General features: G+C 63.5%; 43 protein-coding genes and 1 pseudogene. 23 read left to right on the top strand and 21 right to left on the bottom strand.

Translation table 11 applies throughout. The features are described 5' to 3' along the window. Window positions 1–209: pseudogene (locus AC2FMM_RS16685) on the top strand (O-antigen ligase domain-containing protein); the annotation flags it as partial. Here the strand turns inward: AC2FMM_RS16685 and phoB are convergent. From phoB to AC2FMM_RS16655, 6 genes are all read right to left on the bottom strand, one after another. Then, window positions 206–889: a phosphate regulon transcriptional regulator PhoB gene (phoB, locus tag AC2FMM_RS16680; protein ID WP_496797168.1), complete on the bottom strand. Its 684-nt coding sequence runs from the start codon at window positions 887–889 to the stop codon at window positions 206–208. The pseudogene AC2FMM_RS16685 and the gene phoB sit on opposite strands and share 4 nt — an antisense overlap. Further along, the gene (gene phoU / locus AC2FMM_RS16675) at window positions 889–1617 is read right to left on the bottom strand and encodes a phosphate signaling complex protein PhoU (protein WP_496742522.1); all 729 of its coding nucleotides are present in this window, start codon (window positions 1615–1617) and stop codon (window positions 889–891) included. Before phoU ends, phoB begins: the two co-directional genes overlap by 1 nt. Next, window positions 1614–2411 carry a phosphate ABC transporter ATP-binding protein PstB gene (gene pstB / locus AC2FMM_RS16670; protein ID WP_496685573.1) on the bottom strand — a complete coding sequence of 266 codons (798 nt, stop codon included), beginning with the start codon at window positions 2409–2411 and terminating at the stop codon, window positions 1614–1616. The genes phoU and pstB overlap by 4 nt, the downstream gene beginning before the upstream one ends. A 19-nt stretch (window positions 2412–2430) precedes the next feature. Further along, window positions 2431–3753 (bottom strand): phosphate ABC transporter permease PstA, encoded by a 1323-nt coding sequence (pstA, locus tag AC2FMM_RS16665; protein WP_496797167.1) that lies wholly within the window; start codon window positions 3751–3753, stop codon window positions 2431–2433. Continuing rightward, window positions 3746–5122, bottom strand: a complete 1377-nt coding sequence (gene pstC / locus AC2FMM_RS16660) for a phosphate ABC transporter permease subunit PstC (RefSeq protein WP_496683068.1) — start codon at window positions 5120–5122, stop codon at window positions 3746–3748. Before pstC ends, pstA begins: the two co-directional genes overlap by 8 nt. Before the next feature lie 66 nt (window positions 5123–5188). Further along, on the bottom strand, window positions 5189–6226 hold the full coding sequence (locus tag AC2FMM_RS16655) for a substrate-binding domain-containing protein (RefSeq protein ID WP_496683071.1): 1038 nt from the start codon (window positions 6224–6226) through the stop codon (window positions 5189–5191). Window positions 6227–6528: 302 nt separating this feature from the next. On the opposite strand from AC2FMM_RS16655, the gene AC2FMM_RS16650 reads away from it, so the two are divergent. Beyond that, window positions 6529–7191 carry a L,D-transpeptidase gene (locus tag AC2FMM_RS16650; RefSeq protein WP_496712002.1) on the top strand — a complete coding sequence of 221 codons (663 nt, stop codon included), beginning with the start codon at window positions 6529–6531 and terminating at the stop codon, window positions 7189–7191. On the opposite strand, the gene AC2FMM_RS16645 is transcribed toward AC2FMM_RS16650, so the two are convergent. Then, on the bottom strand, window positions 7192–7464 hold the full coding sequence (locus tag AC2FMM_RS16645; protein WP_496685579.1) for a hypothetical protein: 273 nt from the start codon (window positions 7462–7464) through the stop codon (window positions 7192–7194). A 210-nt stretch (window positions 7465–7674) separates the two neighbouring features. On the opposite strand from AC2FMM_RS16645, the gene AC2FMM_RS16640 reads away from it, so the two are divergent. The 10 genes from AC2FMM_RS16640 to AC2FMM_RS16595 all read left to right on the top strand — a co-directional run bounded on the left by AC2FMM_RS16640 (window position 7675) and on the right by AC2FMM_RS16595 (window position 15948). Further along, on the top strand, window positions 7675–8124 hold the full coding sequence (locus tag AC2FMM_RS16640; protein ID WP_496683079.1) for a c-type cytochrome: 450 nt from the start codon (window positions 7675–7677) through the stop codon (window positions 8122–8124). Window positions 8125–8148: 24 nt separating this feature from the next. Beyond that, entirely contained in the window at window positions 8149–8469 is a 321-nt protein-coding gene (locus tag AC2FMM_RS16635; protein ID WP_496797166.1) for a hypothetical protein, read from the top strand. A 54-nt stretch (window positions 8470–8523) separates the two neighbouring features. After that, window positions 8524–9096 carry a c-type cytochrome gene (locus AC2FMM_RS16630; RefSeq protein ID WP_496683086.1) on the top strand — a complete coding sequence of 191 codons (573 nt, stop codon included), beginning with the start codon at window positions 8524–8526 and terminating at the stop codon, window positions 9094–9096. Window positions 9097–9105: 9 nt separating this feature from the next. Next, window positions 9106–10005 carry a c-type cytochrome gene (locus AC2FMM_RS16625; protein ID WP_496797165.1) on the top strand — a complete coding sequence of 300 codons (900 nt, stop codon included), beginning with the start codon at window positions 9106–9108 and terminating at the stop codon, window positions 10003–10005. A 70-nt stretch (window positions 10006–10075) separates the two neighbouring features. Next, window positions 10076–10516 carry a c-type cytochrome gene (locus AC2FMM_RS16620; protein WP_496797169.1) on the top strand — a complete coding sequence of 147 codons (441 nt, stop codon included), beginning with the start codon at window positions 10076–10078 and terminating at the stop codon, window positions 10514–10516. A gap of 68 nt (window positions 10517–10584) precedes the next feature. Next, window positions 10585–13095, top strand: coding sequence for a heavy metal translocating P-type ATPase (locus AC2FMM_RS16615; protein ID WP_496797164.1), 2511 nt, complete (start codon window positions 10585–10587; stop codon window positions 13093–13095). A 14-nt stretch (window positions 13096–13109) separates the two neighbouring features. Continuing rightward, a complete protein-coding gene (gene cueR / locus AC2FMM_RS16610; protein WP_496683096.1) occupies window positions 13110–13496 on the top strand; it encodes a Cu(I)-responsive transcriptional regulator in 387 nt (128 codons plus the stop codon). Between the two features lie 301 nt (window positions 13497–13797). Then, complete coding sequence (locus AC2FMM_RS16605) at window positions 13798–14538, top strand: amino acid ABC transporter substrate-binding protein (RefSeq protein WP_496713711.1); 741 nt, start codon at window positions 13798–13800, stop codon at window positions 14536–14538. Window positions 14539–14542: 4 nt separating this feature from the next. Beyond that, complete coding sequence (locus AC2FMM_RS16600) at window positions 14543–15217, top strand: amino acid ABC transporter permease (protein ID WP_496797163.1); 675 nt, start codon at window positions 14543–14545, stop codon at window positions 15215–15217. Then, a complete protein-coding gene (locus AC2FMM_RS16595) occupies window positions 15214–15948 on the top strand; it encodes an amino acid ABC transporter ATP-binding protein (RefSeq protein WP_496797162.1) in 735 nt (244 codons plus the stop codon). Before AC2FMM_RS16600 ends, AC2FMM_RS16595 begins: the two co-directional genes overlap by 4 nt. 69 nt (window positions 15949–16017) lie before the next feature. Here AC2FMM_RS16595 and AC2FMM_RS16590 read toward each other — a convergent pair whose 3' ends face one another. The 3 genes from AC2FMM_RS16590 to AC2FMM_RS16580 form a co-directional block, all read right to left on the bottom strand. Beyond that, window positions 16018–17547: a phospholipase D family protein gene (locus AC2FMM_RS16590; RefSeq protein WP_496797161.1), complete on the bottom strand. Its 1530-nt coding sequence runs from the start codon at window positions 17545–17547 to the stop codon at window positions 16018–16020. Window positions 17548–17754: 207 nt separating this feature from the next. Beyond that, window positions 17755–18423, bottom strand: coding sequence for a PAQR family membrane homeostasis protein TrhA (gene trhA, locus AC2FMM_RS16585; RefSeq protein ID WP_496797160.1), 669 nt, complete (start codon window positions 18421–18423; stop codon window positions 17755–17757). Between the two features lie 69 nt (window positions 18424–18492). After that, window positions 18493–20820, bottom strand: a complete 2328-nt coding sequence (locus tag AC2FMM_RS16580; protein ID WP_496797159.1) for a fatty acid cis/trans isomerase — start codon at window positions 20818–20820, stop codon at window positions 18493–18495. A gap of 161 nt (window positions 20821–20981) precedes the next feature. On the opposite strand from AC2FMM_RS16580, the gene AC2FMM_RS16575 reads away from it, so the two are divergent. The 8 genes from AC2FMM_RS16575 (at window position 20982) to AC2FMM_RS16540 (ending at window position 31617) form a co-directional block, all read left to right on the top strand. Further along, entirely contained in the window at window positions 20982–24530 is a 3549-nt protein-coding gene (locus AC2FMM_RS16575) for an AAA family ATPase (protein WP_496797158.1), read from the top strand. Between the two features lie 30 nt (window positions 24531–24560). Beyond that, window positions 24561–24818 carry a DUF4242 domain-containing protein gene (locus AC2FMM_RS16570; protein ID WP_496683117.1) on the top strand — a complete coding sequence of 86 codons (258 nt, stop codon included), beginning with the start codon at window positions 24561–24563 and terminating at the stop codon, window positions 24816–24818. 104 nt (window positions 24819–24922) lie between these two features. Continuing rightward, window positions 24923–26338 carry an FAD-binding oxidoreductase gene (locus AC2FMM_RS16565; protein WP_496797157.1) on the top strand — a complete coding sequence of 472 codons (1416 nt, stop codon included), beginning with the start codon at window positions 24923–24925 and terminating at the stop codon, window positions 26336–26338. Between the two features lie 105 nt (window positions 26339–26443). Continuing rightward, complete coding sequence (locus tag AC2FMM_RS16560; protein ID WP_496683121.1) at window positions 26444–27259, top strand: ABC transporter substrate-binding protein; 816 nt, start codon at window positions 26444–26446, stop codon at window positions 27257–27259. Window position 27260: 1 nt separating this feature from the next. Further along, window positions 27261–28094 carry an amino acid ABC transporter permease gene (locus AC2FMM_RS16555; RefSeq protein WP_496713110.1) on the top strand — a complete coding sequence of 278 codons (834 nt, stop codon included), beginning with the start codon at window positions 27261–27263 and terminating at the stop codon, window positions 28092–28094. Continuing rightward, on the top strand, window positions 28094–28825 hold the full coding sequence (locus AC2FMM_RS16550; protein WP_496797156.1) for an amino acid ABC transporter ATP-binding protein: 732 nt from the start codon (window positions 28094–28096) through the stop codon (window positions 28823–28825). The genes AC2FMM_RS16555 and AC2FMM_RS16550 overlap by 1 nt, the downstream gene beginning before the upstream one ends. A gap of 96 nt (window positions 28826–28921) precedes the next feature. Continuing rightward, window positions 28922–30766 carry an amidohydrolase gene (locus tag AC2FMM_RS16545; RefSeq protein WP_496797155.1) on the top strand — a complete coding sequence of 615 codons (1845 nt, stop codon included), beginning with the start codon at window positions 28922–28924 and terminating at the stop codon, window positions 30764–30766. Between the two features lie 41 nt (window positions 30767–30807). Next, window positions 30808–31617, top strand: a complete 810-nt coding sequence (locus tag AC2FMM_RS16540; protein ID WP_496797154.1) for a M90 family metallopeptidase — start codon at window positions 30808–30810, stop codon at window positions 31615–31617. A 33-nt stretch (window positions 31618–31650) separates the two neighbouring features. Here the strand turns inward: AC2FMM_RS16540 and AC2FMM_RS16535 are convergent, their stop codons facing one another. From AC2FMM_RS16535 to AC2FMM_RS16510, 6 genes are all read right to left on the bottom strand, one after another. Beyond that, window positions 31651–31830, bottom strand: a complete 180-nt coding sequence (locus AC2FMM_RS16535) for a hypothetical protein (RefSeq protein WP_496742955.1) — start codon at window positions 31828–31830, stop codon at window positions 31651–31653. Window positions 31831–32147: 317 nt separating this feature from the next. Next, complete coding sequence (locus AC2FMM_RS16530) at window positions 32148–32504, bottom strand: DMT family transporter (RefSeq protein WP_496685616.1); 357 nt, start codon at window positions 32502–32504, stop codon at window positions 32148–32150. Window positions 32505–32531: 27 nt separating this feature from the next. Further along, window positions 32532–33968, bottom strand: a complete 1437-nt coding sequence (locus AC2FMM_RS16525) for a UbiA family prenyltransferase (RefSeq protein WP_496797153.1) — start codon at window positions 33966–33968, stop codon at window positions 32532–32534. A gap of 90 nt (window positions 33969–34058) precedes the next feature. Further along, window positions 34059–35417: a nucleotide sugar dehydrogenase gene (locus AC2FMM_RS16520; protein ID WP_496797152.1), complete on the bottom strand. Its 1359-nt coding sequence runs from the start codon at window positions 35415–35417 to the stop codon at window positions 34059–34061. 220 nt (window positions 35418–35637) lie between these two features. Beyond that, window positions 35638–36813, bottom strand: coding sequence for a glycosyltransferase family 4 protein (locus AC2FMM_RS16515; protein WP_496797151.1), 1176 nt, complete (start codon window positions 36811–36813; stop codon window positions 35638–35640). 43 nt (window positions 36814–36856) lie between these two features. Further along, complete coding sequence (locus AC2FMM_RS16510) at window positions 36857–37966, bottom strand: NAD-dependent epimerase/dehydratase family protein (protein WP_496797150.1); 1110 nt, start codon at window positions 37964–37966, stop codon at window positions 36857–36859. Between the two features lie 227 nt (window positions 37967–38193). On the opposite strand from AC2FMM_RS16510, the gene AC2FMM_RS16505 reads away from it, so the two are divergent. Further along, window positions 38194–39246: a Gfo/Idh/MocA family protein gene (locus tag AC2FMM_RS16505; protein WP_496797149.1), complete on the top strand. Its 1053-nt coding sequence runs from the start codon at window positions 38194–38196 to the stop codon at window positions 39244–39246. A 6-nt stretch (window positions 39247–39252) separates the two neighbouring features. Here AC2FMM_RS16505 and AC2FMM_RS16500 read toward each other — a convergent pair whose 3' ends face one another. Together AC2FMM_RS16500 and AC2FMM_RS16495 are read right to left on the bottom strand one after the other, a co-directional pair. Further along, on the bottom strand, window positions 39253–40191 hold the full coding sequence (locus tag AC2FMM_RS16500) for a hypothetical protein (RefSeq protein ID WP_496797148.1): 939 nt from the start codon (window positions 40189–40191) through the stop codon (window positions 39253–39255). A gap of 14 nt (window positions 40192–40205) precedes the next feature. Next, window positions 40206–41099, bottom strand: coding sequence for a glycosyltransferase family 2 protein (locus AC2FMM_RS16495; protein WP_496742949.1), 894 nt, complete (start codon window positions 41097–41099; stop codon window positions 40206–40208). A gap of 368 nt (window positions 41100–41467) precedes the next feature. On the opposite strand from AC2FMM_RS16495, the gene AC2FMM_RS16490 reads away from it, so the two are divergent. After that, entirely contained in the window at window positions 41468–42613 is a 1146-nt protein-coding gene (locus AC2FMM_RS16490; RefSeq protein ID WP_496797147.1) for a glycosyltransferase, read from the top strand. An 86-nt stretch (window positions 42614–42699) separates the two neighbouring features. Next, window positions 42700–43968, top strand: a complete 1269-nt coding sequence (locus tag AC2FMM_RS16485; protein ID WP_496797146.1) for a glycosyltransferase family 4 protein — start codon at window positions 42700–42702, stop codon at window positions 43966–43968. Between the two features lie 8 nt (window positions 43969–43976). On the opposite strand, the gene AC2FMM_RS16480 is transcribed toward AC2FMM_RS16485, so the two are convergent. From AC2FMM_RS16480 to AC2FMM_RS16470, 3 genes are all read right to left on the bottom strand, one after another. Beyond that, complete coding sequence (locus tag AC2FMM_RS16480; RefSeq protein WP_496797145.1) at window positions 43977–45506, bottom strand: GMC oxidoreductase; 1530 nt, start codon at window positions 45504–45506, stop codon at window positions 43977–43979. Between the two features lie 34 nt (window positions 45507–45540). Further along, the gene (locus tag AC2FMM_RS16475; RefSeq protein WP_496797144.1) at window positions 45541–46512 is read right to left on the bottom strand and encodes an NAD-dependent epimerase/dehydratase family protein; all 972 of its coding nucleotides are present in this window, start codon (window positions 46510–46512) and stop codon (window positions 45541–45543) included. Between the two features lie 85 nt (window positions 46513–46597). Further along, the gene (locus AC2FMM_RS16470) at window positions 46598–47341 is read right to left on the bottom strand and encodes a polysaccharide deacetylase family protein (protein WP_496797143.1); all 744 of its coding nucleotides are present in this window, start codon (window positions 47339–47341) and stop codon (window positions 46598–46600) included. Window positions 47342–47427 lie beyond the last annotated feature (86 nt).

Raw genomic sequence — 47427 nt, 5'->3', positions numbered from 1 at the left:
TGGCGTTTCTTGTCCCCTTCGCCGTGCATTTCGGCGCGGTGATCACCGACGCGGTCCGGTCGGCGCGCGGGCGGCTGCCGCTGGGCCTGCTGATGACCCTGCTTCTGCTGACCTTCGGCGAAAACATCGAGATCGAGGCCTATCTGCTCTGGCCCGCGCTGCTGATGCTGGGGTGCCACCTGCGCGAAATGGCAGAGGTCAGGGCTTAGCCGAGCGCGTAACCGGCTCCGCGCACGGTGCGGATCGGGTCATCCCCCCCACGCACCGTCAAAGCTTTTCGCAAACGCCCGATATGCACATCGACGGTCCGGGTATCCACGTAGATATCGCGCCCCCAGACCCGGTCGAGCAATTGTTCGCGACTCCAGACCCGGCCCGGCTTTTCCATGAAGGTCGACAGCAGCCGGAACTCGGTCGGACCCAGCTTGATGTCCTCGCCCGCGCGGGTCACACGGTGGGTTTCGCCATCCAGAACGATGTCATCGTATTCCAACCGCTCGCCCACGGCAGCGGGGCGGGTCCGCCGGAACTGGGATTTGACCCGGGCCATCAGCTCGATCACCGAATAAGGCTTGGTGACATAGTCGTCGGCACCGGTTTCCAGCCCCCGCACCTTGTCGACCTCGTCGGACCGGGCCGACAGCATGATCACGGGGATCGCACGGGTGGCCGCGGTCATCTTTAGCTGCCGGCAGATCTCGATCCCGGAAACGCCGGGCAGCATCCAGTCCAGCAAGATAAGGTCGGGCGGGGCCTCTTTGATCTGCAGCAGGGCTTCGTCGCCGTTCTCGGCCTGTACGACCGTGAACCCCTCGGCCTCAAGATTGTAGCGGATGATCTCGCGCTGGGACGGCTCGTCTTCGACGACAAGGATCGTAGGGGTGGACATCACCGGACCTCGGTCATTTCCGTTGGTGTCTGATCCTGACGTGGACGATCATCATCCGGTAACTCGCCGGTGACCAAATAGATCGTCTGCTCGGCGATGCCGGTGGCGTGGTCGCCGATCCGCTCAAGATTTTTTGCGACAAAGTGCAAATGCATACCGACGGTGATATTGGCCGGTTTCTCCATCATGTGCGTCAGCAGGGTCCGGAACACGTTGTTGTAGATCGAATCCACCTCGGCATCGCGTTCACGGATGCTTTGCGCCGCGTCCAGATCACGCTGCATAAACGCATCCAGTGCGTCGGCCAGCATGGCCTGGACCAACTGGGCCTGGCGTGCGATCGCCGCGGTCACCTCGTCCAGGCTGGACGATGCCGCGATGGTGATGGCGCGCTTGGCGATGTTCTTGGCGTGGTCGCCGCTGCGTTCCAGTTGATTGGCGATGGTGAAGGTGGCCAGAACCACGCGCAGATCGACGGCGGTGGGGGCACGGCGCGCTATGATGTTGGCGGCCTCGGTCTTCACCAGCTCTTCCAACTCGTCGATGCTGCGGTCGGCCTTGACCGTCCGTTGGGCCAGATCCATATCCCGATCGCGCAACGCGTTGATTGCATCGGACAGCCCGGTTTCGACCAGCCCACCCATGCGCATCAGGTGTGCCTGGACGGCCTCCAATTCCGTGTCGAAGGACCGGACGATGTGCTTTTCCTTCATGGCTTCGTCGGTCATCCGATCCTCCCGGTGATATAGGATTCGGTGCGGGGATCTTCGGGGTTGGTGAAGATCTGGCCGGTGTCACCGTATTCGACAAGGCTGCCCAGGTGGAAAAACGCGGTTTTCTGGCTGACGCGGGCGGCCTGCTGCATCGAATGGGTCACGATCACAACCGAGAACCGCTCGCGCAGTTCGTCGATCAGTTCTTCCACCTGCGCGGTGGCGATCGGGTCCAGCGCCGAGCATGGCTCGTCCATCAGCAGAACCTCGGGCGAGGTGGCGATGGCGCGGGCGATGCACAGGCGCTGCTGCTGGCCGCCCGACAGGCCTGTGCCGGGCGCATGCAGCCGGTCCTTGACCTCGTCCCAGATGGCGCCGCGGCGCAGGGATTTTTCCACGATCTCGTCCAGGTCGGCCTTGGTCTTGGCCAGCCCGTGGATGCGTGGGCCGTATGCGATGTTGTCATAGATCGACTTGGGGAACGGGTTGGGTTTCTGGAACACCATTCCCACCCGCGCCCGCAACTGCACCGGGTCGATGCTGGGGTCATAGATATCCTCGCCGTCCAGCCGGATGTCGCCCTTGACGCGGCAGATGTCGATCGTGTCGTTCATTCGGTTGAGGCAGCGAAGGAACGTCGACTTGCCGCAGCCCGACGGCCCGATAAAGGCCGTGACCGTCTTGTCGAGAATGTCCACCGAGACGTCCTTGATCGCCTGGGTTTCGCCATAGAAGACCTGGACGTCCTGCGCCTTTATCTTGACGGCATCGACGGCGACGCCCGGTTCGATCTTGCTCATGTCATTCATCATGATGATCCCTTTGCGCTTACCAGCTGCGCTCGAATTTGTTCCGAAGATAGATCGCGATGGCATTCATCGTGACCAGGAAACCCAGCAGCACCAGGATCGCCGCCGAGGTCCGGCTGACGAAGCCGCGCTCGGGGCTGTCGGCCCAGATGAAGATCTGGGTGGGCAGGGCGGTGGCGCTGTCGAACGGGCCGGCCGGGGCCGAGGTGATGAACGCGTTCATCCCGATCAGCAGCAGCGGGGCCGTTTCCCCCAGCGCCTGCGCCAGCCCGATGATCGTTCCGGTCAGGATGCCGGGCATCGCCAGCGGCAGCACATGGCCAAACACCACCTGATGCTTGGACGCGCCGATGCCCAGGGCCGCCTCGCGGATTGACGGCGGCACCGCCTTGAGCGCGGCGCGGGTGGCGATGATGATCGTCGGCATGGTCATCAGCGCCAGCGTCATGCCGCCCACGAACGGGGCCGAGCGCGGCAGGCCGAACCAGCCGATGAACACCGCCAGCGCCAGCAGGCCGAACACGACCGACGGCACCGCGGCCAGGTTGTTGATATTGACCTCTATGAAGTCGCTGATCTTGTTCTTGGGCGCGAATTCTTCAAGGTAGATCGCCGCGCCGATGCCCAGCGGGAAGGAAATCGCGAAACATACGAACAGCGCCCAGAACGACCCGATCAGCGCGCCCTTCAGACCAGCCAGTTCCGGGAATCGGCTGTCGGCATTGGTGACCAGGCCGGTGTTCAGCGGCTTGCTGATTACACCTTGGGCTTTCAGCTGGTCGAACCAGGCGATCTCGGCATCGTTCAGACGGCGGTTCTGCTCGGGCGTGTCGCGGTCGATGGTGCCCTTGTTCAGTTGGTCATACGGATCCGATACCGGCACCGTCAGCGTGATGGTCTGCCCGATCAGAGAAGGGTCAGCCACCACCCGGTCGCGCAGTTGAAACTGGGCGCCGTTGGACAGGATGCCCGCCAGGGCCTTACGGGTGGCCCGGTCGCTGGTGTCCACCTCGGGCAGCAACTCGGACAGCGAGGCTTGCAGCACGTCCTTGAAGCCGCCGCGCGGCAGCTTTTCGGGCTTGATCTCCTCGGGGTCGACATAAACCTCGAGCGTGATCTTGGTCTGGGTAAAGGCCTGATATCCCGACGATACCAGCGAGGCCACCAGGATGAACAGCATCAGAAAGGCAAAGCCGATGGCGCCCAGGCCCAAGCCCTGCAGCAGCTTCTGCTTGCGGTTGCGGCGGGTCAGGCTGGCGCGTACGGCGTCGGCGGTGTTGTCCTGCGGGGGCGTCTTTTCGGGTCCTGCGGTCAGGTCAGCCATGGTCTTGGCCTCAGTCATAGGCTTCGCGGTACTTGCGCACGATGCGCAGCGCGAAGACGTTGATGATCAGGGTGACGACGAACAGCATCATGCCAAGGGCAAAGGCCGCCAGCGTCTTGGGGTTGTCGAACGAGGTGTCGCCGATCAGAAGCGTGACGATCTGCACGGTCACCGTGGTTACGCTGTCCAGAGGGTTGATGGTCAGCGAGGCGATCAGGCCGGCGGCCATGACCACGATCATGGTTTCCCCGATCGCGCGGCTGACGGCCAACAGGATGCCACCGACGATGCCGGGAATGGCGGCAGGGAAAAGCACGTTCAGAACCGTCTCGGCCCGGGTTGCCCCCAGCGCCAGCGCCCCGTCGCGCAGCGAACGCGGTACCGCCGACAGGGCGTCATCGGTGAAAGACGAGATGAACGGGATCAGCATGATGCCCATCACGCTGCCTGCGGCCAGCGCCGTGTTGGGCGACACCGGAATGCCCAGCGAGGCGCCGAAACTGCGCATCGCCGGCGCCACCACCAGGATCGCGAAGAAGCCATAGACTACAGTCGGCACGCCGGCCAGGATCTCCAGCACCGGCTTGGCCACCGCCCGCAAGCGGTCGGGTGCGAATTCGTTCAGGTAGATGGCCGACAACAGGCCCACCGGAACCGCCAGGAACAGCGCGACCACGGTTATGACGATGGTGCCGAGAATGACCGGAAGCCAGCCGAAGGCACCTTCGGCCGCAATCTGGTCTTCGCGCAGAGGGATCTGCGGTTCCCAATTCAGGCCAAAGAAGAACTCGGTGATCGGCACCATCTCGAAAAAGCGGATGGATTCGAACAGCAGCGCGGCAATGATACCGACGGTCGTAAAAATGGCGACGGTCGAGCAGAAGATCATCAGGCTTGACACGATGCGCTCGACCCCGTGGCGAGCGCGGAACGCAGCCCCCACGCGCGAGCGGGCAAAGGCCACGATCGCCAACGACAGAACGAGGACGATCGACAGCAGAACCCATCCCGACATCTTATGGAGCTCAAGATACCGCTGGGCCGCGGCCATCTTCCATTGTTCGGGCTCGCCGAAGATCTGCCCGCGCGAGATCGACTTAATCTCGGCCAGCACCAACTGGCGCCCGCCAGTGTCCAATCCGTCAAGGCTGCCGGCAGGCAGGCCCGACATGACCACATGGTCGATCACCGGGCCTTGCAGGATCAGCCACAGTACGATCAGCACAAAGACCGGAACCAGCGTGGACAGAAAAGAAAACAGCCCGTGATAGCCGGGCAGAGAGTGCAGACGCGCCCCATCTGCGCGCAGACCGGCTGCAGCCCGCCGGTTCAGCAAATATCCAAGGATACTGACGCCCAACAGCGCCGCAAACACGAAAGTCGTCATCTGCCCCCCAGGCAAAAAAATAGGCTGCCCGGTTTCGTGGCCGGACAGCCCCGTGAATTGCAAGTCTTACGACTTGGGTTCCATGTTCTGGCCGTTCAGGATTGCGTCCTGCAGCTCTTCACGGCGCTCGTCGGACAGGGCCACCAGGCCACGCTCGGCCAAATAGCCGTCAGCGGCCAGCGCGTCGTCCGACATGTATTCTTCCAGGAATTCGTCCAAGTTCGGGATCACGCCGCGATGCGCGTTTTTGACGTAGAAGTACAGCGGGCGGGACACCGGATAGGACTTGTCGGCGATGGTGTCGGCATTCGGCTCGACGCCTTCGATCTTGACCGGCTTCAGCTTATCCAAGTTTTCGTACAGGAACGAGTAGCCGAAGATGCCAACGGCGTTCGGGTCGGCCTCGAGGCGCTGAACGATCAGGTTGTCGTTCTCGCCTGCTTCGACGAAGGGTCCGTCGGTGCGCATGCGCGAGCAGTTTTCCTTGACCCAGTCGCCATCAAACCCGCCATTCTTGACAAAATCCAGCTCTTCGCAGCCGGCATGCATCGCCAGCTCGACGAAGGCGTCGCGGGTGCCCGAGGTCGGCGGCGGGCCATAAGCCAGGATTTCCACGGCTGGCAGGTCGGGGTTGACTTCGTTCCAGGTCTTGAACGGGTTGTCCTTCCACTCGCCATCAACCGGCACCTGGGCGCCAAGGGCCAAGTAGATGTCACCCAGCGACAGGTCCCAGTCCTGATCATTGCCGCGCGAGATGGCGATCGACAGGCCGTCGAACCCGATCAGGGCTTCCGAGATGTCTGTGACGCCGTTCTTTTGGCACAGCTCGTATTCCGAGGCCTTCATGGCACGCGATGCGCCGGTGATGTCGGCGGTGTTTTCACCGATGCCTTCGCAGAAGATTTTCATGCCGCCGCCGGTACCGGTCGATTCGACGATGGGCGAGGCTGCGCCGGTGTTGTTGGCGAACTGCTCGGCGACGGCCTGGGTGTACGGGAACACGGTCGAAGATCCGACGATGCGGATGGCGTCGCGCGCCGAAGCAGCAGACGCAGCAATGGCGGTGATTGCCAGAACCGAAGCGGTCAGTTTGATGGTGGTCATGGTCACTCCTGAAACTCAGCTTTGGCCGCCCCCTGCGGCCTTGGCGACTGCTCTAAGCGGGACGTGCGACGCTTATGTAACGGCAGTGTAACAGTTTCATGACAAAGCGCGCAGGGTTCGGGTTTTTGCGGGATCTCCTGCGCCGAATCCTGCTGAAATGGAGATGAGGCGGTCCAAATAACACCTGGCGTGCAGGGAAAATGGCCCCATACACACAAGTGAATGGACTCGGCGCCCCGATTCGAGGATCTTGGTGATCCAGTTTCGAATCATACCGATGGCCGGGTGACAGGAGCGTTGATATGCTGACCAGACGACACTTTGTTGCGACATCGCTTGCCTTGTTCTCGCAGCCGATTCTGGGTGCGTTGCCTGCGTCGGCCGCGACCGCGTCTCAATGGGCAGCATGGGATGCGCAGGTCACGCCGGCCAATTACGATCCGGCCGCGTCGAACCCCTGGGGTCTGCATCCGCGGTTCCTGCCCCGCCGGGTTCAGACCAACCGGCCGCTGAAACCCGGCGACATCCATGTGGATGCGGTGGCGCGGTATCTGTATTTCATCGAAGATGGCGGTACCGCCATGCGCTACGGCGTGGCCATCGCGCGCGGTGATCTGTACGAGCCCGGAACCTATACGATCAAACGCAAGGCCAAATGGCCGCGCTGGACGCCCACCGCCGACATGATCCGCCGCGACCCGCAGGATTATGCCCAGTTCGCCGACGGCATGCCGGGCGGGCCGAAAAACCCGCTGGGGGCGCGGGCGTTCTATCTGTATCAGGGCAACCGCGACACCTATCTGCGCATCCACGGCACGCCTTATCCCCGGTCGATAGGTGGCCGCGCCAGTTCAGGCTGCGTGCGCATGGTGATGGCGCATATCATCGGCCTGTATGACCGGGTTCAGCCCGGCGCCACGGCACATCTCTACCCGCCCGAGCAGCCGATCACGGCCTCGGCCTGATCAGGCGCGGGCGCAGATCGGGCGCCCCTCGACGGTTCTGAGCGGCAGATAGGTCGTCTCGACCGGGCCGACATGGCGGTACCAGTAACACCCATCCTCGGGCATGATCCGAACCGCGTTCAGGTTCTGGCCGGGCGCGGCAATTGCGATCACCCCTTCGGGCACCTTGGCCAGGTCGCCGGGCGCGGACGCGCCGGACATCGACGCGGTTTCCGTGCAGGCGCCCACTGCCAGCAAAACTGCCGCATATTTCAAGTCCGATTTGGCCAACATCGTGTACTTCCCCGTGCTGTTTCCCGGTCCGTTTGCCGCACAAAGTTGCATCCTGACGCGCGCAGTTCAATTCGCTGCGTACAATAGGTGTGACAGCGTGGCTTTTCTGCGCAGGGCGTTGCGAACAAATTTGGGTTGACCTTCCAGCGCGGTAAGGCGGCAGAAGACGCGCAAACAGCGAATGCATCTACAACCAAGTGAAACGAGCCGATGAACAAACTGACGCTTTTGATTGGCGGCGTTCTGATCGCGGGCGCTGCCGTATTTGTCTACAACTTCAACCAGCAGCCTACGGGCCATTCGATGGCGGTGCCCGATACGTCGTCGCTGTCGCAGGGGGAACCAATCGCGCAGGTCCGGGTGCCGGCGACGTTCAGTGCGCAGGCGCAGATGGGAAAGGTTGCCTTTGACGCTAAATGCGCAGCCTGCCATGGAATGAATGCGACGGGGCTGGAAGGGCTGGCGCCGCCGTTGGTACACAAGATCTATGAGCCCAGCCACCACGGGGACGAGGCCTTTCAGCGGGCGGTTCAATATGGTGTTCAGGCCCATCACTGGCGCTTTGGCGACATGCCGCCGGTCGCTGGCTTGACCCGTGCAGACGTGCAGGGCATCGTTGCCTATGTCAGGGAACTGCAGCGCGAGAACGGGATAGACTGAACCTTGCACAGCTGGGCGGACAGGATGATCGGACGGTGGCTTCTGGCCTTGGGCTTGGTCTTGGCCGGTGTTCTGGTGTTCTCGGAACCCGCCTTGGCGCATGGGGGCGATAGGGGTACACATGCCGTCGTCGATCTGGAAACATCCGACCCCGACCATGTCGAACAGGGCCACCCGGGTCATTGCCACGGCGGGGCCTTCTGCAACGGCGTGGCAATGACCGTGGCCGCGCCCGTCGTTTCCGCTCTGGTATCAAGGATCAGCCGCCGTGCCATCCCGCCGGGCCGGTACCGGATGTTGCCGGTGGCCCTGTTCGATCCGCCCCCGCCGCGCGCCGTGTCCTGAGTCACGAAAGGCCCCTTTCGGGGGCGAGTTGAAGCAGACAAACAGGACAAGACGATGACCCTTTCAAAACTGACGACGGGAGCCGTGCTGGCGTCGATGATCGCCGTAACCGCCCTGGCGCATGGTGGCGCCACCGGGATCGTGAAGGAACGCATGGACGGTATGTCCGCCATGAAGGACGCGATGAAGACCCTGACGCCGATGATGCAGGGCAAGACACCCTATGACGCCGCCACAGTCCGGCGCGCGGCCGAGACGATCGGGCGCCATGCCGGTGACAGCATGACACGGCTGTTCCCCGAAGGCAGCGACGGCATGCCCTCCGAGGCCAAACCCGAGATCTGGCAGGACTGGGAAGCCTTCGCCGAACTGGCCGAGCAGCTGCAGACCTATGCCGAGGGGCTGGTCCTTGCGGCCGACAACGGGCTGATGATGGCCCGTGCCGGTCAAGGGTCCGGCATGATGGGCGGATCGGGCATGATGGGTGGCGCCTCGATGATGGGGGGCGGGGCCATGATGGGCGGAACCCCCGGGCGCGAGGAGCTGTCCGAGATGCCCGCCGATGGCGTGTTCATGATGCTGGGCCAGAACTGCTCGGCCTGTCACACGCGGTTCCGGTCGGAATAGGGTGCCACGATGAAACGCATCTATCGCTTGGGCCTTGCCTCTGCCGTACTGGCTGCGGCGGGGCTGGCCGCCGTGGTCGCGTGGCCAATCGGTCTGACGCCGCAACTGCCCGAGCTGACGGGCGACGTTGACCGCGGGGCCTACCTGGCGCGGGCGGGCGGCTGCATCGCCTGCCACACCAATTTCGCCGAGGGTGGCGCGCCCCTGGCCGGCGGCGTCAAGCTCGAAACACCCTTTGGCACGGTGTATTCCCCGAACCTGACCACAGACCCGGACCACGGCATTGGCGGCTGGTCGATCGAGGAATTTGCCAAGGCCGTGCGTCAAGGCGTGGCGCCGGACGGGCAGCCCTATTACCCAGCCTTCCCGTACCCGTTCTACGCCGATTTCACCGATCAGGACATTGCCGACCTGTGGGCGGCGTTCCAGACCGTGCCGCCGGTGGGCACGCCGTCCCGCGCGCAGCAGATGGCCTTTCCCTTCAACCAGCGCTGGGGGCTGAAACTGTGGCGCGCGGCGTTCCTCGAGCCTCCGCGCACCGATCCGGTCCCCGGCAAAGGTGATGTGTGGAACCGCGGCCGGCTGCTGGTCGAAGGCGCCACTCACTGTGCCGCCTGCCACACCGGGCGCAATCTGTTTGGTGCCCGCAAATCGGATACCGAGCATTTCAAGGGCAGTGATGCACTGCCGGGCGGCGACAAGGCGCCGGCCATCGACTATGAAACCCTGCAGAGGCTGGGCTGGACGGTCGACAACCTGGCCTATGCCCTGCGCACCGGCATTATGCCCGACGGTGACGTATTCGGCGGTGCCATGGGCGAGGTCGTGACCTACGGCACCAGCTTCCTGACCGAAGCAGACCGCCGCGCCATGGCCACCTATTTGTTGGACGACCATGACGGACGGTGAAAAGGTGGAGCCGCGGGGCCGGCCGCGCAGGACGACATTGCCCTGGGTGGCGCTGACGGCCGCCGTCGTGATGGGTGCTGCTGGCGCCTTTGGATGGATTTCAGGCGCTGACCTCAGTGACGAACCCTCCGATCCGGTGCGGGGGGCGGTGCTCTATGCCGAGAACTGCGCCGCGTGCCACGGGGCCAACCTTGAGGGTCAGCCGGACTGGCAGACGCCCGACTCCAACGGTGTTCTGCCGGCCCCGCCGCATGACCGCACCGGCCATACTTGGCATCACGGAGACGGTATGCTGTTCGCCTATACCAAGCTGGGCGGTGCCGAGACGCTGAAACGCATGGGCGTGACCGGGGTACAAAGTGGCATGCCCGGTTTCGCCGATACCCTGACCGATGCAGAGATCCGAGACATCCTCGGTTTCATCAAATCCAGTTGGACGGAACGCGAACGCGAGATGCAGCAACTGCGGACCGAGGCCGAAGACGGCGGACCTTTCGAGGACTTTCGCTGAGTGCACCTTGACCTTCCACCTGCTGGAACCCTTATGTAGCGGGTCAGCAGCGATTCAATGGTGACGACATGACCCAGATTTCACACGCCCGCCTTCAGGTTCAGGGAATGAGCTGCGCCTCGTGCGTCGGCCGCGTCGAGCGAGCCCTGAAGGCCGTGCCCGGCGTCGAGGACGCCTCGGTCAACCTGGCCAGCGAAAGCGCCCAGGTCGATTTCCACGCGCCCGCTGACCTGCCGACCATCCTCGGCGCGCTCGAGGCGGCCGGGTATCCCTCCGCGATCGAAGAGGTCACGCTGGACATTCAGGGAATGAACTGCGCCTCATGCGTGGGCCGCGTGGAACGGGCGCTGTCGGCGGGGCAGGGGGTCGTGGCGGCCTCGGTCAACATGGCCTCGGAAACTGCCACAGTCCGCTATGTGGCAGGCTCCACCACGCCCGAGGCCATCGCCGCGCTGGCCACGGCGGCGGGCTACGCCGCCACCCTCCGAGATGCGGCACGGCCCGAGCCCGAGGACCGCAAAACCGAGGAAATCCAGCACCTGGCCCGGCGCACGAGTTTTGCCGCGATCCTGGCTCTGCCTGTCTTTGTTCTGGAAATGGGCGCGCATGTCGTTCCCGGAATGCACCATCTGATTGCCCAGACGATCGGCCTGCAGACCAGCCACCTGTTGCAATTCGTACTGACCACGATCGTTCTGTTCGGGCCGGGGCTGCAATTCTATACCAAGGGCTTTCCGGCCTTGTTCCGGGGCGCGCCCGACATGAACTCGCTGGTCGCGCTGGGGACGGCGGCGGCCTATGGGTACTCGCTGGTGGCGACCTTTGCGCCTGGCCTGCTACCGGCGGGCACCGCAAACGTCTATTACGAGGCGGCGGCGGTCATCGTGGTGCTGATCCTGCTGGGCCGCTTCCTCGAGGCGCGCGCCAAGGGCCGCACCGGTGAGGCGATCCGCAAGCTGGTGGGGCTGCAAGCAAAGACCGCGCGGGTCGAGCGCGATGGCCGCGTGGTGGAACTGCCCGTCGATCAGATCGTCGTGGGCGACATCGTGCATGTCCGCCCCGGCGAGAAGATCCCGGTGGATGGCGCCGTGCTGACCGGGCGGTCCTATGTGGATGAAAGCATGATCACTGGCGAACCGGTGCCGGTCGAAAAGGCCGAGGGCGCCGCCGTGGTTGGCGGCACCGTGAACGGAACGGGGGCGTTGACCTTCCAGGCCGAAAAGGTCGGGGCCGACACGATGCTGGCGCAGATCATCCAGATGGTCGAACAGGCACAGGGGGCCAAGCTGCCCATCCAGGGTCTGGTCGACCGGATCACCCTGTGGTTCGTTCCGGCCGTGATCTCGGTTGCCGTGGTGACGGTTCTGGTCTGGCTGCTGTTCGGCCCGGACCCGGCGCTGAGCCTGGCGCTGGTGGCCGGGGTCTCGGTTCTGATCATCGCCTGCCCCTGCGCCATGGGTCTGGCCACGCCGACCTCGATCATGGTGGGCACCGGGCGTGCGGCCGAGATGGGTGTGCTGTTCCGCAAGGGGGACGCGCTGCAGATGCTTCAGGAAACCACCGTCGTTGCGCTGGACAAGACCGGCACGCTGACCGAGGGCCGGCCCGAACTGACCGACCTGATCGTGGCCGACGGCATGACCGAGGACGCGGTGCTGCGCCTTGTCGCCGCGGTCGAGGCCACGTCGGAACACCCGATCGCAACCGCGATCACCCGGGCCGCCGAGACCCGCGGGCTGACCCTGCCCAGTCCCGAAGGATTTGACTCGATCACCGGGTACGGGGTGCAGGCAATGGTCGAAGGTCACCGGGTTCTGATCGGCGCCGACCGCCTTATGGCCCGCGAGGGGATCGAGATCGGCGGGCTGGCAGAGCGCGGCGCGAACCTGGCCGCCAAGGGGAAAACGCCTCTCTATGCCGCGATCGACGGGCGTATCGCGGCGGTGATCGCTGTGGCCGATCCGATCAAGCCCGGTACGCCTGCCGCCATCCAGGCCTTGCATGACCTGGGTCTAAAGGTCGCGATGATCACCGGTGACAACGCCGCTACGGCCCGGGCCATCGCCGCGCAACTGGGCATCGACCACGTGGTCGCCGAGGTGCTGCCCGAAGGCAAGGTGGCAGCGCTCGAAAGCCTGCGCGCAGACGGAGGCAAGCTGGCCTTCGTGGGCGACGGCATCAACGATGCGCCCGCGCTGGCGGCGGCGGATGTGGGCATTGCCATCGGCACCGGCACCGACATCGCGATCGAGGCGGCTGACGTGGTGCTGATCTCCGGTGACCTGACCGGCGTGGTCAACGCGTTCGACATCAGCCGACGCACCATGCGCAACATCCGGCAGAACCTGTTCTGGGCCTTTGGTTACAACACGCTGCTGATCCCGGTGGCCGCCGGGGTTCTGCACCCGTTCGGCGGGCCGCTTCTGTCGCCGGTTCTGGCCGCGGGCGCGATGGCGCTGTCCAGCGTTTTCGTCCTGTCCAACGCCTTGCGGCTGCGTTGGGTGAAACCGGCCCGAACACCACAGGACGCTCCCGAAGAAACCCGCATCCTGACGCTCAACCCGGCCAATGCCGACTAGACAAGGAGGGAACCATGAATATCGGAGATGTCGCCGAGCGCTCGGGCCTTCCGGCCAAGACCATTCGTTACTACGAAGACATCGGCTTTATCAAACCCCGGCGCGGCGCCAACGGATACCGGCATTTCGACGAAAAAGAGCTGCACAAACTGGCGTTCATCGGCCGCGCCCGGTCGCTGGGCTTTACCATCGAAGACTGCCGGACGCTTTTGGCACTGTACGAGGACAAGCGTCGCGCCAGCGCCGATGTAAAGCGCATCGCCAAGCAGAACCTGAAGGAAATCGACGCGAAGATCGCCGATCTCAAGGCCATGCGCGCCACGCTGTCTCACCTGGTCGCGGAATGTGCCGGCGATGACCGCCCGGATTGTCCGATCTTGAATGACCTTGGGCGGATTTGACCGCATCCGTCTGCGACACATTCCACAGGATGGTGGCGGAAACCCGCGTCGTCCGGTCTCGTTTGTCCTCGACATCACTCCAGAAAAAGCCCAACGCCGACATCAAGGCGTTGGGAAGGAACATCCACCTCTGCGAATAAAGCTTTGTAAAACGCTCGTTCGGAAACGGGGCGCAAGTTACGAACCGAGTTTCGCCCCAACCCAGTGTCCCGAACAGAGCGTCTTTTGTTAGCCCACCCGGTTGACTTGGCTTTGCCGATACCCAATTTCCGCGGCCTACGCATAACAGAGGTTTGCCGAAATGAACCGTATCCTAGCAACCGTTCTGGCCTTGGGCCTGGGCACTGCCGCAACCGCCGAAACCCTGCGCGTGGGCATGTCGGGCGGGTATTTCCCCTTTACCTTCGTTAAGCAGGACGTGCTTCAGGGCTTCGAGGTCGACGTCATGAACGCCGTTGGCGAAAAGACAGGGTTGGACATCGCGTTCGAGACCATGTCGTTCTCGGGCCTGATCGGCGCGCTGGACGCGGGCCGGATCGACACGATCGCCAACCAGATCACCATCACCCCCGAACGCGAAGCCCGGTTTGCGTTCAGCCAGCCCTATGTGATCGACGGCGCGCAGGTGGTCGTGCGCAAGGGCAACGACACCATCAAGGGGGTCGAAGATCTGAAAGGCCACACCGTCGCCGTCAACCTCGGCTCGAATTTCGAGCAGCTTCTGAAAGAACTGCCGTATTCCGACGAGATCGAGATCAAGACCTACGAGGCCAACATCGCGCAGGACACCGCCTTGGGCCGTGTCGATGCCTTCGTGATGGACCGCGTGTCCTCGGCCCAGCTGATCGCCGAAAGCCCGCTGCCGCTGGAGCTGGCCGGCGCGCCCTTCTCGGAAATCCGCAACGCCCTGCCGTTCCGCGATGACGCGGAAGGCCGGGCTTTGCGCGACCGGGTCGATGCGGCGCTGACCGAGCTGAAGCAGGACGGCACCCTGGCGGAAATCTCGGTCAAGTGGTTCGGAACCGACATCACGGCGAACTGAAGCCATGCGGGGATTGGACCTTGAATACATGCTGGGGCTGGTCCCCGTCATCTTGGGCTATGTGCCGCTGACGCTGGCGATGGCTTCGGCCGCCATGGTGCTGGCGCTGGTTCTCGCGGTGGCGCTGGCGGTGGAACGTGTCTTTCGCGTGCCCGTGCTGGATCAACTGGTACTGCTGTTCATCAGTTTCTTCCGCGGCACGCCGCTGCTGGTGCAACTGTTCCTGTTCTACTATGGGTTGCCGCAAGTTCTGTCTTTCCTGACCGCGATTGACGGGGTGACCGCCGCGATCATGGGGCTGACGCTGCACTTTGCCGCCTACATGGCCGAAACCATCCGCGCGGCGATCATCGGCGTCGATCGCAGCCAGTGGGAAGCAGCGCATTCCATCGGCATGACCCAAGGCCAGTTGATGCGGCGGGTGATCCTGCCGCAGGCGGCCCGCGTGGCGGCTCCGACGCTGGTCAACTACTTCATCGACATGATCAAGGGCACCTCGCTGGCCTTCACCCTCGGCGTGACCGAGATGATGGGCGCGGCCCAGAAAGAGGCGGCGGGCAGCTTCCTGTATTTCGAGGCCTTCCTGGTGGTCGCCGTCATCTACTGGATCATGGTCGAAGGTCTGAGCCAGGCGCAGAAGGCCCTCGAGATCCGACTGAACAAGGCATATGCACGATGATCCGAATCGACGGACTGACCAAACGGTTTGGCGGCACCGACGTCCTGAACACCATCGATCTCGAGATCGCAAAGGGCGAGCGCGTCGTCGTCATCGGCCCCTCGGGCACCGGGAAATCGACGTTGCTGCGCTGCATCAACTTTCTGGACACGCCCGATGCGGGCCGCATCACGGTCGGAGGCATTTCGGTCGATGCGACACGGGCCAGCCGTGCCGATATTCTGGCCCTGCGGCGCGCGACTGCCTTCGTGTTCCAGAATTACGGCCTGTTTTCACATCGCACCGCGCTGGAAAACATCATGGAAGCGCTGGTCACCGTGAAGAAACGCCCCCGCGCAGAGGCCGAGGCGCAGGGCCGTCGCATCCTGAAGGAAATCGGTCTGGCGGAAAAGGCCGACAGCTATCCGGCCAGCCTGTCGGGCGGACAGCAGCAACGTGTGGGGATCGGCCGCGCCATGGCGATCGGGGCGCAGTTGATGCTGTTTGACGAGCCGACCTCGGCGCTGGATCCGGAATGGGTCGGCGAGGTGCTCGACCTCATGCGTTCGGTCGCCGCGCAACGCCAGACCATGTTGATCGTCACGCATGAGATGCGTTTTGCCCGCGAAATCGCCGACCGGGTGATCTTCATGGAGGGCGGTCGGATCGTGGAACAGGGTCCTCCGGCACAGATCTTCGATGCGCCGAAAGACCCGCGTTTGCAGCGGTTTTTGGCGCGCGTCAGTGCCTGACGACGCGGCCCCGCCCTCGGGGGCGCAAAGCCCCCTGTCCATCGCGCCACGATCGGGCGTGGTCCCTGCTCACAGCTGCGACCCGATCGGCAGCAGGCTCAGGAACCCTGCAACGATGTGATCCCAGGCGCTGCCCGTTGGCTCGGCATCATATTCCAGCACCGTTCCGTCGGCCGCACGGGTCCGCCAGGTCAACTGCCCGGCTGGCCCCAGCGTGACCCGGTACGTATAGGCGGGTAGCGCGTCGTCCAGCGCACCGATGGCCTGTTCGGTCAGGGCGGGCGAGTCGATCAGGATTCCCATCTCGGTGTTGATGTTGACCGAGCGGGGGTCCCAGTTGAACGACCCCACGAACAGGTATCGATCATCAATCGCGAAAGCCTTGGAATGCAGCCCCGACCGAGACTGCGCCCAGTTGATGCCCTGTCGCTGCTGTTGATAGTTGTCGGGTCGCAGTTCGTACAGATCGACGCCGCCGCGCAGCAACGGTCTGCGTTTCGTGGCGTAATGGGCATAGACGGGAAGCACATCGTTCGATGCCAGCGAGTTGGTGACGACCCGGACATCGACGCCTCGGCGCTCGAGTGCGGTCAGCCACCGGACACCGCTGTTGCGGGGCACGAAATAGGCCGAAACGATGGTGACCTCGGATTTTGCTGTCTCGAAATACGGCAGCAGTTGCGCGGCAAGGATCGGATCCGCTATGTCGGCGCCGGCTGCCTTGGCAGGCGGGTCCGCATAGAGTCGGGCCGGCACCCAATCCAGCGAAAGGGCCCCGTCTGCAAAGTTTTCCTGCGCCGACCGGCGCAGCGCGGCGCCATAGGGTGTCCGCTTCGCGTCTTCGACCAATTGGCGCAACCGGTCGCGGGCGGCGGCAAGGCTGAATTCCGGCGGCTCGACAACCGCGCGGGCGGGCACCGCGAACGGACTGTTCCAGTAGTCATCGAAGCTTTTGGAAACTTCGGTCACCACCGGCCCCGCAGCCAGCACATCGAGATCGGCATAGTTCATTTCCTCGCGCGCGAGAAAATACTCGGCCCCGATGTTCCGCCCGCCCACGATGGTAAACAGATTGTCGGCCGTCATGGACTTGTTGTGCATCCGTCGATTGATCCGCTTGAAATCGGTCAAACCGGCCACGACCAAGCTTTGATCGCGCCAGAACGGGTTGAACAGCCTGATTTCGATGTTTTCGTGCAGGTCCAGTGCGGCGGTCATCGCGTCATAGCCTGCGGTGTCCATATCATCCAGCAACAAGCGGACGCGCACTCCGCGATCAGCCGCCTGAAGAAGGCTGGCTGCAAAAAGATGCCCCGTCGGGTCGTCATGCAGCAGGTAGTATTGTGCGTCGATCGTGCGTTCGGCGGCGGCCGCCATCAACAGCCGAGAGACCAGCGCCTGTTCTCCATCGCTAACAAGTCGCACGCCCGACCGCCCGTCCCCAGGGTCGCCCAACCGGCGCGCCGCGCGTCCCAGTTTGCTGTCTTCACGGGCGGGCTGATAGTTGGACACCGTCTTTTCGTACATGCGCTCCTTGGGTGCGCAGCCAAGCAGCGCGACCAGACAGACCAGACCGGCTATGATTTGCCGCAGCTTCATGCAGACCCTCCCTTCGCAGGGTCTCAGATGACACTGCCACGGCCCCCCGGTTCAAGCCCCTTGCGGATCAGCGGTGCAGGTTTTCGGCGACCTGTGGCGATTGCGCAGGGCGGGTCGGCCAGCCCCGTTCGCCGTAGTGGTAGCCGACTGCCTTCCGACCCGAGACACCCGACGGCGAAAAAAAACACCACTTGGAACGCGCGGCGTCTACAGGCCCAAGACCGGTTCAGGCAGAACCCGCATGCAGACAGCGGCAAAAAACAGACCGCTGCCCGACAGCACGAACACATGCCAGATCGTGTTGTGATACGGGATCCAGTCCAGCAGATAGAACGCAACGCCGGCCGTGTAGACCAGCCCACCCGCGATCATCAGGATCACGACCGCCGAGGGCAGATCGGCCAGAACACCCTGGCCTGCCCACACGATGGCCCATCCCATCATCAGGTAAAGCGCCAGCCCGAACCACCGGAACCTGTGCGGAGCGATCATCTTCAGGGCCGAACCCAGCGTGGCCGACGACCACAGACCAAACAGCAAGCCCGGCGCCTGCCCGCCGGACAACAGCAGGAACGGCGTATAGGTTCCGGCGATCTTGACGTAGATCCCCGAGTGGTCGAGACACCGCAGAACATCGGTCCATTCCGGGCTCTGGCTCATGTTGTAGAGCGCTGAAAAACTCAGCATCAAGACAAGCGTCACGCCGTAGATCAACGCGCCCCAGACCGCGGCGGGCTCGGGTCCGGACTGCACGGTCTGGCCGACCAGGATCGGTACCGCGACCAATGCCGCACCAACGCCCAGTACATGTACTACCCCGTCGCTGACGCGTTCGGACCGGCTGTAGGTCGGGCGAATTTCGGCAAAGGATTTCATCCCCACCAGGATAGGCCAGCGCTCGGCCCCGGGCAAGCCGGGTGTCGATGACCTTCGGGTGTCGGGCCTCTATGAGGGTTGATCGTCCGCCTTCGGGTCCTTGTAGCGGTTGAGGTCCAGAACGCCGGACTGAACCGGCGCTTGCCGTGCCAACATCTCGTGCAGGCGGTCGCTGAGCCTCCAGAAGTCGGAGCTTGTCCTGCGTATGCCGTAAGTGGCGATGACATTCATATAGTCGCTTTGCGAGCGGATCGCCTTCACGGCAGACACGAAGTCGGGCAACGCGTCGCTGGACACGCGGAAGAAGAAATTGGGATAGCTTCCGATCAGCCCGGGCAACACCGTGATCGTGTCGTCCCGGGGCAGGCGTCGTGCGTGTTCGCGGAACAGAAATGCAACGTTGGAATGGGCCTTGTCATGGACGAGGGAAAAGACCTCGGTCTGGTCTTCGCCATGTTCGACCAGCAAAACCGACAGGTCGGGCAGATACCTGACCCACGGGCCGGTTTGGCTGGACAACTGCCGCAGCAGCGCCGCGCTGGGGTCGCTGGTACAGGCGTCACCCGTGCAGCGATTGATCGGGTCGGTGACCGGCCACAGCCCATTCCCGCGGTTCAGCAAGTTCAGCAGAAACTCGGCCTTGGGGTTGTCGGTGCCGAAGGCGATCCCGGTCGGGAAATCGTCATCGAGACGGCGCTGATGCCAATAGGTGTGCAACTCGGCAAGAAATCCCTGATACCAGCCATCATGCATCCGGGTTCGGATTTCGGCCGGCATGAAGGTCAGGAAACTATCTTCGCTCTCCATACGCAGCTCATTCATGTACAGCCGTGTGGCCAGCTGATGCGCGACCCGGCCGAACACGTCGTAGCCTGCGACCAGATTGTAATAGATCCTCTCGAACACCGGATAGTCGATCACCCAAGCGGTTTCCGGGATGTCGCCGTGAAACCCGATCATCGCCGAGGCGTTGTCAAAGTGCCGAAACACGGTGATCAATGCCTGTGGATTCGTCCCGCCCCCGTCCCAGATCGCATCATAGCCGAACCCCGTCCGATGCGCCGGGCTGTTGCGATAGCGGGCGTCGCGAAACTGAAGGTATTCCACCTGGTTGCGGTGATAGAGCGATTGGAGATCGCCCAGCACCCCTTCATCGGCCCTGGCGACCGGCAATTCGAGATAGGCCGCGCCTTGGGCAAGATAGCTGGGATCGGTCACCGACAGATCCGCCTCGGGGTCAAGGAAACTGACCCAGAACCGGTCTTCGATCACGTTGACCGCCGTCTGCCCATGACAGACCGGGCCTCGGATGAAGCTGCGCACGAAGAACAGCGCGTCGTCCAACAAAAACTCATAGCGGCTGCGGGCGGGGAGCGCAGCGAAGGTGCTGAACGGGTTGCCGCCCTCTGCATCGCCATAGGGCGGCAGTTGTTCCAACGACCAGTCGGGTTCAAGAAACAGCTCCCGATACCGGTCCATACGCCGGGACCCGAACGGATAAACCAGGTGTTCCTTGTGCACGATGGTCTCGGTCACAAGTTGCAGCCGATAGTAGAACGGCCTTGCGCCGGGGTCGTCGAAGGGCCGGCGGGACGCGATAACGGAGATCGGCTGCCCCGGCGGCGTCGTGGACCTTACCATCTGAAAGAACCGGCGCGGGTCGTCATCCGGGAAATGCAGGCGCGCCAGGAACAGATGTTCGAACAAGTAGCGGCTGGTCAACCGGCTACGGAGATCGTCGGCGTTCAGAAAGGCCTCCCACCTATCGACCTTCGCCTGGACCGAAGCTGGCAGATCCGCTGCTTCCGGATCGAGTGTCCCGCCGGCCCGCGCCCATTCGCGCAATAGGGTGAACTCGTCATCCGACAACCGCGCGGCAGCGTAGGGCATTCCGGCCAAGGGGTGTTTGCGCCGAAACGCATCGAATTCCTGCGGCGACGGGCAGACCAGTTCGCGGTTGATCGAAAGACCCAGCTCCTGAGGAACCGGCTCTCCCTCGGGCAGCGGCGCGGCGTGGCCCAGATCCAGAAAGCGTTCCAACAGACTGAGTTGCCCGGGCTTTTGCCCCGGACCTCCGGCGACCGTGTGGAACCCCAGCGCGCGCCAGTCCGGCACGGTCCGGGCGTCGAGCCCAAGCCGCGTGGGCGGCGCATCTGTCAGCCGGTCGGTGTCGTAGACCACCTGCTTGGTCCCGCCGCGCGCCACGCCTTCGGGCGCGGTCAGCTTCAATTGGCAGGGCGCGTCATAGCAGCTGTGGCAGACGACGCATCGTCGGTTCAGCAGGTCTCTGACCTGTACGGTGCCCGTCACGCCCGTCTCGACGGTGTTCTGGGCGCAGGCACCCATTGGGATGATCAACCCAGCCAAAACGATCAGTGCAAGGCCGGCTACCGTCATTCGGAATTGAAAAAATCCGCTGCGCTGCATGGCTGGACTCTGCCCGATCAAGGAATTGAAACGTCAGCGCAGTCTGATCCGCCCAAACCTGCGTGTCGAGACATTTTCGGCCGCACTGACCGATTGCTTGATTGACACCGCGGAACCCCGCATGATCAGGCATGGACAGCACGGTCGAGACATGGCTGCACGATCTGGGCCTGGACCAGTATGCCGATGCGTTTGCACAGAACGACGTCGATGAACGGGTGCTGCCCTTGCTGTCCGACGCTGACCTGCGCGAACTGGGTGTCAGCCTTGGGCACCGGAAGCTCATACTGGCGGCGGCGCGGGATTTGGGCGGCACGCCGGACGGGTCGCCGCACCCTGCCATCCCTTTGCCCGAAGCGGCGGGGACCGTATCCGACCAAGCTGACCTTGCGGCTGCCGAGCGCCGGCACCTGACCGTGTTCTTTGCCGATCTTGTCGGCTCGACCGAACTGACCAACCGGATTGACCCGGAAGACATGCGGACCCTGCTGCAGCGCTATCAGGACGCCGTCGCCGGGGCCGTCAGCCGGTATGGCGGCTATGTCGCCAAATATCTGGGTGACGGGTTGCTTGTCTTTTTCGGTTGGCCGCGCGCCTACGAGGATCACGCGATCCGCGCGGTCAAAGCAGGCCAGGAGTCGGTGGCGCGGGTCAAGGCGCTGCAAACCCCGGACGGGACCCCGCTGTCGGTTCGGATCGGCATCGCCAGCGGCGACGTGGTCGTTGGTGACGCGATCGGCAAAAACACTTATGAGGAAGGGGCGATGACCGGGCCGGTCTTGAACCTGGCCGCCCGCATCCAGGAACGAGCGCCGCCGAACGCCGTGGTCGTCCCGCAGGAGGACGCCACAACGGCGTTGCAGGGCGTATTCGAATTCGCCGCACTGGGGCAGGTCCCGCTCAAGGGGTTCGATGCACCGCGGAGTTTGATGCAAGTTGTGGCGGAACGCAGCGCCGAGAGCCGCTTTCGCGCCATGCATGACGGTGCGGCCCAAAACAGGTTGATCGGGCGCGAGACGGAAAAGGACATCCTGCTGCAGTCGTGGCGGCAGGCGAAGGATGGCGCGGGCCAGGTGATCCTGCTGGGCGGCGAGGCCGGTATGGGCAAGTCCCGGCTGGTCGAGGCTTTTCTTGCGGACCCCAACGTGGCGGAACACGCCGACATCATCCGCCTGAACTGCTCGCCCTACCTGACCAGCAGCCCGTTTCACCCGGTCGCGGCACGGATTTCGCAGGATGCGGGCGTTGGGCACGATTTCGACGACGACAGGGTTCAGGAGCATGTGCGCGGGATGCTATCCCGGCGTCAGGGTCTGAAACTCGACCAGGTGCTCCCGGTATTTGCGGCCCTGGTTGCGCCGCACAGCGCGCTGGCCCAAACGGTTCTGAACCTTTCGCCGCAAGAGCAGCGTGACCTGACGATTCAGACGCTGATCACCACGGTCAGGGCGCGAGCGTCAAATCGTCCCGTCATCATTTTCGTCGAGGACGCCCATTGGATCGATGCCTCGACCTTGGCCCTTCTCGAGCGGTTCAAATCGATCTGTGTCGACCTGCCGTTGCTGATGGTTATCACTCATCGCCCCGAATGGGAAATGCGGACCGGCGCCGGCGATACCCATGTCCAGACATTGCAGTTGCGTCGCTTCGGGCCTGCCCACGTCGGCGACCTGATCGAATCCTTGACCGGCCGCCCGACCGACCCCGAAATGGTGGCCAGCATCATCGAGAAAACCGACGGAATCCCGCTGTTCGTCGAGGAATTGACCCGAACGATCACCCAGACGGGCGATCTGCGCAATGTGCCCTCGTCGCTCAAGGGCACGTTGATGGCTCGGCTCGATGCGGTGTCGCCCGGCGCCAAACAGGTCGCCTTGGCCGCCTCGGTGATCGGGCGCGAGTTCGAGCCTGACCTGCTGCTGGAAATCATGTCCCTGGGCCCGGAGGACCTGCACACCCATCTCGATGAGTTGAGCCACGCCGGTCTGATTTTTGAAAGTGGCCACCGCAAGGGGCATTTCGTATTTCGCCACGCGCTGATCCGCGACACGGCCTATCAATCCATGCTCAGCACCACACGCAAGGTCCAGCACGCCCAGGTGGCCCGAGCGCTGACCCTGCACCGCGCCGCTGACATCGAGCGCCGCCCGGAACCCGTCGCCCGGCACCTGACCGAGGCCGAGGATTGGGCCGCTGCCTTTGAACGGTGGCGCGCGGCCACCGAAATGGCCTTGGGCAGATCGGCCAGCCAAGAGGCCTTGGCCAACGCGGCTGAAGCGCTGAAGGCCGCGGGCCAGTTGGGCTCTGACGACAGCCGCGAGGTGATTGTTGCTACTTCGCTGCTGGGGCGTGCCCATGACAGCGCCGGGCAATTGCCCGAGGGGATTGCGCTGCTGCAACAAGCCATGGATGCGGCGCGGCGCACCGGCCGGGATGCGCTGGCCGCGGATATCACGAACCAGTTTGCGGATACCTGCATGATGGCCGACCGGAATCATGAAAAGGCGATCTCGCTCTGCCTCGAGGCGCTGGAAAAACTGCCCAAGCAAGACGAGGCGCGCCGCTGCAGCCTCATGGGACAGATCTCCAAAGCCTGCATGTTCATTGGCCGCCTTGCCGAAGGCGCGGAATATGGTCAACGATGCATGGACTTGGCCGCGCGGCTGGGCGACCACAAATCGCAGTTTCACGTCATGATGACCCGCTATGGTGCGCCGTTCATCGCCCGGCAGGGCGACGACCGCTGGAACTGGCGGGAAAATCTGGAGGCGATGCACGCGACGGCGGAAAAACTGGGCAGCATCGACCAGGGGCGCGACCGCACGCTCAGTTTGTTCGTCGGTGCCGAGATGGCTGACCGTGCGTTGGTCGACAGCTCGCTGGACCTGTTGACCGAGATTTCGAGCAAGGACATGCATCTGCAACTTTATTGGGTGCAGATTCATGCCCGGGCCATGGTGGACATCTTGGACGGTCGGTTCGACCGGGCCGAAGCCTATGCGACCGAGGCGTTGAAGATCGGCCGTCAGACTCACGGTGCCCATGTCGAGGGCGTGTATGGCGTTCAGATGTTCACGATCCGTCGGGAACAGAACCGCCTTCACGAAGTGGCGCCCGTCGTCAAACGCCTGATGTCCGACAACCCGGAAGATGTCGCTTGGAAGCCCGGCTTTGGCCTGATCGCCGCCGAGCTTGGCTATTCCGAGGCGGCTGAACGCATCCTCGATGAGTTGTCCGAAACCGGCTTCGAGCTGCCGGAGGATGCGATGTATTCGACCACTCTGGGCTATCTCGCCGATATCTGCGTAGCGGTCGAACGGCGCGACCTCGCCGAGATCATCTATCAGAAACTGTTGCCCTTTCGCGATCTTACCATCACCGCCGGGGCAACTACCGTCTGCACCGGCGCCGCTGCGCGACGGCTGGGCGCGCTGGCGGCGCTTTTGGGCGAATGGGACACTGCCGAGAGTCTGTTCGACACCGCGATGGCCGTCGATACAGCGATGGCCGCTCCACCCTGGATCGCCCATAGCCAAGCCGCCCGAGCCCGAGCATTGCGCCGCCGAGGTCGCCCTCAGGACCTTAGCATCGCCTTGGAGCTCGAGGTGGCAGCGTTGGCAACCGCGCGAGAATTGGCTATGGTTTCCCTGGCGTCAAGACTTGAGGGAGCAGCGTCCTAGTTTTCAGAAAGTGTGTACCGGGGGGGTGCCATGCCAAGATATATCATTGAACGAAATTTTGCCGAACAGCTTGATCTGGGAGACGACGACAAGATCAAGATCAAGGAAATCAACGATGAAGAGGGGATCGAGTGGATATTCTCGTTCCTCAGTGCCGACAAGCGCAAGACCTATTGCCTGTACGAAGCCCCGGACGAGGAAAGTCTGCGCAAGGCGGCCAAGCGCCTGAACATTCCTGCTGACGTCATCACGCCGGTTGACCGTGTCGACCCAGGCCTTTTCGCCTGACGTAGCATCCGATCTCAGTTGCGCCCGACGCCGGCAACAGGCGAAAGGGCACCCGCCGAGGCAGACAAGCAAGGATCCTGTCCACCTGATCTGGAGGACCGATAATGTTTGACCTGATAACGCTGAACGGCAGCACCAAATCCGTGGACCAAGACGCGCTTGACGCTTTGGACGCGGCGCTACGCGGCTCCGTCTTCCTACCCGGTAGCCCGGAATACGATGACGCCCGGACCACTTGGAACAGCATTGTCGACCGCAAACCCGGCTTTGTGATCCGGGCGCTCGGCGCCAGCGATGTGCAAAAGGCCATCAATTTCGTGCGCGAGGCGGGGCTGATCATGTCCGTCCGCTCGGGCGGACATCAGATTGCCGGGCATGCGGTGGCCGATGATGCGGTGATGCTGGATTTGTCGCAGATGAAATCGGTGCATGTCGACCCGAAGGCGCGCACCGCGCGTGTGGCGCCAGGCGCGGTACTGGGTGACGTAGACCGAGAGACGCAGGCGCACGGGTTGGTGGTTCCGACGGGCATCAACTCGACCACGGGGATCGCCGGGTTGACCTTGGGCGGCGGCTTTGGCTGGACCACGCGCAAGTTCGGCATGACCATCGACAACCTGATCTCGGCCGAGGTGGTGCTGGCCGATGGCGCGATCGTGACCGCGTCGGAAAGCAGCCACCCGGACCTGTTCTGGGCCATCCGTGGGGGCGGTGGCAATTTCGGCGTGGTCACTTCGTTCGAGTTCCGCCTGCATCCGCTGGGGCCGCAAGTCCTGTCCGGCCTTGTGATCCACCCGCTCGAACAGGGTCCCTCGCTGTTGCCCGAATACGCCCGGATCGCCGACACCGCCCCTGACGAGCTGACGGTCTGGACGGTGATGCGCAAGGCCCCGCCGTTGCCCTTCCTGCCCGAAGACTGGCACGGGCGCGAGGTGCTGATCTTTGCCGCCTGTTATGCCGGGCCCATCGAAGACGGAGAAGCCGCGATGGAGCCGCTGCGCGCCCTCGGAGACCCGATCGTGGACGTGATCGCGCCGCACGCCTTCGTCGACTGGCAGGCCGCGTTCGACCCTCTGCTGACCCCCGGCGCGCGCAACTATTGGAAAAGCCACGATTTTGATGCCTTGCCCACGGATGCGGTCGCAGGGCTGCTCGACAGTATCTCGACCTTGCCGGACCCGGCTTGTGAAGTGTTCATCGCCCACGTCGGCGGCGCGATGGCACGGGTCGAGGCTGCGGCGACAGCCTATCCCCAACGCTCGGCCCATTTCATCATGAACGTGCACACCCGTTGGGAACACCCAGCAAATGACGATGCCTGCATTGCTTGGGCGCGGGCGCTGTATGACCGCATGGTGCCGTATGCAACCGGCAGTGCCTATGTCAATTTCATGCCCGCGGATGAGGCCGCCGCCCTGTCATCGGCCTATGGTGTGAACGCGGCCCAATTGTCCCGGATCAAAGGCAGGTACGACCCCGGCAACCTGTTCCGGGTGAACCACAACATTCCACCCGCGTGACGGCTTGAACTTCTTGCTGTGTTTGGCATAGACCGCGACCAACTGGACAGGGTCGGCGGGCAACACTACCGTGGGCCCGACATTCCCAACAGGAGACCCAGATCCATGTCCAAGATGCTTTCGATCGCGGCCGCAACCCTTGCGTTCACCGCAACTTCGGCCCTTGCGGATGGGCATTGCGCCGCGGGCAAGACCCTGACCGAGGGCAAGTTCACCGTGGCCACCGGAAACCCGGCCTATTACCCTTGGGTGATGGATGACGCGCCCGAGTCCGGCCAAGGCTTTGAAGCCGCCGTCGCCTATGCCGTGGCCGAGGAGATGGGCTTTGCCGCTGATGACGTGGTCTGGGTCCGGTCGTCCTTTGACGAGGCGATCCAACCCGGCGCCAAGAACTTTGACGTGAACATCCAGCAATACTCGATCACGCCCGAGCGCGATCAGGTCGTCGATTTCTCGGCCCCTTACTACACCGCGCCGATGGCGGTTCTGGTCAGCGCAAACGCCGTTGACACCCCGCCCACGCTCGAGGCGCTGAAGGGCCTGCAATGGGGCGCGGTCGGCTCGACCACAGCGGTGCCGAAACTGGCCAACGTAATCCAGCCAAATGCCGATCCGCTGCTCTATGGCGACAATGCCGATGTGAACGCGGCCATGACCGCGAACCAGATCGACGCCGCGCTGTTCGACCTGCCCACCGCCCTGTTCCTGAGCGCGGTGATGATCGAAGGGTCCAAGGTGATCGGCCAGTTCCCTGCCGATCAAGGCGACAACCCCGACCAGTTCGGCATGTTGATGGAGGAAGGCAACCCGCTGAAATCCTGCGTGGATGCGGCCATCGCCGCGCTGACTGAAAGCGGCAAACTTGCCGAGATCGAAGCCAAATGGCTGCAGGACACGACGGGCGTTCCGCTGATCAAGTGACATGACACGAAACAGAACGGCGGGTCCGACCCGCCGCGAACTTTTTGAGGCGCAGCAGCGGCGGCGATCGATCCGGATCGCCGCGACCAGCACCGTTCTGGTCGTGTTGGCGCTGATCGTGCTGGTGCCGCTGGCACCGGGCTGGGCCAAGGTCCAGCAGAGCTTTTTCAACGGCGAGGTTCTGGTCAAGACCTTCCCGAAGCTGCTCGATGCCTTCAAGATCAACGTGATGATCTTTGCTTGGTCGGCGCCCGCGATCGCGGTGCTGGGGCTACTGATCGCGCTGGCCCGCGACACCAAATCGCCCGCTCTGTTCCCGTTGCGTATCTTCGGCGCGGCCTTCACCGACATATTCCGCGGCGTGCCTGTGATCCTGACCGTCTATCTGATCGGCTTCGGCATTCCCGGGCTGGGTCTGGCCCGGCCGTGGAACTCGCCCTATATCTGGGGATCGCTGGCGCTGATCCTGACCTATTCGGCCTATGTGGCCGAGATTTTCCGCTCGGGCATCGACAGCGTACACCACAGCCAGCGCGCCGCCGCCCTGTCGCTGGGCCTGACCGAAGGCCAGGTGATGCGCGACGTGGTGCTGCCACAAGCCGTCCGCAACGTCGTGCCCTCGCAGATGAACATGTTGATCGCGCTGCAAAAGGACGTGTCGCTTCTCAGTTTCATCGGCCCGGTCGAGATCTTCCGCCAGGCCGGCGTGTTCAAATCGCTGCTGGCCAATTTCACGCCTTATGTGGGCGCGGCGATCATTTTTCTGATCGTGACCATCCCGGCGACACGCTATGCCGACCACCTGATGGCCCGGCAGATGCGGGAGCGGCGCTGATGGCGAAACTGAACTTGCGCAACGTCGTCAAACGCTTTGGCGACCGCACCGTCTGCGACGGCATCGACCTGACCGTGGACGAGGGGCAGATGGTCTGCCTGATCGGCGCTTCGGGGGCGGGCAAATCCACCGTTCTGCGCTGTATCAACCTGCTCGAGCCGATCGAGGATGGTGAGATCCTGCTGGACGGGGTCGACATCTCGGTGCCCGGGCTGGATCCGCAATCGGTGCGCGCCCGCATCGGCATCGTGTTCCAGAGCTTCAACCTGTTCCCGCACATGACGGCGCTGGACAACGTGATGTTGGCGCCGCGTCGCGTGCGCGGCCGCACGCGCGCCGAGCTGCTGCCCCAGATCGAAGAGATGTTCGAACGCTTCGGGCTGGCCGACCGGATGCACAACTATCCCGACCAACTATCTGGCGGGCAGCAGCAGCGCGTCGCCATCGTGCGCGCCCTGGCAATGCAGCCCGAGGTGATGCTGTTCGACGAGATCACCTCGGCCCTGGATCCGCAATTGGTGGGCGAGGTTCTGGACGTGCTGCTGATGCTCAAACAGCAGGGCATGACGATGGTGATGGCCACGCACGAGATGGGCTTTGCCCGGCAGGCCGCCGACAAGGTGTGTTTCCTTCAGACCGGCCGCATTATCGAGGAAGGCCCGCCCGAGCAGCTGTTCGACCACCCGCAGCAAGACGCCACACGGCAATTTCTGGCGCGCGCGCTCAAGTAAACGCCGGCGCCGGTTCAAAAATTGAACATTGCACGGACCGGACGCCAACTTCGTGCTAGAGTCCACCGAACTGCCATATGCTGCTGGAGGTTCGGAATGCGTCTTTCAACCCTGTCTGCCGTGTGCGTTGCTGCCGGTCTTACCCTCAGCAACATGGCTTTGGCCCAACAGGTCGCTGACACGATCTATACCGGTGGTCCGATTCTGACAATCGATGACGCCCGGCCCACGGTACAGGCGGTCGCGGTCAAGGATGGGCGGATCATCGCAGCAGGTGAACTGGCCGAGATGCGCAGCCATCAGGGCGACGACACGACGATCTTTGATCTGGACGGGCGCGCAATGTTGCCCGGCTTTGTCGACAGCCACGGTCACGTGGTCATGGGCGGTTTGCAAGCCTTGTCGGCGAACCTGCTGGCACCACCGGATGGCACGGTCACCGACATTGACAGCCTGCAGGCGGCGTTGTCCGCGTGGGCCGAGGCCAATAGCGACTCGGTCGAAGCGATGGGGATGATCATCGGCTTCGGCTATGACAACGCGCAACTGGCCGAGCTGCGCCACCCCACCCGTTCCGAACTGGACGCGGTATCGCGCGACGTTCCGATCATGATCATCCACCAATCCGGCCATCTAGGGGTCGGCAATTCCAAAGCGCTCGAATTGGCCGGGATCACCGCAGAAACCGAGAACCCGCCCGGAGGCGTGATCCGAAAGGACGATGCCGGCCAGCCAAATGGCGTGCTGGAGGAATACGCATTCTTCGGCGCCTTGGTGCCCCTGCTTGGCAGTGTCGGCGAAGACGGACTGCGGACTTTTGCGCGCGCCGGCAGCCGGATGTGGGCGCGCTTTGGCTACACCACCGCGCAAGAGGGGCGCTCCTCGGGCGCGGCAGTTCAGGCCCTGCGCCGGGTGGCCGCGGACGGCGACCTTCCGATCGACGTGGTGGCCTTTCCCGACGTTCTGGAATCGCGCGATTTCATCGCATCGGACGCGTCGCGCACCTATGCCGACCGGGTGCGAGTCGGCGGGTGCAAGCTGACAATCGACGGCTCGCCGCAAGGATTTACCGCGCTGCGGGATCGGCCCTACTACGATCCGGTCGGGGATTACCCGCCCGGCTATGCCGGCTACGCCGCCATCACGCGCGAGCAGTTGCAGGATTCGGTAAACTGGTGTTTTGAGAACGGTCTCCAGATCCTGACCCACTCCAATGGCGAGGGGGCCACGGACATGCTGATCGCCGCCATTGACGAGGCGCGGTTGACCTATGGCGATCCGGGCAATCGGCCTGTTCTGGTGCATGGTCAGTTCCTGCGCGAGGATCAGGTGGCCAGCCTCAAACGATTGGGCGTGTTCCCATCGCTGTTTCCGATGCACACCTTCTATTGGGGCGACTGGCACCGCGACCACACGGTCGGGCCGGTCAATGCCGACAACATCTCGCCCACCGGCTGGGTGACCGAGCGCGGCATGATGTTCGGTACGCATCACGACGCGCCTGTGGCATTTCCAGACAGCATGCGGGTCTTGGCAGCGACGGTTACCCGGCGCACCCGGTCGGGCGACATCCTGGGCCCGCATCAACGGGTCGATGTGATGACGGCGCTCAAGGCGATGACGATCTGGCCGGCATGGCAACACTTCGAAGAAGACCAGAAGGGCTCGATTGAGGTGGGCAAACTGGCCGATTTCGTGATCCTTTCGGACGACCCGACCGCGGTCGACCCCGAAACGCTGGCCCAGCTTCGTGTGGTGACCACCATCAAAGAGGATGCGGTGATCTTCGACGCCGAAACAACGGTCAAAGAGGGGCGACTGGACCGTCGCCCCCTTGCCCCCGACCCGGTGACGGCACATCTGCTGCTGCATGCGCTGTATCAGGGCATGGATGTCGAACGGCCTTGGCTGGCGGACTTCACGCAGCCCTCGACCGAATGAATCGGCTTTCTGAGGTGGGGCAATAGAGATACCGTCGCCACATGGTGCTTTTTCTGACCCTTGTTGCGACAATCGCCGGTCTGGTGGCCTGGTATTTCTGGTCGAAGTCCAGGGCTAGGGCCGCGCTGCTGCAAACACCGCTGAGCGATGAAGAGCGGCGGACCATCCACGCGACGGTGCCGATCCTCGAGCGGCTGCCTGCCAAGCTGCGCGCCACTTTGGAAGGCAAGATAAACCTGTTCCTGAACCAGGTCGATTTCATCGGCTGCGACGGGCTTGAGGTCACGGACGAAATGCGCCTGTCGATTGCCGCACAAGCCTGCCTTCTGGTCGTCAACTCGGACCAATGGTACGACAATCTGACGACGGTCCTGATCTATCCCAACGCCTTCAAGTCTCGCCAACAGCGGCACAGCGGCTATGTCGTGACCGAACAAGAGATCATCCGTACCGGCGAAAGCTGGGATCGGGGGCCGGTGATCCTGTCCTGGGCGCACAGCCGGCAGGGCGCGGCAAACGATCATGACGGGCACAACGTCGTGTTCCACGAATTTGCCCATCAGTTGGATGACTTGTCCGGCGGCACCAACGGCGTGCCCGTACTGGCCAAAGAGCAAAACTATGCCGGGTGGGAGCGTGTTTTTTTGGCGGCCTTCGACGCGCATGTGCAAGCGGTCGAGACGGGCCGGCGCACAGTGATCGACCCCTATGGTGCCACCGGACATGAAGAGTTCTTTGCCGTCACGGTCGAGCTGTTCTTTGAGCGGCCCAAGGCCTTGAAGCAGGTCGAACCGGCATTTTATTCGGAATTGCGCAAGTTCTTTCGCCTTGATCCTGCAAACTGGTCGTAGGATCGCCGGCCCAGATGACTCGGAATGCGGCGATCAGCCGGAAAAGGCGCGGCGCTCATCCGATTGCGTGGTCTTCAGCGCGCGGGTCAAGCAGATTGCGCCCATGCTAACCAGGACAAAGCAAGTTCCGGCGAGCATATAAACCAACAGTGCGGTCAGAACCGAATACCCGGACAACAGGGCGGCCACGGCCAGACCAAGGCTGAATATCATTGCCAATCCGACGATCCCCAACACTGTCCCAGTCCCTCCGGTCATGAATCGCGACCCGGTTGTGAGAGGACCAAGATGTCCACCACTCAAGCCGCAATTCGATTACGGTTTCAAATCATGGCAAAAGTTTGAACTGCCAAGGGTTAAAATTTGGTTAGCGGTTGCCTGTTTGCACCGATCCCATCACGCGAATCCATGAACTCTTGCGATATGGTACGGTGTGCGCTGCATGCCGGAACAAGTGTTGCAAGGGCAAGGCGTGAGGTGCAAATCGGTTCATTTGTGCAAGGTTTTGCCGATGGTCAACGGGCCGGGTGTCAGGCTTGGTCGACCTGCGACAGCAGCAGAACCCCTGCCATGACCAACCCGATGCCGGCGATTTTCTGAAGGCTCAGCGTTTCCGAAAACAGGACGTAGCCGACGACAAGAATACCAACCATCGCCAGCCCCGTGACGGCCGGATAGGCGATGCTCAACTCGATCCCGCGGATGGCGACGATGAAACTGCCCAGCAGAAGCAGCCCGCTGGCCAGCCCGGCCCACGCCCAAGGAGATGCCACCAAGGCGCGGATGTCAAACGGACCGGACAGCTGTTGAACGGCCAGTTTGAATGACACGTTGGTGCAGATGTTCGCGCAAACCGCAAGCAGCAAAGAAGACCAGTAGAGTGACATGTTCCTTCTCCTCGGTTGTCGGGTCCGTCACAGGCTGAGGTACTTGGCAGCCAGCGTGACCACCACGAAGGCTGCGCCGACCATCAGGCTGATGCGGTCGCGCAGCGCGAACAGAACCGGGTCGTCGGCCACCCGCCCGCGCCGCGCCCCGACCCAGATCCGGTTGCCCCAGTACAGCAGCAGAAGGCACAGCAGCCACAAGATTTCGGGGGTCCGGTAGATGGTCTGGACCTCGGGGCTGTTGATGTACAGCGCCAGAATGACCACCGCCGCGGTGATGTTTGCGACGCCCAGGCTGAACATCGTCTCGCTGTCGGCATGCGAATAGTCCCGGCCATGCACGGTGCTGTCATCGGCGGGGGCCGCGGCCACTTCGACATAGCGTTTCAGATAGCCCAAGCTGACAAAGATGAACATCGAGAAGGCCAGAAACCAGGACGACAGGACGATACCGGTGGCGGCCGAGCCCGCGATCACCCGCAATGTGTACAATGAGGCCAACACCATAACGTCCGCCGTGGCGATCTGCTTGACCCAAAAGGAATAGGCCATGGTGATGGCAAGGTAGGCGATCAGCACCAGGGTGAAATTGACCGGAAGGAAAACGACCGACAGTCCGAAAGCGACGATCGGCAGGGCGATGGCCCCGACCACGCCCGCCCGCAGCGAAAGGTCGCCCGAGGGCAGGGGACGGAACTGCTTGCTGGTATGCTGGCGGTCGGCCTGCAGATCGACAAGATCGTTCAGGAAATACACGCCCGATGCACAGAGGCTGAAGCAGATGAAGGCCAGCAGCGACGCCAGCACGCTCTCGATCGGCAGGTGCTGCTGTGACGTGAACAGAGGCGCAAAGATCAACGCGTTCTTGGCATATTGATGCGGACGCATCGATTTTAGGAATGCTCTCCAGCCGGGTGGCCGCGCGTTGACGACCATTTCGGCTTTGTCCGCCGCCCGTGCTGCATCCACATCCCGTGCCGGTGCATTCACCAAGATTTCGGTCTTGGCTGCGGCCCAGATCGGACGGTCCGCTGCGGTGTCACCTGCGTAGGTGAAGGGATCCTGTCCGGCCATATTCCGGATCGCGGCCAGTTTCCTGGCGCCTTTCAGGTTGTGCGTTGCGTCGGTGGCCAGGACCGTATCGAAAAGGCCCAGATGCTCGGCCACCGGTTCGGCAAAGGCCTTCGGCGCTGCCGTCGCCAGAACCAGCTGCCGGCCCTGGGCCTTTTGTTGCTTCAAATACGCCAACAGCGCCGTTTCGTAGGGCAGACCGGCCGGGTCGATCCGAACCTGCTGCGCGATGCGGGATTTGGCATAGGCGATGCCGCGAAACAGCCAGAGCACCAGCACAAATATGTTCAACGGGTTCTTCGTCAGAAACTGAACGATGGCCTCGACAAAAAGATCGGTCCTGACCAGCGTGCCATCCAGGTCGACGAAGATTCTTGCGGGCTTTTCACTCATCAACGGGTTCTTCTTTCGGTCCGGGCATCCTTGAAAGCGAACCTTGCCGACCTGCCGGACCTTCGCCCGGCAGGGCCGACACACGCGGTCTCAAAGCTTCACCAGGCGGCCACCGGCCACCTCAATTCCTTTCTTTGCAAAGACGTTGCGCGTGTCGAATATCATCGCGGCTTCGCGCGCCACCAGCGCATAGTCGGGCGCGCTGTGGTCGGTAATCACCGCCACCGCGCCATAGCGTTTCAGGTTTTCCGCCGTCAGAGGCATCGATTCCCGCCCGGCCAGATCCGGGTACTCGCCCCCTTCCGGCAGGCTGGGGAAGAACGGATCATGGTAATCGACCCGCGCGCCCAGCTTCTCCAGCTCTTGCAGCAGCACCAGCGCGGGGCTGCGGCGGGTATCCTCGACGTCGCGCTTGTAGGCGATGCCCATCAGCAGGATGCGTTGGCCGGCCAGAGGTTGGTCGGTGTCGGCCCTATCCGGCGCCAGCCGGTCGGCCATCCGGCGGGCCAGCGCGCTTGGCACGGCATCGTTGCTGGACCGGGCCAGGTTGATGATCGGCGTGTCGGATCCGGCATCGGCCGCGCGCCAGGCCAGATAGGCCGGCGAGACCGGGATGCAGGCGCCGCCGATCCCCGGACCGGGATAGAAGGGCATGAACCCGAAGGGCTTGGTGGCGGCGGCGTCGATCACTTCCCATACATCCACGCCCATTGCGTCCAATGCGGTCTTGAGTTCGTTCACGAGCGCGATGTTCACCGTCCGAAAGCTGTTTTCCACCAGCTTGACTGCCTCGGCGGTGGCGGCCGAACTGACCGGAACCGCGCGTGTCACAATGGCGCGATAGAACTCCTCGATCAGTTGCAGCGACAGCGGATCGTCGGCGCCGACAACCTTGGGAATGTTGTGGGTGTCGAACTTGTCATTGCCGGGGTCTTCGCGCTCGGGCGAGAAGCCCAGAAAGAAATCGACCCCCGCGCGCAGGCCGTCCGCTTCTAGCAGCGGCTGCACCAGCGTCGTGGTGGCGCCCGGCCAGACGCTGCTTTCCAATACCACCAGCTGTCCGGGCCGCAGATGCTGCGCGATGGTCTCGGCGGCGGCTGCGACAAAGCGCATGTCCGGGTCCTGGCTGTCGGTCAGCGGCGTGGGTACGCAGATCAGGATGATGTCGGCCTCGCTCAGGGCTGCCGCGTCCTGCGTTGCCCGGAACCGTCCGCTGTCCACGGCTTTGGCGATTCGGTCTGGTGCGAGGTAGGAGATGACCTGAGCACCTTGATTGATCCACGCGACCCGCTGCGGGTTCAGGTCGATTCCGGTGGTGTCAAAGCCTTTGTCATGGGCGGTCAGCGCCAGAGGCAGGCCGACATAGCCCAGCCCGACCACGGCGACCCGCGCCTCGCGCGCGGCGATGCGCTGTCTGAGGGTCTGGTGATGTGAGGTTTCGAGATTCATGATGTACCCTGATCATACAAACTGGAACTGAAATCAATTGCCGTCTTGGACCTAAACAAACCGCCCTCAACCACCGATACGGAGGATCGGGGCCGAAGCCAATAAAATAGTCTCGCCCGGGCAGGGCGCAGATTGAATGTTTCCAAATAGGGCGCAATGGGACCTATTGCCGTGGACTGTACTGTGACAGCTTGCGCAGTCGGACGATGCTGCAATTTTCCTATTTCCTACCCAGCGCCCGCTGAAACGACTGTTCGGCCATGGCCGCGCCCTTGTCCCACCCGAACCCTGACGCCCGGGCCAGCGCCTTGTTCGACAGGTCGTGTCGCAGGCCCGGATCGGACAGCAGGCGGATGGCCTGGTCCGCCAGCGCCCGGCTGGATGTCGGGTCGAAATACAGCCCGCTATCGCCGACCACCTCGGGCAGGCTGCCGCGATCCGAGGACAGGACGGGCGTTCCGCAGGACATCGCCTCGAGCGCGGGCAGGCCGAAACCCTCCCACAGCGAGGGAAATACCAGCGCGTCGGCGGCGTTCAGCAAGGCGGCCAGTTGGGTGTCGTCGATCTCTCCGGTAAACAGGATGTTTTCGGAACACGCGGCATTCGCGGCTGCACTGGCCTTGAGGTCTGCGACGTTGTCCCAGAACCGGGCCCCGGTCGTGCGCCCGACGATGGCCAACCGCGTGTCGGGAAACGTGGCGACGATGCGCGGCATCGCCTCGATCAGGCGCAGCACGTTCTTGTGCCGGTTGAACCCGCCCACATAGACCAGAAGCGGCGCGTCCGGCGGGATGCCATGGCTTTGCCGGACACGGTCCAGCTGCGACTGGTCCCGAGCGGGGGCAAAGATCGGCTCGGCCCCTTCGGTGATCGTGTCGATCTTGCCGCGGGGAATGCGCAGGATGGCCGCCAGATCGGTTGCCGAGGCCTCGGAGATCGTCATCACCCGCGTCGCCTGTTTTTTGGCCAGCCAGCATTTGGCCTGCCACAGGCGGAAGTTCAGCTTTCGGGGAAAGATCAGGTCGGGAAACCGCTCGGGGATCGTGTCGTGAAAGCACACCACGCTGGGTCGCCGCGCAAGCAGGGGAAAATAGGAATAAACCGCCGGATAGAAGAACAGGTCGCACTGAATCTGCCTGGCGGCCCGCGCCATCGTCATCAGGTCGGCGCCTTTGCGGGCCCGCGCGCCTGAAGAGGCCTCGGACATCGAAGCCCCGGACCCGGCGACCCGTATCTCGACCCCGTCCGGCACCACACGCGTGGGGGGTTGATCGAACAGCAGCGTGTACCGGTACCCCGTGTCCCGGCTGACCAGCGCGTGGATCAGGTTGCGGGTGAAGCGGCCAAACCCGCGTTCGTTTTCCCACGATGTTGCGTCAACGGCGATATGTGTCAAAACCCAGAAACCTCGAAACAAGAAACACTGAAAAAACCGTCAATTACGGGGCGCCGTGGCGCGATTGAAGATAGGTGCGTGTGGCGTCGAGCCCGGCGGGCAAATCGTATTCAGGCCGATAGCCCAGGCGCGCGCGGGCGAGGTCGATCCGGCAGACCCCATGTGCCGCGAACAGTTCGAGCATGGCGTGGTCGGGAAAGACCTCGGCCGGACCGGGCAAGCGGCGCTTCAACTCGTGAACCATGGTTTCGAACTTCTCGCGACCGATCAGGCTGCGGGCGGCGGCGCTGACGCGCGCGGCCAGAGCTGGCCGGTCGGGCGGGGCGTCCTCCGATGGCGCGGGCAGCCGGGCCTGCAGCGCGGCCAGTGGGGAATGGCGCACCTGACCCCGCCCGATGATCCGGGCATAGCCAAGCAGCAGGTCCGACCAGGCGAAAGGTGCCGCGCCGGAAATGATGAAACGCTCGCGGTCCAGATCCGGCAGGATCGCCGCGCGCAACAGAGCCTGCACCAGATCATCGACGAATACCCCGTTGCAGACACCTTCGGGATCGGGCAGGACCAACGTTCCACGCGCCAGCCAGTCGGCCAGCTGGTCGGTCCACATCCGGCTGTGCGGGCCATAGACCAGCGTCGGCTGCAGGATCGCCGCTGGGCAGTTCCCTTGCATCAAGGCCTGCTCCATGGCCTGCTTGGCTTGCCGATAGGCCGACCCGCCCGGCCTTTGCATGGGGCTGTTTTCATCCAAATCCTGATGTGGCCAGCCGTCGTGCACGACGATCGAGCTGACATGGACGATCCGGCCGACGCCCGCAGTTTCGGCGGCGGATCTGAGCACCTCGAAATCCGCAAGGTTTTGGGTTGCGGGTGCGCGCATGTCATACGCGAGGTGAAACAGCACCTGATGGCCGCGCAAGGCGGCCTGCATCAGAGGTCGGTCAGACAGGGCGCCCACCTCGACCCGGACCCCGAGCGCGGTAAGATCGCGCGTGCCGTGCCGGGTTCTGAGCAAAGCGGTGACGTTTGCCCCGGCCTGGGTCAGCTGTTCCAGCAGCCGCCGACCGACGAACCCCGTGGCACCGGTGACAAAGACTGGGCGGCCAGCAAGGTCCTGCCATTGGGCTTGGTTCCCGGTGTGGGTCCGATCCGTCAAAACTCGATCCAAAGCAACATGTTGTCCGAGGTCAGCCTAGCGCAACGCGCTGGCCTGTGCTACTGCGCAGGAAAGGAATGTTGGATTGGAGCGCGGGTTTTGCGCCGGGCCACCGCCGGATCCGCGATTGAAGGACCGAGCACCGTAAGGGGCCGTTCCCAAGGTTGATTGTCGTGTGCGCCGGACCGGTGCGGTCGAGCGAAAGTATTGAGTGAAGGAGTTGTTTCATGCGTATCGGGGTTGTCGGCGGGGCCGGGAAAATCGGGAAATTGCGGGTCGAGACCATCCAGGAGTGCCCGGACACGACGCTGGCGGCCGTCATGGATCTGTCGGAAGAGGGTGCCCGGGCCGTAGCCGGTGGGGCGCCGGTCTTCACCGACCTGGACCGGTTTCTGGACACCGATATGGATGCCGTCGTGGTCTCGACACCGCCGCACCTGCACGAGGCCCCCTGCCTGGGCGCGCTTGCGCGGGGGCGGCATGTGCTGGTCGAGAAACCGATGGCCAACTCGGTCGAGACCTGCCGCCGGATCCTGAAGGCGGCCGCAGCCGCGAACCGGGTCGTCGCGACCGGGTTCAACATGCGGTATTACCCGGCCTTCGCCTATGTAAAGGACGCCGTGACCAGCGGCCAGATCGGAACGCTGACCCATGTGCGGGCCTTCGGCGGCCATGACGGGCTAGCCCATTTCGCCCACGACTGGGAATACCGGACCCCGCTGGCGGGCGGCGGCGCGATGTGGGACATCGGGATTCACCTGACCGACCTGGTGCGGCATCTGTTGGGCGAGGTGACGTCGGTCTATGGCGTGGCCAGCGAGTCCGTCTGGAACTTGGCGGGGTCCGAGGACAATGCCATGGCGATCTTCCGCAATCCCGACGGGCTGGCCGCGATCTATCAGGCCACATGGGATGAATGGCGTGGATACGACTTTGTCATCGAGGCACATGGAACCCACGGGCTGGTGCGCGGGGCCTATGCGCCGATGAAGAACGTGCTGGTGACCCTGCCGGAACCGGGCGGAAAACCGGTCACGACCACCCGGCACTATTTCGACATCGCGGTCCGGGAAAAGCTGCGGTCGTGGAAATCGACGGCCAAGCTATCCTTCGCCGAGGAACTAAGGGATTTCCTGAAACTGTGCGACGGGGACCTGAGCGTCCGGATTGCCGACGGGAATGCCGGTCTGCGCGCGATCGAGATTGCCTTGGCGGTGGCCGAGAGCAGCCGCACCAACGCGCCGGTCGAGTTGCCCCGCTTGCTGCCCGAGCGTCCTTGACCGGGATCAGGCGTGGGCGGGTTCCGGCCCCTGCACATAGCCTGCAAGCTCGCCCAACGCCCACATCGTGACGATCAGAAAGATCAGGGGGGATGCTTTCCAGAAGTCGCGCAGATGTATCCGTTTCTTCCGCTGGGTTGAATAGTGCCGCGCAAACAGAACGAAGGGCAGCAAGGGGGTCACAGCGGCGCGAAAGACACGCTTGGCGGCCGAAATCTCGCCGGAATGTATCCGCGCGTATTTTCGCCCCCAATGAAACCACTCGACCGCCAGCAGATGTGTCGGGATGCGTGGCCGGAATTGCGTTGTGCGGGGGTGTTCTGACAGGACCAGCTTGTGACCAGCCGCCTGTAATGCCGCGTGGATCGAGGGTTCGTAGAACCGCTCTTTGTAGAGGGCCTGCAATTCATGCAGGGTATCGGCCCGGTAGCAGACGTTTGTTGCCGACAGAAAATCGGCCTCGGAGGTCGGGATCGGCGGCATGTAGCGGCTGAAGTCACAGATGTGAACCGCCCAATTCCACGCCGTGTCATGGCCGTTGTCCACGCATCCCCCCACTGCGGCCGCGCCGGTTTGCCGTTGCAGGTCGATGGCGGAGGCCACCCAGTCTTCCCGCGGGATGCCCCGGTCTTCGACCATGCCGATCAACCGGCCGCGCGCGGCCTTGACGCCCTCGGCGCGGCGAATGTCCCAGAACCGGTGCAGTTCGAGCGCGTTGCGCGGCACCTGGCCCCGGGCGACCACGCCCAGATCCAGAAACCGGAACTCGGGGAAATCGGTCTGCAGGTCGGCGGCTTCGCGCGATAGCTGGTCGTAGGGAATGATGACTTCGAACTGATGCGTGCCTGACTGGTTCCGCAGGGCGTTCAGACAGTTGCGCAGCGCAGCGCCTCCATCGACGATGGCGACGATCACGGACAATTCGGGTCGGGTCGGATCGGACATCGGCCGCTATCCCGCTAGCGGACCTTGGACAGGGACTGTCCGGCCCCGAACCAGTAACCCGAAATCTCACCCGCCCCCCAGGACAGCGCAAAAGGCACCAGAAGCGGCAGCGACCGAAGCAGCTGTGGCACATGCCTCTTCTTGGACAGGATGTTGCGGACCACCCGCGCAAAGACGACCGGCGGCAGGGCAAAGGCCAAACAACCCATCAGAGCGCGTTTCGTCGCGGGTTCGCCGCGGACCCGCGCCCCGGCGAAGCTTTTGGAGTAGAGATATCGCTGTGCCATATACAGCCCGAAGGTGTAGTGCATCTTGTGGCCGGCGACGATGTCGTTGCGCATGACCAGTTTCGCGCCTGCTTGGCGCATGTAATCATGTAGATGGTTTTCCCATTTGCCGTCGTCCAGCACCGCGTCGCATTTGCTCAGCACGTCGCGTCGATACACGGTGTTGTTGCCGGGCAGCCAATCACACGGTCCGTCGGCCAGCGGCGGCAGGACCGCGCTGTATTCACACAGGAACGCCGCCCAATCGATCAGCGAGTCGGTCGCCTCGTTGTCGACCGGCCCGGCAACCGCATCCGCGCCGGCGGCGATCTCTTCCAGCATCCGGGCCGTCCAATCCGGCGGGACGATGACGTGATCCTCGATCACGCCGACCGCATCCGCAGAGGCCGTCCGGATGCCAACTGCCCGCATCTGCGGGATCGTGGCTTCGGCGCCCACCGAGATGACATGAACGTCGGGAAATTCGGCCTGGACCTTCTGGGCAAAGCCGCAGCCCAGACGCTCGACCGCCAGGACCTCGGGTTTGGGGCCGGTCTGGTTGCGCAGCGCGGTCATGCAGCCTTGAAAATCGGAATAGGAATTGACGCAGGGTATGACGACCGAAATCTGATGTGGTTTCATGACTAAATCTCCAATCCTGATCGTAATGCAAAACCGGTCGTCTGCGCGCCCATAATCCGAAATATTGAATTTGAACGTGCTTGAACACAGCGATCAAAGGTCGGCTGGCCAACTGTCAAAAAAATTTGCCCATTGATTCAAAGGTGACCGGATTGTGGCATCAGTGGCAACAGTCCTGATTTGGGCTTCGCGGGCGAAACCGGCTTGGCCAATCCGTGCGGGGGCATGGATTTGGCCATCCGCCCTGATCTGACCCAGTCTGGGCCGCTGCGTTTTCAGCGGCCAGTCGTACAAAGGGCGCTGATATGCGTGGCGTCGCACAAGTGCTCTTGTTACACCTTCACTACCGAATGCAGTTGGAATGAACCATGCAGACAGAACCCGGAACGGATGTCCGCCAGCCCCTGCGCATCGCGCAAATGTGTACCGATTTCGGAATGGGTGGAATAGCACGCCATGCGCTGGACCTGAGCACTTGGCTGACGGGTCGCGGGCATGAAATCTATCTGGCCGGCAGCCCCGGAAACTGGGCGAACGAACAACTGAGCGATCGATTTCTGTCGGTTCCGACGCGCGGTGTTGCGGCGGATGGCGGGTCGGTTCTGCGGCGACTGTCAAACGCGGGGCGGGGCGCGCAGTCGCTGCGTTGCTGGTTGCGCGAGGCGAACGTCGACGTGATCCATGCGCATGAATCCGCTCCGGCCCTGGTGGCATTGCTGGCGCGGATGGGTCTGAACATTCCACTGGTCGTGACCTATCACGGCTCGGACCCCGACCGGATCAGGGGGTTCGGCGCCATTGCGCGCCATGCCGACCTGATCGTCACGCCCAGCCACCGCGCCGCCGAGGACCTTGTGGCGATCGGGGGTATTTCCAAGGGCAAGCTGAGGGTGATCGGCCTCGGGATCAAGCCGCCCCCCGTAGACCTGCCGGAAGACGTGGCCGCGTTGCGTGAACACCTGTTGCGCGGGGGCACGCGCCTGGTCGTGACCATCGCCCGGGTGGCGCATCAGAAAGGGATCGACATTCTGATCGAGTGTGTGGCGCGCCTGAAGGGCAGCCATCCCGAATACCGCTTCGTCGTGGTCGGCGATGGGCCGCTGGATCGCGAGATGCAGGCGTTGGCCACGGATCGCGGCCTGGACGGGTATCTGCAGTTCGTGGGGCGGACGGATGTTCCGTATCGGTATCTGCGGGCGGCGGATCTGATGCTTTTGACCTCGCGGTGGGAGGCCCTTCCGATCTCGATTGCCGAGTCGCTGCAGACCGGCACACCGATCGTCGCGACGGATTGTTCCGGGGTGCACGAACTGGTCGACGACACGGTCGGGGCCTGCGTTCCCATCGGTGATGTCGCGGCGATCATACAGGCGGTGACAGAGGTGCTGGAAGATGATGCGAAACGCGCGGCCATGGCGGCAAACGCGTTTCAGAGATCGAAAGCGTCCCGCTTTGACCCCGACCATATCAACCGGCAGATCGAAAGCCTGTATCTTGGGCTGCAGGAGCGGTAGGCCCGGTCGGTGGCGACTTGTGCCTTTCGATCGGGGCGGGGATCGTGTTTCATGCCCCGAAGGTGTTGGTTCTTGAGTATTGTGACATGCGTTCGTTGAAAATCCTGATGTTCACTACCTTCTATCCGCCCTATTCCTTCGGTGGCGACGCGGTGGGCATCCAGCGCATGGCACGGGCGCTTGTCGCGCGCGGGCATGACGTGACCGTGGTGCATGACGAGGACAGCTATCTGATCCTCGGCGGCAAGCCCCAACCCGAAGGCGACCCGGACGGAGTGCGCCGGATCGGACTGCGCAGTCGCTATGGCATGCTGTCGAACCTTCTGACCCAGCAGACCGGCCGCCCGGTGGTGCACGCGGGCCGCATTCGTCAGATTCTGGACCAGCAGCAGCCGGATATCATCTGGCACAACAACACCTCGCTCATCGGAGGGCCGGGCCTGCTACCGATGGGATCGGGCCTGAAGATCTATGAGGCGCATGAACACTGGCTGGTGTGTCCTACCCATGTCCTGTGGCGCCATGGGCGCGAGCTGTGCGACAAACGCCAGTGCCTGCGCTGTGTCCTCAGTTACAGGCGCCCACCACAGCTGTGGCGGTATACCGGGGCGCTGGACCGCGCCTTGGATCACATGGACCTGATCGTCGCAAAAAGCGAATTCAGCCGCGCCAAGCATCGCGAATTCGGGCTGCGCCACGATATGCAGGTGCTGCCGTATTTCCTGCCCGACCTGGACCCATCGGCGCTGCCCGAACCGGCCGTGCATGACCGCCCTTATTTTCTGTTCGTCGGTCGCCTGGAAAAGATCAAGGGCTTGCAGGACGTGTTCCCTGCCTTTGACCGATACCCCGATGCCGACCTGCTGATCCTGGGCGACGGCGACTATGCGCCCGAGCTGAAACGGCAGGCCGCGGACAACCCGCGGATCCGGTTCCTGGGCCGCAAGAAGCTGGATGAGCTCAATGCCTATTACCGGGGGGCGATCGGTCTGATCGTGCCCTCGGTGTGCTATGAAACCTTTGGCATCATCCTGATCGAGAGCTTCCGACTGGGAACGCCGGTGATTGCCCGGCGTCTGGGCCCCTTTCCTGAAATCGTCGAGCGGGCCGGAGGTGGGGCGCTGTTCGACACGCAAGAGGATCTGATCGCTGCCATGCGTGAACTGCAGCACGAGCCGGGGCGGCGCGACAGCCAGGGCCGTGCCGCGCGCGCCGCGTTTCTGGAAATCTGGCACGAAGACAAGGTTCTGGCCGCCTATGGTGCCGCACTGGCCCGCGCCGCGTACGGCAAGGGCGACCGGGTGCTGGCCGCCGCGCTCGAGGCCGGAGCATTTGAGACCGGCGCGCAGGCCTGACCGTCGGATCAGGGCGCACAGGACCCGATCCGGTGGGCGTTCGCCATGACCGAAAAGGTGATGGTCGTCGCTGGAATGCTGGGAAAGACCGAGGCATCGACGAGATGCACACGCGACAGACCGCGGGGCCGTCCCAGCGTATCCGCCTGCCCGGCTTCGGGCAGCTTGGCCATGGGCATCGACCCGCCGACGTGAAAGCTGGACCCCACGGCCCCCTGACGGCGGGCAAAGCCCAGCGGCAGCAACCCGGCCAGCCTCAGGACCTCCGCGATGCGCGCGGCGGCCTTGCCGGACACGGCGTCGGTTTCGTCATTGCCCGTTACCGTCGGGACAAGCCGCCCGTCCGAGGCAAGAGTCAGTCCGATCCGAGCCGAATGCGCCGAGTGCAGAAACACCTGGGCCACGATCAGCCGCCGCGCCAGCATGCGCCACAACGGCCCCGAGCCGGGAAGCCGGGCGCCGTAGTTGCGGATCAGGTCATGGGCGAAGAATTCGTTCCAGGTGTACAGTTGCGCATGGACCATATGGGGCGAGACGGCCGCGTCGTCCAGCTCGACGAAGATCTGCGGCAAAGTATGGAAGGGTCCGGCATCCGGGCGGCGGGGCAGGTGCCATCGGTGCAGACTGGGCAGAAAGAAATGCTGACTGTCCAGCAGGCGCAGGCTGGCGTCGGGAGCCGGAGAGGACAGCAGCAGAATGCGCGCGGTCTCGAGCACCCCGGCAGCGATGAAGACGCGGTCGGCCTGAATGGTCTCGCCCCCGTCGAGCGTGACCGTGACCGCATCGCCCTGTTCCTGAAACCGGTTCGCCAGCCCGATCCGGTACCGAAAGGCCGAATGGTGGCGCAGCCCCTCAAGCGTATGCGCGGCCGAATAGATCAGCCCCCAAGGACAACCATGCAGACATTGACCGCAATACCGGCACCCGGTCTCGACCGCCAGCCGCGACGCCCCGGCCCGGACACCCAGTTGGGCCAGATCGTCTTTTCGCAGTGTCAGCCTGTCGAGCACTCGTTGGGCTTGTACCGAGGGGGTCAGCGGGGTTCTCTCGTGCATCGAAAAGGACGGAAACAGGTCTTGCAGGGCGTCAGTCTGCCCGCTGATGGGCATGAAGGTGGCGACGGCGCGGTAATGGGGTGCCAGATCCTGATCGGTGATCGGCCAATCCTGCATGTCGGCCGCCCGGTTGGGCAGAACGGCAGAGCCCCACAGGTTCGACAGCCCGCCAGCCGCGTGCGACGCCCGCAATGCGACCGCGTCTGGATCGGTCAGCGTCATCGCGCCGGGTTCCATGGCGAAATCGGACCCAAACCGGCGAACCTGTCCCGCCGGGGTGTCGAATTGCGGAGCCTGCCAGGCCCGCCGGTCCTGCGGCGACCAGCTTTCGGGGTCGGTGGCGGCCAGACGGCCGCGCAGAGCCATCGCCGGCTCGTCGGGTCTGCGCCCGCCATCCAGCATCAAAACCCGGCGACCCCGGTCCAGAAGGGCCGAGGCGACCGACACGCCCGCCGGTCCGGATCCGATCACCAGATCGGTCACGGCGCGCGGCCCGCCCGGATCGCGACGGGGACGGTCATGTCGTCACTTGTCCCTGCATCTCGGCCACGATGTCGTCGATGATCTGCTGCAGCGTCCGCATCGGCCGGAACCCGGTCACGCGTTCAAGTTTGGTGACGTCCGGCAGCCGCCGCTGCATGTCCTCGAACCCTTCGGGATAGACCGTGTCATAGGGCACATGGCGGATCTCCGATCGGGATCCGGTCGTTCGGATGACCTGCTCGGCCAGCCTGCGGATCGTGACCTCCTGGTCGGTGCCGACATTGAAGACGTCTCCGCGGGCCTCGGGCAGGTGCATCAGGCGGCACATCGCCTCGACCACGTCGGCCACATGCCCGAAACAGCGCGACTGGTCGCCGGTTCCGTGTACCATCAGGGGGGCGCCGTCCAGCGCGGCCCGCACGAAATTGGGCAGAACCATTCCATAGCGCCCGGTCTGCCGCGGACCGGTCGTGTTGAAGAAGCGCAACACCGTGACCGGCAGCCCGGATTCACGTGCATGCGCCAGGGCCAGGAATTCATCCAGAGTCTTTGCGCAGGCATAGGACCAGCGCAGATTGCGGGTGGCGCCGATGGTCAGGTCGTCCTCTTCCTGGAACGGAAACTTGGTGCTTTTGCCATAGACCTCGGAACTGGATGCGATGAAGGTATGGGTCTTGTCGGTCAGCGCCGCATCCAGCACGTTTTCGGTGCCGGCAACATTGGTCAGGATCGACCGGCTGGGTTCGTCCATGATCAGTTTGACGCCGACCGCTGCCGCCAGGTGAAACACCACATCGGCCGGGCGCACCAGATCTGCAACCAGCTGCCGATCCAGAATGCTGCCCTCGACGAAGGAAAAATCGGGGTGCTTCGCCACCCCGGCCAGATTGGACATCAGCCCGGTCGACAGATCGTCGAGAACGGTCACCCGATGTCCTTCGTTGATCAGCCGTTCGGTCAGATGAGACCCTATGAACCCGGCGCCGCCGGTAATCAGAATGTGCATGTGTTCGTACCAGTCACTTACCAAGAACCAAATTCAACCTCTGCCGACCCGCGCTGATAAACCCGGCGCCGGCCGTCTTTGAAATTTACCACGGCTTTCCCCGAACCCGCGCCCGTAACCCGCGCAGGGCCTTGCGGACGGTCAGATAGGGGCTGCCGCGCCCCGCCAGATGCGCCCGCCACCGGGCGATGTCGGTGAAGTAATACATCTCGAGCCGGGGCAGATCGTGGATGTCATCCCCCGATCGGGCCACGCCCAGCCGGGTTCCGACCGCGCTATCATACCGCCGGGCGATCATCTGGCGGACGGTGGGGTTTGAGGCGCCGTAGGGCGGCGCGAAATGCCGGATCGGGCGGTGCAAGCGGGCCGAGATTTCAGCCCCGCTGGCCTCGATTTCGTGTTGGGCTGCCCCGGCGTCCAGTGCCGTCAGGTCCGGATGACTGATGCTGTGGGCGCCGAACTCCACGCCCTGATCGGCCAGGCTTTCGATCTGGTCCCATCGCATCAGCGGCCGGGGCGGGACATGCCCGCCGGCCCAGGAATCGGTGCCGCCGATCCGGCCCGAAGGCAGATAGACGATGGGCTGAAACCCATGGTCGCGCAGGATCGGCCAGGCGGTGTCGGCGAAATCGGCGAACCCGTCGTCAAAGGTTATGACGACCACGCGCGGGGCAGGGGGGGCGGCTAGGGCGTCAGGCGTCACCACCGGCAGGTCCGAGTCGGCCAGCGCCCGCATCTGTTCGGCAAAGATACGCGGCGCGATTGACGTCGGCCCGGGCGCGTCCGAAATCGCGTGATACATCAGGATATCGGCCTGCCAGTCGGACATGGCTCAGTCTTCCACCACATGCGAGGCGAAGACCTCGCGATACCGGTTCCATTTCGCGCGATCGACCCGGCCTGCATCGTCGATGC

This window comes from Ruegeria sp. BHSC043 (assembly GCF_059612985.1).
Note: the sequence above shows the minus strand (reverse complement) of the source record. Positions and strands in the feature narration are given on the sequence as shown.

Bases quoted from the DNA above. Each gene is read 5' to 3' on its own strand.
- phoB (WP_496797168.1), bottom strand. From the start codon at position 889: ATGTCCACCCCTACGATCCTTGTCGTCGAAGACGAGCCGTCCCAGCGC.
- phoU (WP_496742522.1), bottom strand. From the start codon at position 1,617: ATGACCGACGAAGCCATGAAGGAAAAGCACATCGTCCGGTCCTTCGAC.
- pstB (WP_496685573.1), bottom strand. From the start codon at position 2,411: ATGAATGACATGAGCAAGATCGAACCGGGCGTCGCCGTCGATGCCGTC.
- pstA (WP_496797167.1), bottom strand. From the start codon at position 3,753: ATGACTGAGGCCAAGACCATGGCTGACCTGACCGCAGGACCCGAAAAG.
- pstC (WP_496683068.1), bottom strand. From the start codon at position 5,122: ATGACGACTTTCGTGTTTGCGGCGCTGTTGGGCGTCAGTATCCTTGGA.
- AC2FMM_RS16655 (WP_496683071.1), bottom strand. From the start codon at position 6,226: ATGACCACCATCAAACTGACCGCTTCGGTTCTGGCAATCACCGCCATT.
- AC2FMM_RS16650 (WP_496712002.1), top strand. From the start codon at position 6,529: ATGCTGACCAGACGACACTTTGTTGCGACATCGCTTGCCTTGTTCTCG.
- AC2FMM_RS16645 (WP_496685579.1), bottom strand. From the start codon at position 7,464: ATGTTGGCCAAATCGGACTTGAAATATGCGGCAGTTTTGCTGGCAGTG.
- AC2FMM_RS16640 (WP_496683079.1), top strand. From the start codon at position 7,675: ATGAACAAACTGACGCTTTTGATTGGCGGCGTTCTGATCGCGGGCGCT.
- AC2FMM_RS16635 (WP_496797166.1), top strand. From the start codon at position 8,149: ATGATCGGACGGTGGCTTCTGGCCTTGGGCTTGGTCTTGGCCGGTGTT.
- AC2FMM_RS16630 (WP_496683086.1), top strand. From the start codon at position 8,524: ATGACCCTTTCAAAACTGACGACGGGAGCCGTGCTGGCGTCGATGATC.
- AC2FMM_RS16625 (WP_496797165.1), top strand. From the start codon at position 9,106: ATGAAACGCATCTATCGCTTGGGCCTTGCCTCTGCCGTACTGGCTGCG.
- AC2FMM_RS16620 (WP_496797169.1), top strand. From the start codon at position 10,076: ATGGGTGCTGCTGGCGCCTTTGGATGGATTTCAGGCGCTGACCTCAGT.
- AC2FMM_RS16615 (WP_496797164.1), top strand. From the start codon at position 10,585: ATGACCCAGATTTCACACGCCCGCCTTCAGGTTCAGGGAATGAGCTGC.
- cueR (WP_496683096.1), top strand. From the start codon at position 13,110: ATGAATATCGGAGATGTCGCCGAGCGCTCGGGCCTTCCGGCCAAGACC.
- AC2FMM_RS16605 (WP_496713711.1), top strand. From the start codon at position 13,798: ATGAACCGTATCCTAGCAACCGTTCTGGCCTTGGGCCTGGGCACTGCC.
- AC2FMM_RS16600 (WP_496797163.1), top strand. From the start codon at position 14,543: ATGCGGGGATTGGACCTTGAATACATGCTGGGGCTGGTCCCCGTCATC.
- AC2FMM_RS16595 (WP_496797162.1), top strand. From the start codon at position 15,214: ATGATCCGAATCGACGGACTGACCAAACGGTTTGGCGGCACCGACGTC.
- AC2FMM_RS16590 (WP_496797161.1), bottom strand. From the start codon at position 17,547: ATGAAGCTGCGGCAAATCATAGCCGGTCTGGTCTGTCTGGTCGCGCTG.
- trhA (WP_496797160.1), bottom strand. From the start codon at position 18,423: ATGAAATCCTTTGCCGAAATTCGCCCGACCTACAGCCGGTCCGAACGC.
- AC2FMM_RS16580 (WP_496797159.1), bottom strand. From the start codon at position 20,820: ATGACGGTAGCCGGCCTTGCACTGATCGTTTTGGCTGGGTTGATCATC.
- AC2FMM_RS16575 (WP_496797158.1), top strand. From the start codon at position 20,982: ATGGACAGCACGGTCGAGACATGGCTGCACGATCTGGGCCTGGACCAG.
- AC2FMM_RS16570 (WP_496683117.1), top strand. From the start codon at position 24,561: ATGCCAAGATATATCATTGAACGAAATTTTGCCGAACAGCTTGATCTG.
- AC2FMM_RS16565 (WP_496797157.1), top strand. From the start codon at position 24,923: ATGTTTGACCTGATAACGCTGAACGGCAGCACCAAATCCGTGGACCAA.
- AC2FMM_RS16560 (WP_496683121.1), top strand. From the start codon at position 26,444: ATGTCCAAGATGCTTTCGATCGCGGCCGCAACCCTTGCGTTCACCGCA.
- AC2FMM_RS16555 (WP_496713110.1), top strand. From the start codon at position 27,261: ATGACACGAAACAGAACGGCGGGTCCGACCCGCCGCGAACTTTTTGAG.
- AC2FMM_RS16550 (WP_496797156.1), top strand. From the start codon at position 28,094: ATGGCGAAACTGAACTTGCGCAACGTCGTCAAACGCTTTGGCGACCGC.
- AC2FMM_RS16545 (WP_496797155.1), top strand. From the start codon at position 28,922: ATGCGTCTTTCAACCCTGTCTGCCGTGTGCGTTGCTGCCGGTCTTACC.
- AC2FMM_RS16540 (WP_496797154.1), top strand. From the start codon at position 30,808: ATGGTGCTTTTTCTGACCCTTGTTGCGACAATCGCCGGTCTGGTGGCC.
- AC2FMM_RS16535 (WP_496742955.1), bottom strand. From the start codon at position 31,830: ATGATATTCAGCCTTGGTCTGGCCGTGGCCGCCCTGTTGTCCGGGTAT.
- AC2FMM_RS16530 (WP_496685616.1), bottom strand. From the start codon at position 32,504: ATGTCACTCTACTGGTCTTCTTTGCTGCTTGCGGTTTGCGCGAACATC.
- AC2FMM_RS16525 (WP_496797153.1), bottom strand. From the start codon at position 33,968: ATGAGTGAAAAGCCCGCAAGAATCTTCGTCGACCTGGATGGCACGCTG.
- AC2FMM_RS16520 (WP_496797152.1), bottom strand. From the start codon at position 35,417: ATGAATCTCGAAACCTCACATCACCAGACCCTCAGACAGCGCATCGCC.
- AC2FMM_RS16505 (WP_496797149.1), top strand. From the start codon at position 38,194: ATGCGTATCGGGGTTGTCGGCGGGGCCGGGAAAATCGGGAAATTGCGG.
- AC2FMM_RS16500 (WP_496797148.1), bottom strand. From the start codon at position 40,191: ATGTCCGATCCGACCCGACCCGAATTGTCCGTGATCGTCGCCATCGTC.
- AC2FMM_RS16495 (WP_496742949.1), bottom strand. From the start codon at position 41,099: ATGAAACCACATCAGATTTCGGTCGTCATACCCTGCGTCAATTCCTAT.
- AC2FMM_RS16490 (WP_496797147.1), top strand. From the start codon at position 41,468: ATGCAGACAGAACCCGGAACGGATGTCCGCCAGCCCCTGCGCATCGCG.
- AC2FMM_RS16485 (WP_496797146.1), top strand. From the start codon at position 42,700: ATGCGTTCGTTGAAAATCCTGATGTTCACTACCTTCTATCCGCCCTAT.
- AC2FMM_RS16475 (WP_496797144.1), bottom strand. From the start codon at position 46,512: ATGCACATTCTGATTACCGGCGGCGCCGGGTTCATAGGGTCTCATCTG.
- AC2FMM_RS16470 (WP_496797143.1), bottom strand. From the start codon at position 47,341: ATGTCCGACTGGCAGGCCGATATCCTGATGTATCACGCGATTTCGGAC.